This window comes from Burkholderia sp. IO2 (assembly GCF_029522185.1).
GTDB lineage: Bacteria > Pseudomonadota > Gammaproteobacteria > Burkholderiales > Burkholderiaceae > Burkholderia > Burkholderia cenocepacia.
The window spans coordinates 1-55613 of sequence record NZ_JAKWFH010000007.1; the positions used below are offsets into that span (position 1 = coordinate 1).

General features: G+C 68.5%; 52 protein-coding genes, 1 tRNA gene, 1 other RNA gene and 1 riboswitch (1 of these 55 running past the window's edge). Of the genes, 26 read left to right on the plus strand and 28 right to left on the minus strand.

Annotation, left to right across the window (positions count from 1 at the left end):
- The 5 genes from MMB92_RS05935 to apbC all read right to left on the minus strand — a co-directional run.
- Positions 1-554 (minus strand): lysozyme inhibitor LprI family protein (locus MMB92_RS05935; RefSeq protein ID WP_277562596.1); only part of this gene is annotated, 554 nt, incomplete at its 3' end.
- On the minus strand, positions 554-2833 hold the full coding sequence (locus MMB92_RS05940) for an arginine/lysine/ornithine decarboxylase (RefSeq protein ID WP_006497175.1): 2280 nt from the start codon (positions 2831-2833) through the stop codon (positions 554-556). The genes MMB92_RS05935 and MMB92_RS05940, both read right to left, overlap by 1 nt.
- Before the next feature lie 81 nt (positions 2834-2914).
- Positions 2915-3484: a dCTP deaminase gene (dcd, locus tag MMB92_RS05945; protein ID WP_006398615.1), complete on the minus strand. Its 570-nt coding sequence runs from the start codon at positions 3482-3484 to the stop codon at positions 2915-2917.
- A gap of 195 nt (positions 3485-3679) precedes the next feature.
- Positions 3680-4216 carry a superoxide dismutase [Cu-Zn] gene (sodC, locus tag MMB92_RS05950; protein ID WP_006493653.1) on the minus strand — a complete coding sequence of 179 codons (537 nt, stop codon included), beginning with the start codon at positions 4214-4216 and terminating at the stop codon, positions 3680-3682.
- Positions 4217-4349: 133 nt separating this feature from the next.
- Complete coding sequence (gene apbC / locus MMB92_RS05955; RefSeq protein WP_006485416.1) at positions 4350-5441, minus strand: iron-sulfur cluster carrier protein ApbC; 1092 nt, start codon at positions 5439-5441, stop codon at positions 4350-4352.
- A gap of 352 nt (positions 5442-5793) precedes the next feature.
- On the opposite strand from apbC, the gene MMB92_RS05960 reads away from it, so the two are divergent.
- Together MMB92_RS05960 and metG are read left to right on the plus strand one after the other, a co-directional pair.
- Positions 5794-6441: an OmpA family protein gene (locus tag MMB92_RS05960; RefSeq protein ID WP_006485420.1), complete on the plus strand. Its 648-nt coding sequence runs from the start codon at positions 5794-5796 to the stop codon at positions 6439-6441.
- Between the two features lie 379 nt (positions 6442-6820).
- Positions 6821-8977 (plus strand): methionine--tRNA ligase, encoded by a 2157-nt coding sequence (gene metG / locus MMB92_RS05965; RefSeq protein WP_006493649.1) that lies wholly within the window; start codon positions 6821-6823, stop codon positions 8975-8977.
- A 92-nt stretch (positions 8978-9069) separates the two neighbouring features.
- Here the strand turns inward: metG and MMB92_RS05970 are convergent, their stop codons facing one another.
- Together MMB92_RS05970 and MMB92_RS05975 are read right to left on the minus strand one after the other, a co-directional pair.
- The gene (locus tag MMB92_RS05970) at positions 9070-13113 is read right to left on the minus strand and encodes a translocation/assembly module TamB domain-containing protein (RefSeq protein WP_277562597.1); all 4044 of its coding nucleotides are present in this window, start codon (positions 13111-13113) and stop codon (positions 9070-9072) included.
- Positions 13114-13158: 45 nt separating this feature from the next.
- Entirely contained in the window at positions 13159-14973 is a 1815-nt protein-coding gene (locus tag MMB92_RS05975) for an autotransporter assembly complex family protein (RefSeq protein ID WP_062911226.1), read from the minus strand.
- A 216-nt stretch (positions 14974-15189) separates the two neighbouring features.
- Between MMB92_RS05975 and MMB92_RS05980 the strand changes: the two genes are divergently transcribed.
- The 4 genes from MMB92_RS05980 (at position 15190) to panD (ending at position 17796) form a co-directional block, all read left to right on the plus strand.
- Entirely contained in the window at positions 15190-15378 is a 189-nt protein-coding gene (locus tag MMB92_RS05980) for a DUF3460 family protein (RefSeq protein ID WP_006484044.1), read from the plus strand.
- Positions 15379-15382: 4 nt separating this feature from the next.
- Positions 15383-16255, plus strand: a complete 873-nt coding sequence (locus MMB92_RS05985; protein WP_006478106.1) for a ScpA family protein — start codon at positions 15383-15385, stop codon at positions 16253-16255.
- A gap of 270 nt (positions 16256-16525) precedes the next feature.
- Positions 16526-17365: a pantoate--beta-alanine ligase gene (gene panC, locus MMB92_RS05990; protein WP_006496102.1), complete on the plus strand. Its 840-nt coding sequence runs from the start codon at positions 16526-16528 to the stop codon at positions 17363-17365.
- A gap of 44 nt (positions 17366-17409) precedes the next feature.
- Positions 17410-17796 (plus strand): aspartate 1-decarboxylase, encoded by a 387-nt coding sequence (panD, locus tag MMB92_RS05995; RefSeq protein ID WP_006484038.1) that lies wholly within the window; start codon positions 17410-17412, stop codon positions 17794-17796.
- 131 nt (positions 17797-17927) lie between these two features.
- Here panD and MMB92_RS06000 read toward each other — a convergent pair whose 3' ends face one another.
- The 3 genes from MMB92_RS06000 to MMB92_RS06010 all read right to left on the minus strand — a co-directional run bounded on the left by MMB92_RS06000 (position 17928) and on the right by MMB92_RS06010 (position 21025).
- Positions 17928-18590 (minus strand): ParA family protein, encoded by a 663-nt coding sequence (locus MMB92_RS06000; protein WP_058901709.1) that lies wholly within the window; start codon positions 18588-18590, stop codon positions 17928-17930.
- A 147-nt stretch (positions 18591-18737) separates the two neighbouring features.
- Positions 18738-19151, minus strand: a complete 414-nt coding sequence (locus tag MMB92_RS06005) for a DoxX family protein (protein ID WP_058901710.1) — start codon at positions 19149-19151, stop codon at positions 18738-18740.
- A gap of 359 nt (positions 19152-19510) precedes the next feature.
- A complete protein-coding gene (locus MMB92_RS06010; protein WP_058901711.1) occupies positions 19511-21025 on the minus strand; it encodes a cobyric acid synthase in 1515 nt (504 codons plus the stop codon).
- Positions 21026-21100: 75 nt separating this feature from the next.
- Between MMB92_RS06010 and cobU the strand changes: the two genes are divergently transcribed.
- From cobU to MMB92_RS06030, 4 genes are read left to right on the plus strand one after another with little or no spacing between them, the layout of a single operon-like run.
- Positions 21101-21661, plus strand: coding sequence for a bifunctional adenosylcobinamide kinase/adenosylcobinamide-phosphate guanylyltransferase (gene cobU, locus MMB92_RS06015; protein WP_058901712.1), 561 nt, complete (start codon positions 21101-21103; stop codon positions 21659-21661).
- The gene (gene cbiB / locus MMB92_RS06020) at positions 21655-22599 is read left to right on the plus strand and encodes an adenosylcobinamide-phosphate synthase CbiB (protein WP_006496108.1); all 945 of its coding nucleotides are present in this window, start codon (positions 21655-21657) and stop codon (positions 22597-22599) included. Before cobU ends, cbiB begins: the two co-directional genes overlap by 7 nt.
- Positions 22592-23608 carry a threonine-phosphate decarboxylase CobD gene (gene cobD, locus MMB92_RS06025; RefSeq protein WP_277562598.1) on the plus strand — a complete coding sequence of 339 codons (1017 nt, stop codon included), beginning with the start codon at positions 22592-22594 and terminating at the stop codon, positions 23606-23608. Before cbiB ends, cobD begins: the two co-directional genes overlap by 8 nt.
- A complete protein-coding gene (locus MMB92_RS06030; protein WP_058901713.1) occupies positions 23605-24522 on the plus strand; it encodes a cobalamin-binding protein in 918 nt (305 codons plus the stop codon). Before cobD ends, MMB92_RS06030 begins: the two co-directional genes overlap by 4 nt.
- A 104-nt stretch (positions 24523-24626) precedes the next feature.
- Here MMB92_RS06030 and cobC read toward each other — a convergent pair whose 3' ends face one another.
- The 5 genes from cobC to MMB92_RS06055 form a co-directional block, all read right to left on the minus strand.
- On the minus strand, positions 24627-25211 hold the full coding sequence (gene cobC, locus MMB92_RS06035; protein ID WP_058901714.1) for an alpha-ribazole phosphatase: 585 nt from the start codon (positions 25209-25211) through the stop codon (positions 24627-24629).
- Complete coding sequence (locus MMB92_RS06040) at positions 25196-25948, minus strand: adenosylcobinamide-GDP ribazoletransferase (protein ID WP_058901715.1); 753 nt, start codon at positions 25946-25948, stop codon at positions 25196-25198. The genes cobC and MMB92_RS06040 overlap by 16 nt, the downstream gene beginning before the upstream one ends.
- A 13-nt stretch (positions 25949-25961) precedes the next feature.
- Positions 25962-27017 (minus strand): nicotinate-nucleotide--dimethylbenzimidazole phosphoribosyltransferase, encoded by a 1056-nt coding sequence (gene cobT, locus MMB92_RS06045; protein WP_006496112.1) that lies wholly within the window; start codon positions 27015-27017, stop codon positions 25962-25964.
- Between the two features lie 61 nt (positions 27018-27078).
- Complete coding sequence (locus MMB92_RS06050; RefSeq protein ID WP_006484439.1) at positions 27079-27894, minus strand: ABC transporter ATP-binding protein; 816 nt, start codon at positions 27892-27894, stop codon at positions 27079-27081.
- Positions 27891-29006, minus strand: coding sequence for an iron ABC transporter permease (locus tag MMB92_RS06055; RefSeq protein WP_048989041.1), 1116 nt, complete (start codon positions 29004-29006; stop codon positions 27891-27893). Before MMB92_RS06055 ends, MMB92_RS06050 begins: the two co-directional genes overlap by 4 nt.
- A 41-nt stretch (positions 29007-29047) precedes the next feature.
- Positions 29048-29297: riboswitch (cobalamin riboswitch) on the minus strand.
- Positions 29298-29451: 154 nt separating this feature from the next.
- On the opposite strand from MMB92_RS06055, the gene MMB92_RS06060 reads away from it, so the two are divergent.
- From MMB92_RS06060 to MMB92_RS06080, 5 genes are all read left to right on the plus strand, one after another.
- Positions 29452-29802 (plus strand): ATPase, encoded by a 351-nt coding sequence (locus tag MMB92_RS06060; protein WP_006478092.1) that lies wholly within the window; start codon positions 29452-29454, stop codon positions 29800-29802.
- Positions 29799-30113 carry a cell division protein ZapA gene (locus MMB92_RS06065; RefSeq protein ID WP_006478091.1) on the plus strand — a complete coding sequence of 105 codons (315 nt, stop codon included), beginning with the start codon at positions 29799-29801 and terminating at the stop codon, positions 30111-30113. Before MMB92_RS06060 ends, MMB92_RS06065 begins: the two co-directional genes overlap by 4 nt.
- Positions 30114-30194: 81 nt before the next feature.
- A non-coding RNA gene (ssrS, locus tag MMB92_RS06070) (6S RNA) lies at positions 30195-30376 on the plus strand.
- Positions 30377-30687: 311 nt separating this feature from the next.
- Positions 30688-31149 (plus strand): EVE domain-containing protein, encoded by a 462-nt coding sequence (locus MMB92_RS06075; protein WP_006478090.1) that lies wholly within the window; start codon positions 30688-30690, stop codon positions 31147-31149.
- Between the two features lie 182 nt (positions 31150-31331).
- Positions 31332-32072 carry an SIMPL domain-containing protein gene (locus tag MMB92_RS06080; RefSeq protein ID WP_006484449.1) on the plus strand — a complete coding sequence of 247 codons (741 nt, stop codon included), beginning with the start codon at positions 31332-31334 and terminating at the stop codon, positions 32070-32072.
- Between the two features lie 123 nt (positions 32073-32195).
- Here the strand turns inward: MMB92_RS06080 and lgt are convergent, their stop codons facing one another.
- Positions 32196-33092 (minus strand): prolipoprotein diacylglyceryl transferase, encoded by an 897-nt coding sequence (gene lgt, locus MMB92_RS06085; RefSeq protein ID WP_034201458.1) that lies wholly within the window; start codon positions 33090-33092, stop codon positions 32196-32198.
- Positions 33093-33179: 87 nt separating this feature from the next.
- Positions 33180-34094 (minus strand): LysR substrate-binding domain-containing protein, encoded by a 915-nt coding sequence (locus tag MMB92_RS06090; protein WP_212203392.1) that lies wholly within the window; start codon positions 34092-34094, stop codon positions 33180-33182.
- 134 nt (positions 34095-34228) lie between these two features.
- On the opposite strand from MMB92_RS06090, the gene ilvD reads away from it, so the two are divergent.
- Together ilvD and MMB92_RS06100 are read left to right on the plus strand one after the other, a co-directional pair.
- Complete coding sequence (gene ilvD, locus MMB92_RS06095; protein ID WP_277562599.1) at positions 34229-35902, plus strand: dihydroxy-acid dehydratase; 1674 nt, start codon at positions 34229-34231, stop codon at positions 35900-35902.
- Between the two features lie 128 nt (positions 35903-36030).
- A complete protein-coding gene (locus MMB92_RS06100; RefSeq protein WP_006484446.1) occupies positions 36031-36357 on the plus strand; it encodes a c-type cytochrome in 327 nt (108 codons plus the stop codon).
- Positions 36358-36495: 138 nt separating this feature from the next.
- Here MMB92_RS06100 and MMB92_RS06105 read toward each other — a convergent pair whose 3' ends face one another.
- The 3 genes from MMB92_RS06105 to MMB92_RS06115 are packed head-to-tail and all read right to left on the minus strand — an operon-like array spanning position 36496 to position 39239.
- A complete protein-coding gene (locus MMB92_RS06105; protein WP_006493437.1) occupies positions 36496-37251 on the minus strand; it encodes a DUF2486 family protein in 756 nt (251 codons plus the stop codon).
- A gap of 25 nt (positions 37252-37276) precedes the next feature.
- On the minus strand, positions 37277-37693 hold the full coding sequence (locus MMB92_RS06110; protein WP_006484796.1) for a DNA polymerase III subunit chi: 417 nt from the start codon (positions 37691-37693) through the stop codon (positions 37277-37279).
- 34 nt (positions 37694-37727) lie between these two features.
- Positions 37728-39239, minus strand: coding sequence for a leucyl aminopeptidase (locus MMB92_RS06115; protein WP_006484797.1), 1512 nt, complete (start codon positions 39237-39239; stop codon positions 37728-37730).
- 122 nt (positions 39240-39361) lie between these two features.
- Between MMB92_RS06115 and lptF the strand changes: the two genes are divergently transcribed.
- Genes lptF through MMB92_RS06130 form a run of 3 tightly spaced genes read left to right on the plus strand, consistent with a single transcriptional unit; the run spans position 39362 to position 42019 of the window.
- Positions 39362-40456: an LPS export ABC transporter permease LptF gene (lptF, locus tag MMB92_RS06120; protein WP_006484800.1), complete on the plus strand. Its 1095-nt coding sequence runs from the start codon at positions 39362-39364 to the stop codon at positions 40454-40456.
- A 3-nt stretch (positions 40457-40459) separates the two neighbouring features.
- Entirely contained in the window at positions 40460-41608 is a 1149-nt protein-coding gene (gene lptG, locus MMB92_RS06125) for an LPS export ABC transporter permease LptG (protein ID WP_006496121.1), read from the plus strand.
- Positions 41609-41635: 27 nt separating this feature from the next.
- Positions 41636-42019, plus strand: a complete 384-nt coding sequence (locus MMB92_RS06130) for a CbiX/SirB N-terminal domain-containing protein (protein ID WP_058901720.1) — start codon at positions 41636-41638, stop codon at positions 42017-42019.
- Positions 42020-42100: 81 nt separating this feature from the next.
- Here MMB92_RS06130 and cobA read toward each other — a convergent pair whose 3' ends face one another.
- The 6 genes from cobA to MMB92_RS06160 all read right to left on the minus strand — a co-directional run bounded on the left by cobA (position 42101) and on the right by MMB92_RS06160 (position 48284).
- Entirely contained in the window at positions 42101-42850 is a 750-nt protein-coding gene (cobA, locus tag MMB92_RS06135) for a uroporphyrinogen-III C-methyltransferase (RefSeq protein ID WP_006484807.1), read from the minus strand.
- A 60-nt stretch (positions 42851-42910) separates the two neighbouring features.
- Positions 42911-44227, minus strand: coding sequence for a sulfate adenylyltransferase subunit 1 (locus MMB92_RS06140; protein ID WP_006484806.1), 1317 nt, complete (start codon positions 44225-44227; stop codon positions 42911-42913).
- A gap of 22 nt (positions 44228-44249) precedes the next feature.
- Complete coding sequence (gene cysD / locus MMB92_RS06145) at positions 44250-45212, minus strand: sulfate adenylyltransferase subunit CysD (RefSeq protein ID WP_006478076.1); 963 nt, start codon at positions 45210-45212, stop codon at positions 44250-44252.
- Between the two features lie 75 nt (positions 45213-45287).
- Positions 45288-46040 carry a phosphoadenylyl-sulfate reductase gene (locus MMB92_RS06150; RefSeq protein ID WP_006496123.1) on the minus strand — a complete coding sequence of 251 codons (753 nt, stop codon included), beginning with the start codon at positions 46038-46040 and terminating at the stop codon, positions 45288-45290.
- A complete protein-coding gene (locus tag MMB92_RS06155) occupies positions 46037-46579 on the minus strand; it encodes a DUF934 domain-containing protein (RefSeq protein ID WP_006496124.1) in 543 nt (180 codons plus the stop codon). Before MMB92_RS06155 ends, MMB92_RS06150 begins: the two co-directional genes overlap by 4 nt.
- A gap of 25 nt (positions 46580-46604) precedes the next feature.
- Positions 46605-48284, minus strand: a complete 1680-nt coding sequence (locus tag MMB92_RS06160; RefSeq protein WP_277562600.1) for a nitrite/sulfite reductase — start codon at positions 48282-48284, stop codon at positions 46605-46607.
- A 212-nt stretch (positions 48285-48496) separates the two neighbouring features.
- Between MMB92_RS06160 and MMB92_RS06165 the strand changes: the two genes are divergently transcribed.
- From MMB92_RS06165 to MMB92_RS06175, 3 genes are all read left to right on the plus strand, one after another.
- Positions 48497-49438, plus strand: a complete 942-nt coding sequence (locus MMB92_RS06165; protein WP_006478072.1) for a CysB family HTH-type transcriptional regulator — start codon at positions 48497-48499, stop codon at positions 49436-49438.
- Positions 49439-49508: 70 nt separating this feature from the next.
- On the plus strand, positions 49509-50675 hold the full coding sequence (locus MMB92_RS06170; protein WP_277562601.1) for an ABC transporter substrate-binding protein: 1167 nt from the start codon (positions 49509-49511) through the stop codon (positions 50673-50675).
- Between the two features lie 96 nt (positions 50676-50771).
- A tRNA-Leu gene (locus MMB92_RS06175) sits at positions 50772-50856 on the plus strand.
- Positions 50857-50994: 138 nt separating this feature from the next.
- Here MMB92_RS06175 and MMB92_RS06180 read toward each other — a convergent pair.
- On the minus strand, positions 50995-51897 hold the full coding sequence (locus tag MMB92_RS06180) for a LysR family transcriptional regulator (RefSeq protein WP_058901738.1): 903 nt from the start codon (positions 51895-51897) through the stop codon (positions 50995-50997).
- 121 nt (positions 51898-52018) lie between these two features.
- On the opposite strand from MMB92_RS06180, the gene MMB92_RS06185 reads away from it, so the two are divergent.
- Together MMB92_RS06185 and MMB92_RS06190 are read left to right on the plus strand one after the other, a co-directional pair.
- Positions 52019-52756 (plus strand): SDR family oxidoreductase, encoded by a 738-nt coding sequence (locus MMB92_RS06185; RefSeq protein ID WP_212252373.1) that lies wholly within the window; start codon positions 52019-52021, stop codon positions 52754-52756.
- Between the two features lie 43 nt (positions 52757-52799).
- Positions 52800-53699, plus strand: coding sequence for an SDR family oxidoreductase (locus tag MMB92_RS06190; protein ID WP_111441812.1), 900 nt, complete (start codon positions 52800-52802; stop codon positions 53697-53699).
- Positions 53700-53729: 30 nt separating this feature from the next.
- Here MMB92_RS06190 and MMB92_RS06195 read toward each other — a convergent pair whose 3' ends face one another.
- Complete coding sequence (locus MMB92_RS06195) at positions 53730-54620, minus strand: alpha/beta hydrolase (RefSeq protein WP_034201447.1); 891 nt, start codon at positions 54618-54620, stop codon at positions 53730-53732.
- 106 nt (positions 54621-54726) lie between these two features.
- On the opposite strand from MMB92_RS06195, the gene MMB92_RS06200 reads away from it, so the two are divergent.
- Positions 54727-55613, plus strand: partial view of a LysR family transcriptional regulator gene (locus MMB92_RS06200; RefSeq protein WP_034178368.1) — the 5' portion only. Its footprint extends 10 nt past the window's final position; only the first 887 of its 897 coding nucleotides appear in the window; it begins with the start codon at positions 54727-54729; the stop codon falls past the right edge of the window.

Below are 55613 nucleotides of genomic sequence, written 5' to 3' on the forward strand. Positions count from 1 at the left end.
GCGTTCGCCGGCTTCGTACCGGCCGGCGCGGCCGCCGCAGCCGCACCGCCCTGCGCACCGCTCGTCGCCGCAACCGGCACGGCGGCCGGCGGCGGCGCATAGCGATCGGCCGCCCCGCGCAACGCCAGCGCGCGATCGCGCACCGGCTGCAGCTGCAGGTCGGCGCTCGACATCGCATACGCGGTGCCGCGCGTCGTGTCGTACACGGCCTTCAGCAGCAGCACTTCGTCCTTGCGCCACGTGAGCCAGCGGCGCTGGCTGTCCTGCCAGCCGCGCTTCGCGTCGGCCGGCGCGTCCTTCAACAGGCGCTGGTACGCGCCGTCCATCACTGTCTGCCACTGCTGCTGCGCTTCGCCCATGCACTGGATCTGGCCGGCCGGCGACGACCGGTCGCGCCGCGCGAGACACTGCCGCATCGCGACGTCGATCGGGTCGGCCGCCGCGACTTCCGCATGGGCGACGCCCGCGCCCGCGAGCCCCGCCAATCCTGCCGTCCAGACGACGAGCGCGGCCAGCGCCGCGCGCATCGCCCGGAGTCGTCCGTGCGTCGCCATCAGTCGCGCACGCAGTCGACGAAGTACTCGACGCGGCCGTTCACCTCTTCCGCGACGAGGCCGTGGATGTCGGTGTGGAAGCCCGGGAAGCGCTCGTTGAAGTCGCGCGCGAACCGCAGGTAGTTCACGATCGTCTTGTTGAAGCGCTCGCCCGGAATCAGCAGCGGAATACCCGGCGGGTACGGCGTGAGCAGGATGCTCGTCACGCGGCCTTCGAGCTCGTCGAGCGGCACGCGGTCGATCTTGCGGTGCGCGAGCTTCGCGAACGCGTCCGACGGCTTCATCGCCGGCTCCATGTCCGACAGGTACATCTCCGTCGTCAGGCGGGCGATGTCGTTCGCGCGGTACACGTCGTGGATCTGCGTGCACAGGTCGCGCAGGCCGACACGCTCGTAGCGCGGATGCTGCGCGACGAATTCCGGCAGCACGCGCCACAGCGGCTGGTTGTTGTCGTAGTCGTCCTTGAACTGCTGCAGCTCGGTCACCATCGAGTTCCAGCGGCCCTTCGTGATGCCGATCGTGAACATGATGAAGAACGAGTACAGGCCGGTCTTCTCGACGATGATCCCGTGCTCGGCCAGGTACTTCGTGACGATCGCGGCCGGAATGCCGGTCTCGCCGAACTCGCCGTCGACGTCGAGCCCCGGCGTGATGATCGTCGCCTTGATCGGGTCGAGCATGTTGAAGCCTTCCGCGAGCGGGCCGAAGCCGTGCCAGTGGTCGTTCGGCTTCAGCATCCAGTCCTCGCGCGAACCGATGCCTTCCTCGGACAGGTTGTCCGGGCCCCACACGCTGAAGAACCAGTCGTCGCCGTACTCGGCGTCGACCTTGCGCATCGCGCGGCGGAAGTCGATCGCCTCGGCGATCGATTCCTCGACGAGCGCGGTGCCGCCCGGCGGCTCCATCATCGCGGCCGCGACGTCGCACGACGCGATGATCGCGTATTGCGGGCTCGTCGACGTGTGCATCAGGTACGCCTCGTTGAAGCGGTGCTTGTCGAACGTGCGGTTCTCCGAATCCTGCACGACGATCTGCGACGCCTGCGAGATGCCCGCGAGCAGCTTGTGCGTCGAGTGCGTCGCGAACACGAGCGCGCCCGTGCGCGGCCGGCCGTCGCCGATCGCGTGCATGTCGCGATAGAAATCGTGGAACGTCGCGTGCGGCAGCCACGCTTCGTCGAAGTGCAGCGTGTCGAGCAGGTCGCCGAGCAGGTCCTTGATCATCTCGACGTTGTAGACCACGCCGTCGTACGTGCTTTGCGTGATCGTCAGGATGCGCGGCTTCATGTCCGGGTTCTCGCGCAGCGCCTCGCGCGCGAACGGGTTCGCCTCGATCTTCTTGCGGATGTTCTCCGGCTTGAATTCGTCGCGCGGGATCGGCCCGATGATGCCGAAATGGTTGCGCGTCGGCGTGAGGAACACGGGGATCGCGCCCGTCATCGTGATCGCGTGCAGGATCGACTTGTGGCAGTTGCGGTCGACCAGCACGATGTCGCCGGGCGCGACCGTCGCGTGCCAGACGATCTTGTTCGACGTCGACGTGCCGTTGGTCACGAAGAACAGGTGGTCGGCGCTGAAGATGCGCGCCGCATTGCGTTCGGACGCCGCGACCGGGCCGGTGTGGTCGAGCAGCTGGCCGAGTTCGTCCACCGCGTTGCACACGTCCGCGCGCAGCATGTTCTCGCCGAAGAACTGGTGGAACATCTGGCCGAGCGGGTTCTTCAGGAACGCGACGCCGCCCGAGTGGCCCGGGCAGTGCCACGAGTACGAGCCTTCGTCCGCGTACTTGACGAGCTCCTTGAAGAACGGCGGCGCGAGCGAATCGAGATAGACCTTCGCTTCACGGATGATGTGGCGCGCGACGAATTCCGGCGTGTCCTCGAACATGTGGATGAAGCCGTGCAGTTCGCGCAGGATGTCGTTCGGCAGATGGCGCGACGTGCGCGTCTCGCCGTACAGGAAGATCGGGATGTCCGCGTTGCGGCGGCGCACTTCGGTGACGAACGCGCGCAGCTCGATGATCGCGGTCGCGAGCTCGGGCAGCTCGCCGTCCGGGCCGGTTTCGCCGAGCATGAGTTCGTCGTCGTCGATCGACAGGATGAAGCACGACGCGCGGCTCGATTGCTGCGCGAACGACGTCAGATCGCCGTAGCTCGTGAGGCCGAGGACTTCGACGCCCTCCTTCTCGATCGCTTCGGCCAACGCCCGGATGCCGGAGCCCGAGATGTTCTCGGAGCGGAAATCTTCGTCGATGATGACGACGGGGAAACGAAACTTCATGGGCGATTCTCCAAAAAGAACGACCGCGGCGCGTCACGCGCAGCGGTCACCCGGAAACTGGTGAGACGTTATGCAACCAGATCAGGTTTTCGGCAGCGTGACACCGCGCTGCCCCTGATACTTGCCGCCGCGATCGGCGTACGACACGTCGCACACCTCGTCGCTTTCGAAGAAGAGCACCTGCGCGACGCCTTCGTTCGCGTAGATCTTCGCGGGCAACGGCGTGGTGTTCGAGAATTCCAGCGTGACGTAGCCTTCCCACTCGGGTTCGAACGGCGTCACGTTGACGATGATCCCGCAGCGCGCGTAGGTCGACTTGCCGAGGCAGACGGTGAGCACGGTGCGCGGGATGCGGAAATATTCGACGGTGCGGGCCAGCGCGAACGAGTTCGGCGGGATGATGCACACGTCGCCCTTGAAATCGACAAACGAACCCTCGTCGAAGTTCTTCGGATCGACGATCGTCGAGTTGATGTTGGTGAAGATCTTGAATTCGTCCGCGCAGCGGATGTCGTAGCCGTAGCTCGACGTGCCGTAGCTGACGATCCGGCGGCCGTCCTCGGACGCGCGCACCTGATCGGGCACGAACGGCTCGATCATCTTGTGCTCTTCGGCCATGCGCCGAATCCATTTGTCGGACTTGATGCTCATGCCAGCCTCCGCAGGGCCGTCCCGAGGAGGCTGGCCGTCCCCTCGGGGGACAGCGAACGAAGTGAGCGTTGGGGTCGTTTCATATCAGGGCGCCTGGAAACGCTGCGTGACGGTCAGGGAGGGCCGCTCGCGCAAGGCGGCGGCCGGGAAAGGCGGACATTTTACGCGATCATCGGCTCGCGCACGCGGCAGCCGTCAACGGATCACGCCGCAGGCCAGCGCGGGCCCCGCGCCATGCTGCGCAAACGCCGGGTCGCTCGCGTCGCGATGCACCAGCGCCGCACGGTTCATCGCCGAGCGCACGCCATCGAGGGCCAGATCGGGTGCGACGATGAAGCCGGCCGCGACGCCGTTCGCATCCGCATGAATGTTGCCGAGATCGCCGGCGACGCGCGCGCCGGCGCGCAGCCGGTCGGCGGCCGGCGCGAACACCTGGCCGGCGCTCGAGCCGTCGCCCGCGTTGCAGTCGCCGCGTTCGTGCACCTGCAGCGCGTGATCGCTGTTCGGCGGCAGGCCGACCAGGTTGTAGGTGACCTGCACGCCGTCCGGGCGCTCGACGAACGTCACCGCACCGCGCGCCTGCGAGCCGACCGTCGGCTGCAGCTGGGCGTCGGCCCGTTTTTCGTGCGACGAGGAAAAGGAGGTACAGCCGGCCAGCAGGCCCAGCGCGGCGGCGGCCAGCAGCGCGCGCTGCGCGCGGCCGGCGCGCACGCCGTGATGTCGTTGTTTCATTCGATCCTCATGCCGGCTGACGGCCGTTTGACACGGCGGCCGCGCCGGGCGGGTAAAGGGACCCGGGAAAAGTCGCCATGATACCGCGCCTCGCGGCGCCGTAAACAGCGTGAGGCCCCGCCCCGCAAGGGTTTTACGTATTTTGAACAACGATCGACGGGAACTTCGACGTCATGTCGCGCGATCGCTCTGCAATCGCCAGCGCCACCCCGCGCGCGATGTCGCGGTAACGACGCGCGAGCGCGCCGTCCGGCTCGGCCGCGACCGTCGGCGTGCCGCTGTCGGCGCGCTCGCGGATCGCGATGTCGAGCGGCAGGCTGCCGAGCACGTTCACGCCGTAATCCTGCGCCATCCGCTCCGCCCCGCCCGCGCCGAAGATGTGCTCTTCGTGGCCGCAGTTCGAGCAGATGTGGATGCTCATGTTCTCGACGATGCCGAGGATCGGAATCCCGACCTTCTCGAACATCTTCAGCCCCTTCTTCGCGTCCAGCAGCGCGATGTCCTGCGGCGTCGTGACGATCACCGCGCCGGTGACGGGCACGCGCTGCGCGAGCGTGAGCTGGATGTCGCCCGTGCCGGGCGGCATGTCGACGATCAGGTAGTCGAGCTCGCGCCAGTTGGTCTGGCGCAGCAGCTGCTCGAGCGCCGACGTCGCCATCGGGCCGCGCCACACCATCGGGTTGTCTTCCTCGATCAGGAAGCCGATCGAGTTCGCCTGCAGCCCGTGGCCGACCAGCGGGTTCATCGACTGGTTGTCGGGCGACTCGGGGCGCTGGCCGTGGATGCCCAGCATCGTCGGCAGCGACGGGCCGTAGATGTCGGCGTCGAGAATGCCGACCGACGCGCCTTCCGCGGCCAGCGCCAGCGCGAGGTTCACGGCCGTCGTGCTCTTGCCGACGCCGCCCTTGCCCGACGCGACCGCGACGATGTTCTTCACATTCGGCAACAGCTTCACGCCGCGCTGCACCGTATGCGCGACGATCTCCTGCGACACGGCGACGCGCGCGTCGCGCACGCCCGGCACGGCCTGGAGCGCCGCGGCGACGCGTGCACGCACGTCGTCGTGCTGGCTGCGCGCCGGATAACCGAGCACCACGTCGAGCGCCACGACATCGCCGTCGATCGCGACGTTGCGCACGCCCTTGTTCGCCGCGTACGGGCGGCCGGTATTGGGGTCGACGACTGCCGCCAGCGCGGCGTCGACTTGTGCCCGGTCAATGCTCATCGAAACTCCGTGAAAACGTTTTTCTCGCGCGCAAACGTCAAAAAATATCAAATTACGCTGCGAAAATCGGGAAAAGTGAAAGAATCTGTTGCACGCCATTGCGCGAACGCGCGACCCGGCGCACTCTTCGCGTGCGGCACGCTATAGGGCCAAATCGGCCACTAACCGCCTATATTGTAGAGGCTGACGCGTCGCGCTGTCCGAACAGCCACGCTGACGGACAGGGCATGCGACCGCCTCGGCGGCTGCCGCGAGCGCAGGCCGGCCTTCCTTTTTCGGACGGCCCGCACAGGGAGCCGTAACTGTTGTTTGTCGTCGTTGTCGACTCGTTCAACCAAGAGAGGAATCCAAGATGAACATGAAAATCGCGACTCGCCTGTCCGTATTCGCACTCGCCGGCGCACTGCTGGCAGGCTGCGCCACGCAGCAAGGCAACAATACGGCCGTCGGCACCGGCACGGGTGCGGCGCTGGGCGCGGGGATCGGCGCGCTGGCCGGTGGCGGCAAGGGCGCGGCGATCGGCGCGGGCGTCGGCGCACTGGTCGGTGGCGTGACGGGTTACAACTGGCAAGCGATCAAGAACAAGCTCGCACCGTCGGCAGCGCAGACGGGCACGCAGGTGACCGAGCAGCCGGACGGCTCGCTGAAGCTGAACGTGCCGAGCTCGGTCACGTTCGCGACGAACCAGTACGCGATCACGCCGGCGTTCACGCCGCTGCTGAACGACCTCGCGACGACGCTGAACCAGAACCCGCAAGTGACGGCATCGATCGTCGGCTACACGGACAGCACGGGCTCGGCCCAGCTGAACCAGACGCTGTCGCAGAATCGCGCGCAAAGCGTCGTGAACGCGCTCGTGCAGCGCGGCGTGAACGGCGGCCGCCTGTCGGCGCAAGGCATGGGCGCATCGAACCCGATCGCGGACAACGCGACCGAAGCCGGCCGCGCACAGAACCGCCGCGTCGAGATCTACCTGCGCGCACCGCAACAGCATCAGTAAGCGCGACCACGAGAGGAATCGTGCGGGCAGCCTGCCCGCACAGCCCCGCCTGGCAAGGCTTTGGGCGGGGCCGGTAACAAATCGAAAAAATTTTCGAACTTCTGTCGCAGGCCGTGGTCAGTATTTACGGTACGCGGCTGGTGTTGCCGGCGCGTCACCATTCTCCTCTTGTCGTTGTTGCTCCGGGGCCGTATCCGCCCCGGTTTTTTTTGCCCGGAGAATTCGTGCTGCGCTGCAGCACAACGTCGCCGGGCATGCCGTGTGTGCGGCCTCACCCCTTCCGCCGCCCGGTCCGCGGCGCCGGCCCGCCGCGCTGGCCCGCGCCCCTGCTAGAATCGCAGTTTCCCGTCGTTTTTCCCGCTGTTCTTCTCCAGACCCTATGTCCGCATCCGACCTCACTTCCGTGCAGGCTGCGGCGCCGCAAGGCAGCCGCCAGATCCTCGTTACGTCCGCACTGCCCTATGCCAACGGGCAGATCCACATCGGCCACCTGGTCGAGTACATCCAGACCGACATCTGGGTGCGGGCGCTGCGAATGCATGGCCATGAGGTCTACTACATCGGCGCCGACGATACGCACGGCACGCCGATCATGCTGCGCGCGGAGAAGGAAGGCCTGACCCCGAAGCAGCTGATCGACCGCGTGTGGACCGAGCACAAGCGCGACTTCGACAGCTTCGGCGTGTCGTTCGACAACTTCTACTCGACCGATTCGGACGAGAACCGCGTGCTGAGCGAGAAGATCTATCTCGCGCTGCAGGAAGCCGGCCTGATCGCCGAGCGCGAAATCGAGCAGGCGTACGATCCGGTCAAGGAAATGTTCCTGCCGGACCGCTTCATCAAGGGCGAGTGTCCGAAGTGCCACGCGAAGGACCAGTACGGCGACAACTGCGAAGTGTGCGGCTCGACCTACCTGCCGACCGAACTGCTGAACCCGTATTCGGTCGTGTCCGGCGCGACGCCGGTGCGCAAGACCTCGAAGCACTACTTCTTCCGCCTGTCCGACCCGCGCTGCGAATCGTTCCTGCGCGAATGGGTGAGCGGCCTCGCACAGCCCGAAGCGACCAACAAGATGCGCGAATGGCTCGGCGACGCGGGCGAAGCCAAGCTCGCCGACTGGGACATCTCGCGTGACGCGCCGTACTTCGGCTTCGAGATCCCGGGCGCGCCCGGCAAGTATTTCTACGTGTGGCTCGATGCGCCGGTCGGCTACTACGCGAGCTTCAAGAACCTGTGCGAGCGCAACGGCATCGATTTCGATGCGTGGATCCGTCCCGGCTCGAAGGCCGAGCAGTACCACTTCATCGGCAAGGACATCCTGTACTTCCACACGCTGTTCTGGCCCGCGATGCTCGAGTTCTCGGGCCACCGCACGCCGACCAACGTGTTCGCGCACGGCTTCCTGACCGTCGACGGCGCGAAGATGTCGAAATCGCGCGGCACGTTCATCACCGCGCAGAGCTACATCGACACCGGCCTGAACCCGGAGTGGCTGCGCTACTACTTCGCCGCGAAGCTGAACGCGACGATGGAAGACATCGACCTGAACCTCGACGACTTCCAGGCGCGCGTGAACAGCGATCTCGTCGGCAAGTACGTGAACATCGCGAGCCGCGCGGCCGGCTTCCTGATCAAGCGTTTCGACGGCCGCGTGCAGGACAGCGCGATGAATCATCCGCTCGTCGCGAAGCTGCGCGATGCGATTCCGCAGATCGCCGCGAGCTACGAAGCGCGCGAATACGGCCGCGCGCTGCGCCACACGATGGAGCTCGCGGACGAAGTGAACGCATACGTCGACGGCGCGAAGCCGTGGGATCTCGCGAAGGATCCGGCCAACGCGGTCGCGCTGCACGAAACCTGCAGCGTGAGCCTCGAGGCCTTCCGCCTGCTGTCGCTCGCGCTGAAGCCGGTGATGCCGCGCGTCGCCGCAGCGGTCGAGGCGTTCTTCGGGATCGCGCCGCTCGCGTGGGCCGATGCCGCGAAGCCGCTGTCGTCGGCGCAGCCGATCAAGGCGTACCAGCACCTGATGACGCGCGTCGATGCGAAGCAGATCGAAGCGCTGCTCGCCGCGAACCGCGATTCGCTGCAGGCCGATGCAGCCGGCGCGGCCGCCGGCGGCGCCAATGCTGCGAAGGACGCGAAGAGCAACGCCAAGGCGAACGCGAAGCCGGCCGTCGTGAACGGCGCCGACGACGCGCCGATCTCGATCGACGATTTCGCGAAGATCGACCTGCGCATCGCGAAGATCGTCGCGTGCCAGGCGGTCGAAGGGTCGGACAAGCTGCTGCAGCTCACGCTCGACGTCGGCGAGGAAAAGACCCGCAACGTGTTCTCGGGCATCAAGTCCGCGTACCAGCCCGAGCAGCTCGTCGGCAAGCTGACCGTGATGGTCGCGAATCTCGCGCCGCGCAAGATGAAGTTCGGCCTGTCCGAAGGGATGGTGCTCGCCGCGTCGGCCACCGACGAGAAGGCGGAACCGGGCCTCTACATCCTCGAACCGCACAGCGGCGCGAAGCCCGGCATGCGCGTGAAGTAAGCAGAACGCACTGCTGCCGCCGCAAAAAAGCCCCGCACGATGTCGAATCGTGCGGGGCTTTTTTATCGCTGCCCGGTAAGCCGCATCCGCCGTCACCGCTGCCCGAACCAGCGATCGAAGCGCCGCGTGTAGTTCAGGTCGACGCCCTGGAACGTGCCGCCGTACGCGGACACCGACCAGAAGCGCGTCAGGTTGATCGTCGCCTTGAACGCGTTGCTCGCCGATTGCAGCCCCTGCTCGAAGCCGAGCACGAACCGCTCGTTGATCGCCTTCGACACCAGCACGACCTGCGGATCGGTCAGGCCGACTTCGCTGCGGCCGACCGACACCTCGTCGAGGCCGAAGGTCTGCGCGACGCGCTTGCCGGTCACGCTGCCGAGCAGCCCGAGCGCCGCCGTCATCGCGCCCTGCTGGCCGACGTTGTTGCCCTGGTCGGTGCCGTGCCCGAACAGCAGCCACGACAGCTTTTCGTTGTCGGTGACGTTCGGCTCCGACACGAGCTTGACCGTCGGCGACTGGATCGTGCCCGTCACCTGCACGCCGGCCTCGACCTCCTGGTTGCGCCGCATCGCGAGGATGTTGACGCCCGGGTTCGATACCGGGCCGTTGAACGTGAAGAAGCCGTTCTCGATCGCGAGCTTGCGGCCGAACGTCGTGTACGTCGAACCTTCGGTCACACGCACGTTGCCGACCGCGCGCAGCGGCACGCCCGGCGCGCTCATCACGGTGATCGTGCCGCGCAGCCCCAGATCCGCGCCGTGCCCCTTGAAGCGGAAGTTGTTGCCGAGCCCGACGTCGATGTTCGCGCGCGGCGCGAGCGATGGCGCCGGTTTGTCCTCGACCGCCTTCGGCTTCGCGACCGCGGTGCCGGTCGGCGTCTCGCCGCGCACCGTGCCGTCCGGCTGCACGATCACGACGTCGTCCGACAGGTGCGGCGCCGATTGCTCGGGCAGGTCGAACAGCGCGCGGTCGACCACGAACTTGCCGTCGATCGACAGCGCGCCGCGCGGCCCGTCGTTCGCGACGGTGGCCTTGCCCGACAGCGACAGCTTGCGATCGGGCGCCGCGAACAGTTCGAGCTTGTCCGCGACGATGCTCGCGGTCAGGTCCGGCGCCTCGCCGTCGAGGCGCACGCGGCCGAGCGCGCGCAGCGTGCCGTCGCCGCCGTGAAATTCGACCTGCTGGAATTCGACGAGGTTATCCGACAGCTTCACGCGCACGATGCCGTCCTTCAGCTGCACGCCCTGGTCGATCAGCGTCGCGGACAGCTCGTCGCCCGTCAGCGTCCCCGACAGGTTCGGTTTCACCGGCGTGCCGGAAACCGTCAGCTTCAGCGCCGCGCGCCCGCCGAGCAGGTAGCTCGGCCCGAACAGGTTGCCGGTGGTCTTCAGCGCCGGGATGTCGGCATCGATGCGGCCCGACAGCGGACCGTCGTCGACGATGCCGAACACGCCGTCGCGCAACGCGAACGGCACCGTGACGTTCGCGTCGAGCGTGCCGATCCGGCTCGCCTTCGCGAGCGCCGTCACGTTGAGCCGGTTGCCGGGCGCGAAGCTCGCCCGGGCGGACAGATCGGTCAGGCCGAGCGACGCGATGCCGCGCCCGCTCTCGATCGTCAGGTCGCCGCCGCGGCGCTTCACCTGCACGTGGCCCGTCGCGTTCGCACCGAGCGAGAAATCCCAATCGGCATCGAGCACGACGTCGGTCCGCACCGGCGGCCGCTGGCCGGTCAGCGCCTGGCGCACCTCGAGGAAACGCGCGACCGATGCACCGGTCACGGTGCCCGCCGAGCGCATCTGGCCGCGATCGAACACGAACGATTTCAGGTCGATCGCCGCGCCTTCGAGCGTGAGCCGCGTCGCGCCGAGCGTCACGCGACCGGCGCCGGCCGATATCGTCAACGGCGCCTGCAGCGCGAGCGCCGGCGTGCCGCGATTCGCGAGACGCGTGACGGTGCCGTCCCAGCGCATGCCGTCGCGGTTCTCGACCACGCCGCCGTTCGCCGCGAGCGTCAGGTCGATCACGCGGCCGCTGGCCATCCCGAGCGCCGACGCGTCGAGCGTGTGCTTCGCGCGCGTGCCGTCGAGGTTCGCGCGCAACGACTTCAGCTTGAACGAGCCGAGCGCGATGTCGGCCGCGTCGGCCGTGAACACGAGCGCGCCGTGCGCGCCGTCGCGGATGTCCGCGCGACCCTGGGCGGTGCCGATCCGGTTCGAGCCGACGACGACGTGCTCGGCCTTGTAGGTCGCCGTCACGTTCGGATGCGCGAAGCTGCCGGTCAGGTCGCCCTGCGCCTGCACGAGTCCTTCGATGCCGAAGCCGAGGCGGTCGAGCTGCGGCGCGTCGACGACGAAACGCAGCCGGTCGCCGGGTGCGCCGAAGCTGCCGCGCAGGTCGACGTGGTTGCCGGCGATCGACAGGTTCGCGTTGCTCGGCAGGATGCGCGAGCCGGCGAGCTGCACGACGCCGGCGCCGGTCAGCGGCACGCCGTCGTACAGGCTGTCGGCGAGCTTGAAGGTCGCCTTCGTCGAGACCTGCGGCGCGAACGCGCCCGACGCGGTCAGCGTGCCCGACACGCGCGTTTCGCCGCGCTTGGCCGGGGCCCTGGCGGCCTTCGCCGGCGCCTTGCCGCCGCCCGCCTTCGGCGCACTCATCGCGGCGAGCAGCAGCGGATCGAACGCGGTCAGCGTCGCCTTCGCGTCATAGCTCGAGTGCGCGTCGTGGCGGAACACGCCCGTCAGGTCGATGCGTCCCTTGGCCGCAGTCACGCGCGTATCGGTCAGCACGGTCTGCTGCTGCGTGAGCGCGACCTTGGCGCGCGCGCCCAGCGCGAGCTTCGGATCGTTCAGGTTGAAATCGACGGTCGTCACGTCGCCCGCGAGCGTCACGCCGAGCGGGCCGCCGAGGCGCATCGGCCGCAGTTCGGCGACGAACGCGTTCAGGTCGAGGTTCGCGACCTTCAGATCGAAGCGGCCCTTGCCGCCCGTGAGCGTGCCGCCGCCCGTCACGCTGCCGTCGCGGATCAGCTTCAGCGCGAGGCCGTCGATCCGTTGCGCGTGCGCGTCGAGATGCACGGTCGCATGCGCGTCGATCACCGGCAGCAGATGGTCGCCGAGCGTACCGGGTTTCGCGTTGACGATCGACACCGGGCCCGTCACCGCGAAGCCCTTCGCGGGCGCCGAGCCTGCCGGCGCGGTCACCGGTGCGAGTTCGGCGCGCACCGCGAGATCGGCCGCGGGCGCACCGGGCGACAGTGCCTGCGGGTTCACGTGGTCGAACGCGAGCGACGCGCGCGTGAGGGGCACCGTGCCGAATGGCGCGGCCTCGACGTGCGCGCGCCCGTTCAGCTTCATCCCGCTCGCGTCGACCTCGGCGACGAGCGCCTCCAGCGAGCCCGACACGCGGGCCCGCGCGTCGACCGCTTCGTCGGACAGCTTGCCTGCGTAGGCGGCTTCGCCCGTCAGCGCGAACGGCTTCACCCCGTCGAGCTTCGCGCGCGCGGTCAGCGCGCCGTACGGCGTATCGACGCCGTCGAGCACGAGTTCATGGTGACGGCCGTCGCTGCGGCCGTTCAGCGCGAGATGGTCGAGCTGCGTCGTCGAGCCGCCTTCGTGAATCGCGAGGCGATCGACGCGCAGGTCGTCGATCCGCACCTGCAGCGGCAGGCTCAGGTCCTGCGGCGTCGTACTCGGCGTCGACGGCCCCGGCGCGATCCGCACGTCGATCGTGCCGGCGCGCAGATAGGCGATGGACAGCCGCCACGGCGCACGCGTCAGTGCCCAGCGGCCGTCGAGCCGGTCGATGCGGACATCGGTGCCGGTGCCGTCGGGGCTGGTCCACGCGAACCCGCGCAACCGCACGCCGGTCGCGAGCGAGCCGCCTTCGAGCGTGCCCGCGAGCCGTGTCCCGAGCACCTTGCCGGCCACCTGCCACGCGAGTCGCGTCCCGCGCTCGGTCGTCACCGCGCCGGCCACGAGCCCCACTGCCAGCACGACGAGCAGCACGACCGTCGCAAGCGTCCACGCGACGACACGCCACGCACGGCCACGGCGCGGCGCGCGCGGCGGCGTGTCGGGCGCACCGTCGGGCGAATCCGGATCGTGAGGCGGCGGCGTGTCGTTCGGGTCCTTCGTCATGCGGTTCGTCGTGCGGGTCGTCAGGTCGTCAATAGGGCGGCAGGTTCAGAAAGCGATGCCGAGCGTCAAATACGGGCGCACGCTGTGGTTGCGCAGGCCGTACGCGACGTCGACGTTGATCGGGCCGACCGGGCTGCGCCAGCGCGCACCGATGCCCACGCCCGGGTAAAACACGCGCTCGCCCCACGCATCGGTCGCGGTGCCGATGTCGAAGAACGTCGCGGCGCCCCAGTCGCGGTTGAACCAGTGCTGGTATTCGGCCGTACCCGTCATCAGGTACTTGGTCGGCAGAACGGAGCCGTCGACGCTGTTGCCGATGCTCTGGTAGCCGTAGCCGCGCACCGAGTTCGAGCCGCCGGCGCGGAACAGCAGCGACGCCGGCACGCCGGTCGAGCTGCCGCTCGTAAACACGCCGCCGAGCTCCGCGCGGAACACGAACAGGTCGCGCTTGCCGATCGGCAGGTATTGCTGCCCGCGCGCGTAGCCGCGGATGAAGGTCTCGTCGGCCAGCACGCCCTTGACCGCGAAGCCGGCCTCCGCATGAATCAGGTTGCCCGAGCGCGGAAACAGCGGATCGTCGACGTTGCGGCGGGTCCACGCCCATTGCGGCACGAGCGCGCGGCTCGTGGTCGGCCCCGCGCCGTTCTGGTCGAGCCGATCCTGGTAGTACATCAGCGAATACGAATAGTCGATGAACTGCCCGGTGCGCGTACGCTGCACGCCGACCCGCGCGCTGTAGATGCGGGTGTCCGACACGTTGGTGTTCGTGTACGACGCAAGCACGCTGTTGGTCCAGCCCTTCTCGCCCGGCGGCATCGACAGCTGGACCTGCCCGTACTGCTGGATCTGGTCGAGCCGGCCCGAGACGGTCAGCGGCCACGCGGCGCCGAACGTGTCGAGATACGTATAGGAGCCTTGTACGTGCGGCCCCGTATCGGTGGCGAAGCCGACGCCGCCGCGGATGTTGTTGTACGGGAACTCGCTGACCTTCACGTGCACGGGCGTGCGCTCGGGCTTCGACGTATCGTCGCCGACGTCGATCGCGACGCTCGCGTAGTACGGCGTGTTCTGCAGCTGCCGCTGCAATTCCGCGATCCGCTGCACGTCGTAGATCTCGCCTTCCGACAACGGATTGACGTTCGTGACGATCTTTTCCGGATAACGACGCACGCCGTCGACATCAACCTTGCCGATCGTGAACGTCGGGCCGCTGTCGAACGTGACCGCGAGTGTCGCACGCTGCGTGCGCGGATCGATGCGCGCCTCGGACGACGCGATCTTCGCGCCGAGATAGCGGCGCGCCTGCAGTTGCCGCAGCGCCGCGCCCTTCGCGCTGTCCCAGTCGGACTGCGTGAACGGGTCGCCCGGCTTCATCGAGAACGCGAAACGGGTGGCGGTCTCCTGCTTCGGATCCTCGGTCTCGACCGGCCCCTTGAACGTCAGGTCGACCGTCGACACGACGGTCTGCTTGCCCGGGTCGACGGCGATGCGCACGTCGCGCTTGCCGTCGCGCGTGCGCACGTCGGTGCGCACGACCGGCGAGAAATAGCCGGCCGTCGCGGCCAGGTCGCGCACCTGCTGCGGCGTGGCGGTCACGAGGAAGTCGAACTGGTCGTCGCTGATGTCGTCGCGCTTCGCGAAGCGCGCGATGTCGAGATGGGTCTTGAGGAGCTTGCGGATCGAGCGCGGCGCGTCGATGTCGACGTCGTACTTCGCGTGGGCCGGCACCGCGAAGCACGCGGCCAGGCAACCCGCGAGGGCCGCCCGCGCGACGCGGGCCGCGGCGCCGGCGCGAGCGCGTGCCGCGCGCGGGCCCGCGTCATGCGCCGTGTATGCTTGCTGGTTCGACTGCCCCGCCAAATATGACCTCGCCGTCCTGGATTGTCACGGTTTCGTGGAAAACCCTGTATTTGACCACAGGGCGCGGGCGTCACAGCCAAACGATTGTGAAAGAGTGCTAGGCGCCGGCCCGCGGTTTCGACGCGCGATTGGCGCCGGCTGTTCCCCGTGATGCGGTAAAATCCCGCCATCGCGAATCCGGCGCATCGTGCGCCGCCCGAAACGGAAGATCCAGCCATGCCGTACCAGTCCGACGTCACGCAGTTCCTGAACCAGCTCAAGCAGCAGAAGCCGACGCTCGAAGAAGAGCAGCGCAAGGGCCGTTCCCTGCTGTGGGACAAGCAGCCGATCGATCTCGAAGAGCGCGCCGAGCAGCAGGAATCGCGCGTGAAGCAAACGCCGTACGTCTACTACCAGAACTTCTGACGACGTGAGCGCCGCCGACGAGGCCAGCGCCGCCCGGCAGGACGACGCGATCGCCGCGCCCGCGGGCGCCGATTCGACGCCCGACACGGTCGACGGTGTCGCGGCGTTCGCTCGCCTGTACGGCGAGCCGCTCTTCAAGCTGCCGCAGGACCTCTACATCCCGCCCGATGCGCTCGAGGTGTTCCTCGAGACGTTCGAAGGCCCGCTCGACCTGCTGCTGTACCTGATCCGCAAGCAGAACTTCAACGTGCTCGACATCCCGATGGCGCAGGTCACCGCGCAATACCTCGGCTACGTCGACCAGATCCGCGCGTCGAACCTCGAGCTCGCGGCCGAGTACCTGCTGATGGCCGCGATGCTGATCGAGATCAAGTCGCGGATGCTGCTGCCGGTCAAGAAGGCCGACACCGGCGAGGAAGCCGAGGATCCGCGCGCCGAACTCGTGCGCCGGCTGCTGGAGTACGAGCAGATGAAGCTCGCCGCGCAGCGGCTCGACCAGCTGCCGCAGCTCGGCCGCGATTTCCTGCGCGCCGAGGTGTACATCGAGCAAAGCGTCACGCCGCGCTTTCCCGACGTGAATTCGGACGACCTGCGCGCCGCGTGGGCCGACGTGCTCAAGCGCGCGAAGCTCGTCCAGCACCACAAAATCTCCCGCGAGGAGCTGTCGGTGCGCGAACACATGAGCCTGATCCTGCGCCGGCTGCAGAACGCGCGCTTCATGGAGTTCGCCGACCTGTTCGACACGTCGCGCGGCGTGCCGGTCGTCGTCGTGAACTTCATCGCGATGCTCGAACTCGCGCGCGAATCGCTGCTCGAGATCACGCAGGCCGAGCCGTTCGCGCCGATCTACGTGCGTCTCGCGTACCTGCCCGCATAAGGGCCGCCCCCGTCGCCTCCCGTTCCCGGTTCGCTCCGACGCTCGCCGCTTCGCCGCGGCGGGTGGCCGTCCGGCGCGTATCCGACACGTATCCGGCAAGCCTCGATAAAAAGTGAACGATCGTTCTTTTATCGATGCGTCGCGCGGCCAAATCCTCTACAATCCGCCGACGCCCGATGCGCCGCCCGCGCGCCGGCGTTCTCCGCTTCGACCCCGACGCCGCTGCTGCGGCGCCAACGCGCGCCTGCGCGAGGAACCCGCTACCCGATCATGAAAGTCATCAGCTCGATCCAGGAACTGCGCGACCAGCTGCGCGGACAGAACCGCACGGCGTTCGTGCCGACCATGGGCAACCTGCACGAAGGGCACCTGTCGCTGATGCGCCTCGCGCGCCAGCACGGCGACCCGGTCGTGGCGAGCATCTTCGTCAACCGGCTGCAATTCGGCCCGAACGAGGATTTCGACAAGTACCCGCGCACGCTCCAGGACGATATCGAGAAGCTGCAGCAGGAAAACGTGTACGTGTTGTTCGCGCCGACCGAGCGCGACATGTACCCTGAGCCGCAGGAATACCGCGTGCTGCCGCCGGACGATCTCGGCGGGATTCTCGAAGGCGAGTTCCGGCCAGGCTTCTTCGCCGGCGTGTGCACGGTCGTCACGAAACTGATGTCCTGCGTGCAGCCGCGCGTCGCCGTGTTCGGCAAGAAGGATTACCAGCAGTTGATGATCGTGCGCCGCATGTGCCAGCAGCTCGCGCTGCCGGTCGAGATCATCGCGGCCGAGACCGTGCGGGATGAGGACGGCCTCGCGCTGTCGTCGCGCAACCGCTACCTGACGCCCGACGAGCGCAGGGAAGCGCCCGAGCTGGCGAAAACGCTGCAGCGCGTGCGCGACAGCGTGCTCGGCGGCGAGCGCGACCTCGGCAAGCTCGAGCAGCACGCGCACACGCACCTGGCCGAACGCGGCTGGGCGCCCGACTACATCGCGATCCGCCGCCGCGCGAACCTGATCGCACCGAGCGCCGCCGAACTCGAAGCCGGCGAGCCGCTCGTCGTGCTCGCGGCCGCGAAACTCGGCGCGACACGCCTCATCGACAACCTGGAAATCTGACGGGCGGCCCGCCCGCGCCTCTCACGACGCATCACGGAGACACCATGCAGCGCCACATGCTCAAATCGAAGATCCACCGCGCGGCGGTCACGCACTGCGAACTGCACTACGAAGGTTCGTGCGCGATCGACGAAGACCTGCTCGAAGCGGCGGGCCTCATCGAAAACGAACGGATCGACATCTGGAACATCAACAACGGCGAGCGTTTCTCGACGTACGCGATCAAGGGCGAGCGCGGCAGCGGGATGATCTCGCTGAACGGCTCGGCCGCGCGCCGCGCGCAGCTCGGCGACCTCGTGATCATCGCGGCGTTCGCGATGGTCGACGAAGCCGAGCTGCAGGCCGGCTGGAAGCCGAAGCTCGTGTTCATCGACGAAGGCAACAAGATCAAGGGCCACCGCGATCACGTGCCGACGCAGAACTGGACGTGACCTGAGCGGCATGCCCGCGTGCCGTGGCGCGCGGTGCAGCGATGCCGCTGGCGACCGAAGGGCCGGATACCGTGCGCGACGGGATCCGGCCCTTTCTCATTGGAGGTCGCATCGGCCGGACGGCCGGGCGTTCAGGACGCTGCCTTGGCGGCCTTCTCGGCCTTCGGCGCGCGGCGTTCGGCCCATTCGACGATCGGCCGCCACTGTTCGAGATCCTTCTCGACGCGGCTTTTCGCGACGTCCCACAGCGTCAGGCCGTGCGCGGCGATCTGCACGTAGTTCTGCGTGTCGCGCACGTAGCCGAGCACCGGCAGGCCGAGCCCCTCGACGAACCGGTGCAGCTGGTCGGACGAGCGCGTGCGCGCGTCGACCCGCATCCCGACGATCCCGACCTCGACGCTGCCCTTGCGCACGGCCTTCTCGCCGGCGAGGCGCTCCAGAAACTGCTGGGTCGCGAGAATATCGAACATCGACGGCTGCAGCGGCACGATCACCTTGTCGGCCAGTTGCAGCGCGACGTTGAGCCGCGTGCCGTGCAGGCCGGCCGGCGTATCGATCACCGCATATTCCAGCCCGCGCGGCGGCTTCGACGGCGCCTCCGGATCGAGTTCCCACGCCTCGATCGCCGGCAAGCCAGCCGGCCGCAGGTCGAGCCACGCATGCGCGGACTGCTGCCGGTCCAGGTCGGCCAGCGCGACCCATGCGCCTTGCGCCGCGAAATAGCCGGCTAGATTGGTGGACAGCGTGCTCTTGCCCACGCCGCCCTTCGGATTCGCCACCACGATGACCGTCATGAATTCCCCCGAAAAAGCCGCGCGGCGCCGGCCGTATGGCAGGCGCCGCTCGATTGCGGATACAGGGAGCGATGATATCGGCAAACGGGGTGTCACCGGAACCGGTCACGCCGAACCGCGTGCCGGTTTCGTCGGCTTTCCGTCAGGTCATGCGCGCTGGAGCGCGGCCTCCCGCGTGCCGAGCGCGAACGCGCCGCCGCCCAGCAGGGCCTGCACGGCCAGCGTGACGGCCCAGAACGCCGGATATTCCCAGCCGCCGTGCGGCGATGCGAAGCTCCAGCCGTTCGGCAGATGCGCGGCGACCGCGCCGAGCATGAACGGCAGCAGCACCAGCGCGGCGATGCGCACGCGGACCCCCGCGAGCAGCGCCAGGCCGCCCGCCAGTTCGACGAACGTGGTCAGGTAGGCGAGCCAGCCCGGCAGGCCGATCGACGCGAAGAACTGCACGGTGCCGGGCAACGTGAAAACAAAGACCTTCTGTGCGACGTGCGCGAGGTACAGCACGCCGAGGGCGACGCGCAGCAGCGTCGCGGCGAAATCGTTCAGGCGGTTGGCGTTCATGACGGATTCCTTCGTGAGTGGATGGGAGTGAATCGCACTCTATTCGAATCGATTCAGCCGATAAACACGCAATCTCGCTTAAATTGATTCCATTTAAGAACGAATTGAATCGCAAAAAAGAGCATGACCGATCATGCCCCGCATCCCGCTCAGTAACCGCTCTTGCCTTGCGTGGCGTCGCCGCCGGACTGGCCACCGCCCGGCGCATACGAATCGCACGCCTGCGCCACCGCCGACACGCCCAGCAGCACCGCGAGCAGGACGCCCCACCACCGTCGAGCCCTCTCGTCGCCCTCCTTCGGGCGGACCTCCGCCCTCCTCTGTTGTACGCGATCGAGCGGAAAAAGCGAGGGCCGGCCTCAACGAAACTCGGCGTACAGCGCGTCGAGGTCGAGGTGCGCGGCGAACGTGTCGGCCAGCCGTTCCAGCGAAGCCTCGCGCAGCGCCGGGTAGTCGATGCGGGCCGCGCCGTCGAGCCCCGCCCACGCGAGCAGCGCCGCGCAGGCGTCGGGCGCGTCGAACAGCCCGTGCACGTAGGTCGCGAGAATCTGGCCGTCGGCCGACAGCGCGCCGTCGGGACGCACGCCCTCCCGCACGCCGTCCCGCGCGGCATCGGCGGCCAGCATCAGCGCGGGCGTCTCGAGCGCCGGCCCGCGCGTGTCGCCCATGTGAATCTCGTAGCCGCGCACGGCGGCCGCGCCCGGCAGCGCGAGTTGCCCGGTCACGTTCTTCAGCGTCTTGTCGGGTTGCAGCGTCGTGTCGAAATCGAGCAGCCCGAGCCCCGGCACGCTGCCGGGTGCGCCTTCGAGGCCGAGCGGATCGTCGAGCGTGCGGCCGAGCATCTGCATGCCGCCGCAGATGCCGATCACCTTGCCGCCGTAGCGCAGATGGCGCCGGATCAGCGCGTCCCAGCCCGCGTCGCGCAGCCACGCGAGGTCGCGCTGCACGCTCTTCGAACCGGGCAGGATCAGCAGGTCGGCGTCGGGCACGGGGCCGCTCTTCCAGTACGTGAATTCGACCTGCGGATGCGCGCGTAGCGGATCGAAATCGGTGTGGTTGCTGATGCGCGGCAGCGCGGGCACCACCACGCGCAGCACGCCGGCATCGCCCCGTGCGGCGGCGCTGCGCGCCTGCGCGGGCAGCATGTCCTCCGCGTCGAGCAGCAGCCCGTGCAGATACGGCAGCACGCCGAACACCGGCTTGCCCGTCCGCGCGCGCAGCCAGTCGAGCCCTGGTTCGAGCAGCTTGAGGTCGCCGCGGAAGCGGTTGATCACGAAGCCGCGCACACGTGCGCGCTCGCTGTCCGACAGACATGCGAGCGTGCCGACCAGATGCGCGAACACGCCGCCGCGATCGATGTCGGCGACGAGCACGACCGGGCAGTCGACCCGCTCGGCAAACCCCATGTTCGCGATGTCGCCATCGCGCAGGTTGATCTCGGCCGGACTGCCGGCGCCTTCGACGATCACCGTGTCGTAACCGGCGCGCAGGCGCGCGTACGATTCGAGCACCGCATCGAACGCGACCGGCTTGTAGTCGTGATACGCCCGCGCGTCGAGGTTCATGCGCGCCTTGCCGTGAATGATCACCTGCGCGCCGCGGTCGCTCGTCGGTTTCAGCAGCACCGGATTGAAATCCGTATGCGGCGCAACGCCGGCGGCCAGCGCCTGCAGCGCCTGCGCACGGCCGATCTCGCCGCCATCGGCCGTCACCGCGCTGTTGAGCGCCATGTTCTGCGGCTTGAACGGGGCCACGCGCGCGCCGCCGCGGCGCGCGAGGCGGCACAGGCCCGCGACGAGCGTGCTCTTGCCCGCGTCGGACGTCGTGCCCTGGATCATCAGCGTGCCGCGCGGCCGCGGCTCGGGTGCATTCATCGTGTCAAAGGTCGTCGCGAAGCAAAGGCGGCATTATCGCCCGCGCCGGGTCGTGCGCGCCGTTACAATCACGCGATGATTCCGCACGACCTCACCTTCGTCCTCGGCGGCGCGCGCTCGGGCAAGAGCGCGCATGCCGAGCGGCTCGCCGCCGACAGCGGCCGCCCCGTTACCTACATCGCGACCGCCACCGCCGCCGATGCCGATGCCGAATTCGCGCAGCGCATCGCGCATCACCGCGCGCGCCGGCCGGCCGAATGGGGGTTCGCCGACGCGCCCATCGATCTCGCGGGCACGCTCGCGCGGCTCGACGATCCGCACGCGTGCCTGCTCGTCGACTGCCTGACGCTGTGGCTCACGAACCTGCTGTGCCCCGCCGACGGCGAACCGCTCGACGATGCGCAATACGCGGCGCAGGTCGAGCGGCTCGAGCACGCGTTGCGCGGCGCACGCGCGAAGGTGATCGTCGTCAGCAACGAGATCGGGCTCGGCGTCGTGCCGCTCGGGTCGGTCACGCGCCGCTACGTCGACGAGCTCGGGCGCCTGAACCAGCGCGTCGCCGCGCTCGCGACGCGCGTCACGCTGCTGGTTGCCGGGCTGCCGCTCGACCTCAAGGCGGGAGCCCGGTCATGCTGATGCTGTCGCTGCCGGTCGTCGCGATGCTCGCGGTCGCGGCCGCGATCGTCGACCGCGCCATCGGCGAGCCGGCCGGCTGGCATCCGCTCGTCGCGTTCGGCCGCCTCGCCGCGCGCATCGAAGCCGCGTTGAACACGGGCCGGCGCGGCCGTGTGATCGGCGTCGCCGCGTGGCTCGCGGCGGTCGTGCCGCCGGTGGCCGTCGCGGCATGGCTCGTCGCCGTGCTGCCCTGGCCGTTCGCCGCTGCGCTGCACGTCGCGCTGCTGTGGTTCGCGCTCGGCGCGAAGAGCCTCGCCGAACACGTCGCGCCGATCGCTGCCGCGCTGCTGCGGCGCGACCTCGACGCGGCACGTGCGCTGACCGCGCGCATCGTGTCGCGCGACACCAGCAACGCGGACGAAGGTGCGCTGTCGCGCGCGGCCGTCGAATCGGCGCTCGAAAACGGCAACGACGCGATCTTCGGCGCGCTCTTCTGGTTCGTCGTCGCGGGCGGCCCCGGCGCATTGCTGTTCCGGCTCGCGAACACGCTCGACGCAATGTGGGGCTACCGCACGCCGCGCTTCCTGACCTTCGGCTGGGCCGCCGCGCGCCTCGACGACGCGCTGAACTGGATGCCCGCGCGGCTCACCGCCGCGAGCTACGCGCTGCTCGGCGACACGGCCGCCGCATGGCGCTGCTGGCGCACGCAGGCGCGCCACTGGGACAGCCCGAACGCGGGCCCCGTGATGGCCGCGGGCGCCGGCAGCCTGAACGTGCAGCTCGGCGGCCCGGCCGTCTATCACGGCGAAATCGAGGATCGCCCGGTGCTCGGCACCGGGGCCACGGCCACCGCCCTTCACATCGTCGCCGCGCTGTCGCTCGTCACGCGCACGCTCGCGCTGTGGCTCGCGCTGCTGGTCGCGAGCGGCGCACTCGTCATGGCCACCCATCATGTCTGATTCATCCATCGCGCACGGCGGCAACCTGCATGAAGCCGCCCGCCGCCACGGCATTCCGTACGACGCGTGGCTCGATCTGTCGACCGGCATCAATCCGGTCGGCTACCCGGTGCCCCCCGTGCCGGCCAACGCCTGGCGCCGGCTGCCCGACGACGGCGACGGCCTCGCGGCCTGCGCCGCGCAGTACTACCACGCGCCCGATCCCGCGCACGTGCTGCCGGTCGCCGGCAGCCAGGCCGCGATCCGCGCGTTGCCGGCGTTGCTGCCGGCCGGCGACGCCGGCGTCGCGGCGCTCGCGTACGGCGAATACGCACCCGCGTTCGCGCGCCACGGCCATCGCGTCGTCGCGCTCGACATCCACGCGGATACGCTGCTCGCGACGCTGCGTCACGTCATCGTCGGGAATCCGAACAATCCGACCGCCGAATTCGTGCCGACCGCGCGCCTGCTCGGCTGGCATGCGCAACTGGCGGCACGCGGCGGTACGCTGATCGTCGACGAAGCGTTCGCCGACACGGGCGCCGCCCCATCGCTCGCGCCGCACGCCGATCGTCCGGGGCTCGTCGTGCTGCGCTCGGTCGGCAAGTTCTTCGGGCTCGCCGGGATTCGCGCGGGCTTCGTGCTCGCGTGCCCGACTCAGATCGTCGCGTTGCGCGACACGCTCGGCGCGTGGACCGTCGGCGGCCCCGCGCGCCACGCGGTCGCCGCGGCATTCGCCGATCGCGCGTGGCAAGCTGCCGCCCGCGAGCGACTCGCGGCAGACGGCGAACGACTGGCCGCGCTGCTGCGCGCGCACGGCTTCGCGGTCCGCGCGACACCGCTCTTCAGCTGGACCGACGACCCGCGCGCCGCGGCGCTGCATGCGGCGCTCGCAACGCACGGGATCTGGACGCGGCACTTCCCGGCCCCGTCGAGCGTGCGCGTCGGCTTGCCGGGCAGCGAAGCCGAATGGCAGCGCCTCGGCGACGCGCTCGCGCAATGCGTACCCCTGCTGCAGGCGTCCGCATGAGTCCGCGCATGTTCCGTCGGCTCGCGCCGGCCGCGCTGCTGACCGCGCTCGTTCATGCGCCGCTCGTCCACGCCGACGTCTCGACGCGCGACGACGCCGGCAATACGGTCACGTTACCCGCGCCTGCCCAACGCGTGATCAGCCTCGCGCCGCACGCGACCGAACTCGTCTACGCGGCCGGCGGCGGTGCGAAGCTCGTCGGCACCGTCACGTACAGCGACTATCCGCCCGCCGCGCAAGCGGTGCCGCGCGTCGGCGACAACAAGGCGCTCGACCTCGAACGCATCGCCGCGCTAAAGCCCGACCTGATCGTCGTCTGGCGGCACGGCAACGCCGAGCGGCAGACCGACGCGCTGCGCGCGCTGCACATTCCGCTGTTCTTCAGTGAACCGAAGCATCTCGACGACGTATCGTCGTCGCTGCGCCGGCTCGGCACGCTGCTCGGCACCCAATCGACCGCCGATGCCGCCGCGGCCGCCTTCATGCGCGACATCGCGGCCCTGCGCGCACGCTACGCGGCACGCCCGCCCGTCTCGATGTTCTTCCAGGTGTGGGACCGCCCGCTGACGACGCTCAACGGCACGCACCTGATCAACGAAGTGTTCGAACTCTGCGGCGGCCGCAACGTATTTGCGTCGCTCAAGCCGCTCGCGCCGACCGTGACCGACGAAGCCGTGCTCGTGGCGAATCCGGAAGCGATCGTGACAACGAGCGCCGGGGCGACCCGTTCGAACGAACCGCTGCCGAGCCTCGCGCGCTGGCGTGCGTGGCCCGCGCTGACGGCCGTGGCGCGCAACAACCTGTTCGCGATCGACGGCGATCTGCTGACGCGGCCGTCGCCGCGCATCGCGCAGGGCGCGGCCGCGCTGTGCGAGGACCTGGATGCCGCGCGTGCGCGGCGGCCGGCGCGCTGATGTCCGGCGGCGGGCGGGTGCATCGCGCATCGATATCGGATGCGCCGGGCGAGCGCGACGGATCGGTCCTGCGCGGCGTCGGTCATCTGCAGACGCAACCGCGCCTACGCGTCCCAGTGCACGACTTCCGCTGCATGTGCGTCGTCGTCCGCGCGCAGCCAGACGGCCCCGCCCGTCGGCACCGGCCGCGACAGCAGCGTATCGAGCGGCACACGCAATAGATGCGACGCGAATGCGCGGATCACGCCCGCATGCGTGACGACCCATTGCGGGCCGTCGAGCTTCGCCATCGCATCGGCCTGCCGCGCAATCCGCGCGGCGAATCGCGCCACGCTTTCGCCGCCGTGCGCGCACGCATGCATCAGGTCGGCCGCCCATGCATCGAGCGCCGCACGGTCGATATCGTCCCAGCGCTGCATTTCCCACGCGCCGAAATCCATTTCCTGCCAGTCGGCATCGCGCCGCAGCGGCACGTCGAGTGCCCGCGCGAGCCGTTCGGCAATCGACGCGCAACGCGTCAGCGGGCTCGTCCAGACCTGTTCGGGCAACGGCGCGCCGAGTGTCGACAGATGCGTACGCACGGCCTGCGCGCCGCCATCGGCCGATTCGGCGAGCGGCACGTCGCTGCGCCCGTAGCAGATGCCCGGCTCGATGCCGACGGCCGGATGGCGGATCAGGACGATGTCCATCCGAGCACCACGAGATAGATCGCCAATTCGCCCAATTGCTGCGCGAAACCGAGACAGTCGCCCGTATAACCGCCGATCCGCTTCAAGAAGTAGCGGGCCAGCCACGCGCGCACCACGACGAGCGCCACGCATGCGGCAGCGCCCATGCGCCAGTCCGGCCAGAACAGCCACGGCAGTCCGAACACCGCCGCGACGCACGCCGCGCGTGCGCCCATCCGTTGCGCGACCGGCTTCGCCTTGCCTTCGGGCCGCACGTAGTCGAGCGTCATCAGCAGGCTCACGGCCATCGCGCGGCTCGCCGCATGCGCGGCGATCATCGTCCATGCGGCGCGCAGCGGCAGCATCGACGTCAGCGCCTGCCATTTCAGCCCGAGCGCGATCACGAGCGCGACCGCACCGAACGTGCCGATCCGCGAATCGTGCATGATGCGCAGCACGTCGTCGCGCGTGTAGCCGCCGCCGAACGCATCGCAACTGTCGGCGAGGCCGTCTTCGTGGAAGGCGCCGGTCGCGAGCAGCGTCGCGGCCATCGACAGCCCGACCGCGATCGACGGTGGCAGCGCGCGCAGCGCGACGAGATAGACCAGCGCGCCCCATGCGCCGACGCAAGCGCCGACGAGCGGGAAATAGCGCGCGGCCTGGTCGAGATCGCCGGCCGCATAGCCGATCGAGCGCGGCACGGGCACGCGCGTGAAATAGCCGAGCGCGACGAAGAAGTAGCGCAGTTCGGCTCGCATGCCGCGCGCGCGCTCAGGCGTCACGATTGTCGACACCGGCGGATTCGAAGCTCGCCATCTCGCTCAGGAACGCGGCCGCCGCGCGCACCAGCGGCAGCGCGAGCGCGGCGCCCGTGCCTTCGCCGAGCCGCAGGTCGAGCGCGAGCAGCGGCTTCGCGCCGAAATGCTCGAGCATGCGCCGATGGCCAGCCTCGTGCGACGTATGCGAGAACACGCAGTAGTCGCGCACGCCGGGCGCGATGCGCTCGGCGACGAGCAGCGCGGCGGTCGCGATGAAGCCGTCGACGAGGATCGTCATCCGCTCGCTCGCGGCCGCGAGGTACGCGCCCGTCATCATCGCGATCTCGAAGCCGCCGAACGTCGCGAGCACGTCGAGCGGCGCGATCGCATGCGAATGCTTGACGAGCGCGCGGCCAAGCACCGCGCGCTTGTGCGCGAGGCCCTGATCGTCGAGCCCCGTGCCGCGGCCGACGCATGCGTCGATCGGCACGTCGAGCAGACGGCTCATCAGGCACGCGGCCGACGACGTGTTCGCGATCCCCATCTCGCCGAAGCCGATCACGTTCGTGCCGAGCGACGCGTGCAGGCGAACGCGCGCCGCGCCGGCGGCCAGCGCGGCCATCGCCTCGTCGCGCGTCATCGCCGGCTGCGCCGCGAAGTTGCGCGTGCCGCGCGCGACCGGCAGCGACACCAGCCGGTCCGACAGCGGCAGCGGCGACGCGACGCCCGCATCGACGATCTCGAGCGTGCTCTGCGCGACACCCGAAAACGCGTTGATCGCCGCACCGCCGGCCAGAAAGTTCGCGACCATCTGCGCGGTCACCGCCTGCGGATAAGGACTGACGCCCTCGGCCGCGATCCCGTGGTCGCCCGCGAACACGATCGTCGCGGGCCGCTGCACGACCGGCCGCTCGGTGTGCTGGATCAGGCCGATCTGCAGCGCGACCGCCTCGAGCTGACCGAGGCTGCCGGGTGGCTTGGTCTTGTGGTCGATCACATGTTGGAGACGCTTGCGCAGTGCGTCGTCGAGCGGCGCGATCGCGGGCGGGAATTGGGTCGGAGTCGTCATCGAGGAGCCGTGTCGTGCGCGCGGCATGCGCCGCGCATCGGAAAAATCGGAACGGGAAACGTCATTGTCGCGCAGGCCATGCGGGCAGCAGCGCATCGCGGCCGTTCTCGCGGATCAGCACGAGCGGATAGCCGAACGCGTCGCTCGCGCGCTCGGGCGTCAGCACGTCGTGCACGCGGCCGGCCCACGCTTGGCCGCGGCCGTCGAGCAGCAGCGCATGCGTCGCGAAACGCCGCGCGAGATTCAGATCGTGACACGAAAACACCACCGTGCGCGGGCCTGCCGCGAGCCACGCGGCGAGCGCGGTCAGGCAGTCGATCTGGTGATGCAGGTCGAGATGCGCGAGCGGTTCGTCGAGCAGCATCAGCGGCGCATCCTGGCACAGCGTCGCGGCCAGCGCGACCCGCTGCCGCTCGCCGCCCGACAGCGACATCACGTCGCGCGCCGCGAGCGGGCTCAGGTCGAACGTCGCCAGCGCATCGCGCGCGGCCGCGCGGTCGTCGTCGCGCTCCCAGCCCCAGCCGCCGAGATACGGAAAGCGGTTGAGCAGCACCGTGTCGAACACCGTCGCGCTGAACGCATCGTGCAATTGCTGCGGCATCAGCGCGCGGCGCTGCGCGAGGTGCTCGGGACGCCACGCGGCAAGCGGCCGGCCGTCGATCTCGACGTGTCCGCCAGCGGGCGGCTGCAATCCCGCGAGCGTGGCGAGCAGCGTCGTCTTGCCCGCGCCGTTCGGGCCGGCGACGCACCAGATCTCGCCGGGGCGGAACGCGTGCGTGAAGCGATCGAGCAGCGTGCGCGCGCCGGCCTTCAATGTCAGGTCGACGGCCCTGTAGTGCATGTCGCCGGCGGCGGCGTACGATGTGGCGCCCGTCATCGCATCGGCCTCCTCAGCAACATCCACAGGAACACCGGCACGCCGATCAACGCGGTCATCACGCCGACCGGCAGTTGCGCGGGCGCGATCGCGGTGCGCGCGAGCAGGTCGGCCGCCATCACGCCGCCACCGCCCGCGAGCATCGCGGCCGGCAGCAGCATCCGCTGGTCGTTGCCGAACGCGAGCCGCAGCGCATGCGGCACGACGAGCCCGACGAAGCCGATCGTGCCGGCCGTCGTCACGGCAGCGGCGGCGGCCAGCGACGCGACGAGATAGATCCGCACGCGCAGCCGCGCGACCGGCACGCCGAGCGCCTGCGCGGTCGCGTCGCCGCGCAGCAGCACGTTCAGTTGCGACGCGGCCGGCAGCGCGACGCACGCGCTCAGCAACAGCGCGCCCCACGCGAACCACGGCGCCGTCGCGCCGTTCAGGTCGCCCGTCAGCCAGAAGATGATGCCGCGCAGCCGCGCATCGGGCGCGAGCGACAGCAACAGCGTGACGAGCGCGCCCCATCCCGCCGCGATCACGACGCCGGTGAGCAGCAGCCGCGGCGATGCGTCGCGCGATTCGCCGCGCCACAGCTCGCGTCTGGCGAGACCGAGCACGAGCGCGACCGAGACGAGCGAACCGGCGAACGCGGATGCGTCGACGAGCCACCACGCGCCGCCCGCGATCATCGCGACGAGCGCGAAGCCGGCCGCGCCGCCGGACACGCCCAGCACGTACGGCTCCGCGAGCGGATTGCGCAGCAGCACTTGCAACAACGCGCCGGCCAGCGCGAGCAGCGCGCCGCACGCGAAACCCGCGAGCGCGCGCGGCAGGCGCAGCGTGCGGACGATATCGGCAAACAGGGTATCGCCGCCGTGCGGCACGAGCGAAGCGAGTGCCTGCCACGGCGACATCGGCACGCTGCCGATCGACAGCGACGCGACGAACAGCAATGCGACCACGGCGGCCAGCGCGGCCCAGATGACAGTGGCGCGTGCGGCGCTCATGCGGCGCACGGCCGCGCGCCCGACGCACGGCGCATCCGCTTGCAGGGGCCGGCCGGGCGCGACGGGGGCGCGTGGCGGACGATTGGGGTCGGCATCGAAGAACGTTCCGTGAAGCATTGCGCGCCCCGCTTCCCCGCAGGCCGCGCGTCATGGAGCCCGTGCGGGCTCCCCGTCTCGGCCGGTATCCGGGCTGGCGGCGGTCCGGCTCGCCTTCCCGCGCGATGACGCGCAGTGGCCCGCGCCCGCGTGCGACCTGCACGCGAAACGCGCCCGAGCCGGCCTGCGTCATGCGACGCGGCCGCTTACCGTTGCGGGGGCAGCGCAGGTTGACGCGCTCGCGGAGCCCGCACCCTGCTTCCCGTTTAACCGCGCGTCCTGCGCGCGAGCACCGAGGCGGCGCCAGTTTAGGAGCCGGTCGCGCGAGCGTCAAGGAAGCGTCCGGAGACACGCGGGACGCGCCTATTCGCGGCAAGAAGCAGGGGTGTTACGACTGGAAACGTTACAGATGTCGGATTGCGCGTTATTCCGCGCTAAAATGCTGGGTCTTTAGAGGACGCAGCAAATGCTCAACGAACTCGAAACCCTATCTCAAAATATTGGCCGTCTGATTTCGCTGAACAAGCGCTATCACTCGGAACGGCTCGCGCTCGAGGAGCAGGTCGCGCAATTGCGCGCGGAAGCGGACACGGTCCGCGCGGAACTCGCGCAGCTGCGCGACGAACGCAATGCGCTCGCGGCCGAGCGCGACACGCTGTCGGCGAAGATCGACGACGCCCAGGTGAAACTGAACGCGATTCTCGAAAAGCTGCCGCGCTCGAAGAGCGCGGAGCAAGCCGACAACCAGCTCGACCTGCTGGATGCGCAGGCGCGCACGGATGGCGATGACGCGGCCAGCCACGGAGAACATGCATGAGCACCAAGCAGATCGAAGTCTCGATTCTCGGTCAGCCCTATCGGCTCGCCTGTTCGGCCGAGACCGAAGCGGCGCTGCTCGAAGCGGTCGCGCGCGTCGACGCCGAAATGTCGAAAATCCGCTCGAACAGCTCGGTACGCGGCACCGATCGCATCGCGGTGATGGCGGCGCTGTCGCTCGCATCGGAATTGCTGCGGCTGCAAACGAGCGTGCGGCATGGTGAAGCATTTCCGGCGGAGGAAATCCGTCGTACAATGCACCAGATGAACGAACAACTCGGTGCGGTGCTCGCACAGCACGAGACGCAGTAACGTTTCAAACGATGCGTCGATTCCCCTTGATCTCGACGGTCAACGGTGGTCAAATTGGCGCATCGAATCACAGTTCAGTCAGCTTCCCTGCCTGGTTCGCCAAGGTCATATATTCCTTGAACCAATGCCATGTGCACGGTTGCGGAAATTTGTAGCACGGGCGCGCGCGTCACTCTGTCTGATGTACCCGAAGTGCTGCTAACTGCGACCAATTCTGAACCTCAGGTTCAGGATGCCGGCCTAGCGGCCAAGGCGGGGGCCTATCCAACGGCATCGGGAACTTCCGATGCCGTTTCCTTTTGAGGGTCTGTTTGCATGCGGAACGCGCATGCGAATGCCCGAAATCGCTCGTCCCCCGAGGGGACGTCCTTGCGGGGCGCAGGCAAGAAGCGAGGAGCGCCGTTTGGCCGAGCCAAACAAGTGACGAGCGACGCCGCCATACGGGCGATTTCGGGCATTCCCGTGGATTGAATTTTTAGTTTGGGTTGCCACGAGAACGGCCGTCCTCGTGGCAACGCATGCGCGTTCCGCATGCAAACAGACCCTCATGCCCATTCTGCGTCGATTACGATCCATGCAATACTGGCTGATGAAGTCCGAACCGGACGAAGCAAGCATCGACGATCTCGCCAACGCACCGCAGCGCTCGCTGCCGTGGACCGGCGTGCGCAACTATCAGGCGCGCAATTTCATGCGCGACACGATGAAGATCGGCGACGGCGTGCTGTTCTATCACTCGAGCTGCCCCGAGCCGGGCATCGCGGGCCTCGCCGAAGTATCGTCGACGCCCTACCCCGATCCCACGCAGTTCGATCCGAAAAGCCCCTATTACGATCCGAAATCGACGCAGGAAGCGCCACGCTGGCTGCTCGTCGACGTGCGCTTCGTGAAGAAGTCGCCGCTCGTGCCGCTCGCCGCGCTGCGCGAGCACGACGAGCTGGCCGACATGCGCGTGCTCGCCCGCGGCAACCGGCTGTCGATCACGCCGGTCACGCGGGCGGAATGGCGCTTCATCACCGAAAAGTTGATGAAGTAGGCCGCGCGCCAAAGGTCAAATCTGGTCAGTACACGCCGCCGCGACGGAACTCGCGGCCCGTTCGCGCAGCCTAAGCAACCGCTGTCGGCCGATCGGGCCGGCTGTCGTTTTTTTCGTCGCGCGGTACGCCCGCGTCGTGCACGCGTGATCCGCGTGCGCGCCCTCGCACAAGGAGTCCAACAATGACCAAGAAATCCGCACTCGCGCTGTCGCTCGCCCTTGCCGCCGCCGTTCCCGTCGCGCTGACGCTCGCGTCGCCCGCCGCGCACGCCCAGACGGCGAACCCGCACTTTCCGGAGCCGGCGGGCGTGCTGTCGCTTTCGTCGCAGGCCAGTGCCGACGTGCCGCAGGACATCATTCACATCACGCTGTTCTACGAGCAGCAGGCCAAGGATCCGGGCAGCCTCACCGCGCAGCTGAACCAGCGCGCGGACGCGGCGCTGTCGCAGGCGAAGGGCGTGTCGGGCGTCACCGCGCATACGGGTGCGTTCTCCGTGTATCCGAGCACCGATCGCGACGGCAAGATCTCCGCATGGCGCGGCCGCACCGAGGTCGCGCTCGAATCGCGCGATTTCGCCGCGGCGTCGAAGCTGGCAGGCCAGTTGTCGAACCTGATGCAGGTCGCGAACGTCGAGTTCTCGTTGTCGCCGGAAGCGCAGCGCGCGGCCGAGCAAAAGCTCACGACGGAAGCGATCAAGTCGTTCCGCGCCCGCGCGGACGAAGCCGCGAAGGCGTTCGGCTACAGCAGCTACACGATCCGCGACGTGAACGTCGGCAGCGGCCGCAACGTGCAGCCGTACACGCGCATGATGGCGATGGCCGCGGCGCCGATGGACAGCGCGAAGATGAGCGCGCCGATCGCGGTCGAAGGCGGCAAGGCCACCGTGTCGGTCACCGTCAACGGCTCCGTGCAGATGAAGTAACGCGCGTCGCGCAGTTGTCGGAAACGAAAACGCCGGCCCGAGGGCCGGCGTTTTTCATGTACCTCCGTGCAGCCGATGCACGCGCCGATCACGCGTGCATCGATACCGCGTCACGTAATCACTTCATGCAGCCGCATTCGCGTTCGCCGCGCGGCGGCGATACGCCCAGACCATCATCGCGATCCCCGCGACGATCATCGGCAGCGACAGCCACTGCCCCATCGACAGGCCGAGCGCCAGCAGACCGAGGAAGTCGTCGGGTTCGCGCGCGAACTCGACCGTGAAGCGCGCGAGGCCATAACCGATCAGGAACAGTGCCGATATCGCGCCCATCGGCCGCGGCTTGCGCGCGAACAGGAACAGCACGAAGAACAGTGCGATACCTTCGAGCGCGATTTCATAGAGCTGCGAAGGATGGCGCGGCAGCATCTGGTATTGCATGAACACGTCGGCGAGATGCCACTTCTCCACGAGTGCCGGGTGCTTCGGCAGCCATGCCGCATCGTCGCGCATCGCGCCCGGGAACAGCATCGCCCACGGCGCCGTCGGATCGGTCACGCGGCCCCACAGTTCGCCGTTGATGAAGTTGCCGAGCCGCCCCGCCGCGAGCCCGGTCGGCACCATCGGCGCGACGAAATCGGTGACCTGCAGCCAGTGCCGCTTGCGCTGCCACGCGAACAGCATCATCGCGAGCGTCACGCCGAGGAAGCCGCCGTGAAACGACATGCCGCCTTCCCACACCTTGAACACGTCGAGCGGGTGCGAGAAGTAGAAATCGGCCTTGTAGAACAGCACGTAGCCGAGCCGGCCGCCGAGCACGGTGCCCAGCACGCCGTAGAACATCATGTCGTCGATGTCCTTCGCGGTCCAGCCCTGCGCCGCGACGTACGGCAGCTTCAGGCGGATCCGGCCGACGACGATCGCCGCGATGAAGCCGACGAGATACATGAGGCCGTACCAGCGCACGGCCAGCGGCCCGAGATGGATCGCAACGGGGTCGAAATTCGGGTGAATGATCATGGGTTAGCGAAGAAGTTTTCGAATACGGTACGGCCGTCGCACGCGCAGCACCGCGCGTTGGACGGCGCCCGCGCGCCATCGTTCACGTCACGCGGCAAGACCTTGTGCGCGCACGACGTCGATGAAACCGGCGAGCACGGGGCTCACGTCGCCGGTGCGCCACACGAGCCCCGTCTCGACGACCGGCGCAGAGCCGGCGAGCGGCCGGTAGACCACGCCGGTGCGCCGCAGGTTACGCAGCGATTGCGGCACCAGTGCGACGCCCATGCCGGCCGACACGAGGCTGACGATCGTCTGCATCTGGATCGCCTCCTGGCCGATGCGCGGGGTTGCCCCCGCCGCGCCGTAGCAGCCCGTAATGATGTCATAAAAGCCGGGCGCCAAACGGCGCGGAAAGATCACGAGCGGCAACGCGGCGACATCGGCAAGCTGCACGGGCGCGTCCTCGGGCGCATCGGACGCCCCGGCCGGCATCGCGACCACCAGCGGCTCGCGCACGACCGGCAGATACGACAGCCCGGCCGCGTGACGCGGCGGCACGGGCGGAATGACGAGCCCGGCGTCGATGCGCCCGGCGACGAGTTCGTCGATCTGCACGTCGCTCGTCGCTTCGGCGAGCTGCAACCGCACCTGCGGGTAGCGCGCGCCGAACGCACGCAGCAAAGACGGCAACAGCCCGTAATCGGCGGTCGACACGAATGCGAGCGATAGCGAGCCGGCCTCCCCGCGTGCGAGCCGTCGCGCGAGCGGCGGCAGTGCATCGGCCGACGCCAGCAGCCGGTGCACGTCCGGCAACAACGCCGCGCCGACCGCCGTCAGCGCCACCGAGCGCTTGGTGCGCACGAACAGCGCGACGCCCAGCGTGTCCTCGAGCGCGCGGATCGCCTGCGACAGCGGCGGCTGCGTCATCGACAGGCGCTCGGCCGCGCGACCGAAGTGACGCTCGTCGGCGACGGTCGCGAAATAGCGCCACTGGCGCAGGTCGGGGATCGGGTCGGCCATGTTGGACTCATTCGAAAAACGACTTAATAGGCGACAAATAATATATTGGACATCCCAATCGGGAAACTCCATGCTTGTTCGATCCGAACCGGCGCGCCCTTCAGGGTGACGCCCATACAACGATGGAGTCCCCCATGTCGTACAACCGCCGCTCGAAGCACATCACGCAAGGCGTGGCCCGTTCGCCGAACCGCTCGATGTATTACGCCCTCGGCTACCAGAAGGACGATTTCGACAAACCGATGGTCGGCATCGCGAACGGCCATTCGACGATCACGCCGTGCAATTCCGGCCTGCAGCGCCTGTCGGATGCGGCCGTGGCGGCCGTGAAGGCGGCCGGCGCGAATCCGCAGATCTTCGGCACGCCGACGATTTCGGACGGCATGTCGATGGGCACCGAAGGGATGAAGTATTCGCTCGTGTCGCGCGAAGTGATCGCCGACTGCATCGAGACCTGCGTGCAGGGCCAGTGGATGGACGGCGTGGTGGTGGTCGGCGGCTGCGACAAGAACATGCCGGGCGGCATGATCGCGCTCGCGCGCCTGAACGTGCCGGGCATCTACGTGTACGGCGGCACGATCCGCCCGGGCAACTGGAAAGGCCGCGACCTGACGATCGTGTCGTCGTTCGAGGCCGTCGGCGAATTCACCGCGGGCCGGATGTCGCAGGAGGATTTCGAAGGCGTCGAGAAGAACGCGTGTCCGACGTCGGGTTCGTGCGGCGGCATGTACACCGCGAACACGATGAGCTCGTCGTTCGAGGCGCTCGGGATGTCGCTGCTGTATTCGTCGACGATGGCGAACCCCGACCAGGAGAAAGTCGATTCGGCCGCCGAATCGGCGCGCGTGCTGGTCGAGGCGGTGAAGCGCGACCTGAAGCCGCGCGACATCATCACGAAGGAATCGATCGAGAACGCGGTGTCGCTGATCATGGCCACCGGCGGGTCGACCAATGCGGTGCTGCACTATCTCGCGATCGCGCACGCGGCCGAGGTCGACTGGACGATCGACGACTTCGAGCGCATCCGCAAGCGCGTGCCGGTGATCTGCGACCTGAAGCCGTCGGGACAGTACGTCGCGACCGACCTGCACCGGGCCGGCGGGATTCCGCAGGTGCTGAAGATCCTGCTCGATGCGGGGCTGCTGCACGGCGACTGCATGACGATCACCGGCCGCACGATCGCCGACGAGCTGAAGGACGTGCCGAGCGTGCCGCGCGCGGATCAGCACGTGATCTTCCCGATCGACCGCGCGCTGTACAAGGAAGGCCACCTGGCGATCCTGAAGGGCAATCTCGCGGAAGACGGTGCGGTCGCGAAAATCACCGGCCTGAAGAACCCGGTGATCACCGGCCCGGCGCGCGTGTTCGACGACGAGCAGAGCGCGATGGATGCGATCCTCGGCGACCGGATCCGCGCGGGCGACATCCTCGTGCTGCGCTACCTGGGCCCGCAGGGCGGCCCCGGCATGCCGGAAATGCTCGCGCCGACTTCCGCGATCATCGGCAAGGGGCTCGGCGAATCGGTCGGCTTCATCACGGACGGCCGCTTCTCGGGCGGCACCTGGGGCATGGTGGTCGGCCACGTCGCGCCGGAGGCGTTCGTCGGCGGCACGATCGCGCTGGTGCAGGAAGGCGATTCGATCACGATCGACGCGCACCGGCTGCTGCTGCAACTGAACGTCGACGAGCCGGAACTCGCACGCCGCCGCGCCGCGTGGCGGCAACCGGCGCCGCGCTATACGCGCGGGGTGCTCGCCAAATTCGCGGCGCTCGCGCGGCCGGCGAACCAGGGGGCGGTCACGGGCTGAGGCAGGGACACCATCGCATGCGGCCCCGATAAACGGGGGCCGCCTGGGGAACGCGCAAAACCTGCTTCCCCTTTGCTTCTATAATGCGCGGACCATGAAGCCGGCCGTCCCCGCCGGCGGAGAACCGCATGAAACAGACGATATTGCGCGTGCTGCTCGCGATGCTGCTGACCGGCAGCGCGGCGGCGGCGCGTGCCGACCAGGCCGACGGGCTCGCCCTGGCGCAGCGCAGGAACTGCATGGCCTGCCATGCGATCGGCAAGCCGCTGATGGGCCCGGCGTTTCGCGACATCGCCGGCAAGTACGCGGCGCGTGGCGATGCGGTCGATTACCTCGCGCAATCGATCGTGAAAGGCAGCGTCGGCGTGTGGGGCAGCGTGCCGATGCCCGCCAATACGCAACTGACGAGCACCGAAGCGCACACGCTCGCGCAGTGGGTGCTGTCGGTACGCTGAACCGGATAGCGGCGCGGCGCCCCCCTGTCGTGTGCAGGGCGCCGCAAGAAGGCAGCCCTGTAACGACTGGCCAGCGCCTTCCCGGCGGCTTCACAGGCACTTACCGCACCTGCTCCCCGTTCGCGAACGATGGCCCGTTCAGCCGGAATGACCGGCGCGACGACGGGCGATCTCTTCATCGACCGCATCGCGCACCCAGTCCATCACCTCGGTTTCCAGCGCGAGCGCGACTTCGCGCGTGACCTGGCCGACCAGCCAGGCCGAATGCTCGTGCAGCGCATCGCGACAACGCGCTTCGATGGCCTCGCGCCCGGCCCCGGTCAGATAATTCGTCAGGCGATTGCGCAGCCGTTCGGCGATGTGCTGTGCATCTTCCGGCGTCAGCCCGTCCGCGGCCTGCGCGTCCGGCTGCGGCGCTGCGCTCGGCAGGACCGCCTCCGGCATCGCCGTATCGGGCGCGTGCCCGGCCGCTTCGTGCGCCATCGCGGCGAACGTGGGCTGCGGCAAGTCGTCATTGACCAGCGACGAGCGCAGCGGCGCCATCGTCGCCCCCGCCTCTTCGGCGACCACGTGCTCCGCGGCGCCGGGTTCGGCCGGCGCATCGGTCTCGCCCCCGGCGGCCGGCGTCGCCACGTCGCCCGGCAGCTCGACGGCCGGCACGTGCGGCGTCGGGACGGGTTCGACCACGACGGAATCGGGGTCGGCTTCGGTTTGACGGGAATCGGCCGGCGCGGCAGCGGCGGCGCCCGGTGCGATCACGTCGGTGAGCACCGGAATCGCCGCGCGGTCGTGCGGCGCGGCGGCGGCGGACGCCGACGAACGCGCCGACGCCGGCTTGCCCGGCACCAGCACGTCGGTCAGTGTCGGGATCGAGGATGAATCGGCTTCTGTCACGGGAACACTCCGTCGACGGTTGCGGCTAGCCGCCCTGCTTGTAGTTGTTCAGCGCGTAGCCGCGGTCGCGGTAGAACCGGTAGCGGTCGCGGCCCGCGGCCAGCTCGTCCGGCGCGTTGCCGACCACTTCGAGCAGGCGCTCGAAGCGGGCGAACTGCGCGGGCACGGTCGCGCCGAGGTTCAGCAGCACGTGATGATGCGGCGCGCGATCGAGATCGGCGGCCAGCACGATCGGCGTGCCGGCTGCGTGCTCGCTGTCGACGCCGCAATGCGGGATGAAATCGAGCGGCGAGAACGTCCAGAGCCGCTCGTCGAGCGCGCGCAGGCGCGCGGGCTCCGCGAGCACGACGACCGGCTGCCCGGCCTGATAGGCCTTGCGCAGCAGCCGGCACGCGTATGCGAGCGAATCGCCGACGTTCGAGTGGAAATCGATCCGCGTCATGGCCCGCGCACCCGCTGCGTCGTCAGCCCCGCCATCACTGGCCGGCGCGGTCGATCAGGAACTGCGCGAGCAACGGCACCGGACGGCCCGTCGCGCCCTTCGCGGCACCGCCCTTCCACGCGGTGCCCGCGATGTCGAGGTGGGCCCACGGGTAGCTCTCGGTGAAGCGCGACAGGAAGCACGCGGCCGTCACGGCGCCGGCCGGGCGCCCGCCGATGTTCGCGAGATCCGCGAAATTCGACTTCAGCTGATCCTGGTACTCGTCGTCGAGCGGCATGCGCCATGCCGGGTCGTTCGCCTCGCGCGACGCGTCGAGCAGTTCGCCCGCGAGCGCGTCGTTCGTCGAGAACAGCCCGCTGTTGTGGCCGCCCAGCGCGATCACGCAGGCGCCCGTCAGCGTCGCGACGTCGATCACGGCGGCCGGCTTGAAACGCTCGGCGTACGTGAGTGCGTCGCACAGGATCAGGCGGCCTTCGGCGTCGGTGTTCAGCACCTCGATCGTCAGCCCCTTCATGCTGGTGACGATGTCGCCCGGCTTCGTCGCATTGCCGCCCGGCATGTTCTCGCAGGTCGGCACGATCGCAACGACGTTGATCTTCAGGCCCATCTCGGCGACCGCGCGAATCGTGCCGAGCACCGAGCCCGCGCCGCACATGTCGTACTTCATCTCGTCCATGCCCTCGCCCGGCTTCAGCGAGATGCCGCCCGTATCGAACGTGATGCCCTTGCCGACCAGCACGACCGGCGCGGCCTTCGCGGCGGCGCCCTGGTAGTGCAGCACGATGAACTGCGGCGGCTCGACCGACGCGCGCGCGACCGACAGGAACGACCCCATCTTCAGCGCCTGGATCTGCTTGAGCCCGAGGACTTCGGCCTTCAGGCCCCAATCCTTCGCGATCTTCTTCGCGGTGTTGCCGAGATAGGTCGGCGTGCAGACGTTGCCCGGCAGGTTGCCGAGGTCGCGGGTGAGATCCATCCCGTTCGCAAGCGCGACGGCCTGCTTGACCGCGACCTTCGCGGCCTTTTCGTCCGCCGGGTCGACGCTGAACACGACGCGCTTGAGCGTGTGCGACGCCGGTTCCGGCTTGCTCTTCATCTGCGTGAAGCGGTAGGTCTCGTTGCGCAGCGCGAGGATCGCGGCGCGCACGCCCCAGTCGGAGCTGCGCTCGTCGACCGGCAGTTGCGCGAGCGAGAACGTGACCTGGACGACCTTGGTCGCCAGCAGCGCGCGCCAGGCGGCCGTCACCGCATCGTTATAGGCTTTCTGATTGAAAGCATCCTGCTTGCCGAGCCCGACCAGCAGCACGCGGGACGCGCCGATGCCCGACACTTCGTGCAGGAACAGCGTCTTGCCGCGCTTGCCGTCCATGTCGCCGGCCTTCACCACGCGCGAGATCAGTCCCTTGGTGGCCGTGTCGATGTCGAGCGCCGCGCCCGACAGGGTCTGCGCCTCGAAGATGCCGAGCACGATGCAGTCGGACTTCCCGGTCAGGAACCCCTTGGCCTCGCCTTTGCTCCAATCACAGCCTTTTATGCTAAAGTCCATCGCGCTTGTCCTCGGATAAAATCTGGGCTAAGGATGAAAGCCGCAATTATCCGCTATTTTTCCCGTGGCGGCGCGAGCGCTCCACCACGCGTGCGCAGCCTCCCGCCCTCTTCTCATCAAGAATGATCTTCGAACGCTCCCTCCAGCGCGAGCTTGCGTATACGGCTGGCGCCGTGTTCATGGTGCTGCTCACGATCATGCTCACGACGATGATGATTCGCATCGTCGGCTACGCCGCGTCCGGCGAAATCGATCCGCGGGACGTGCTCGTGCTGATCGGCCTGACCGTGATCGGCTATCTCGCCGTGATGCTCGTCGTCACGCTGTTCGTGTCGATCCTGTTCGTGCTGACCCGGTGGTACCGGGACTCCGAAATGGTGGTGTGGCTCGCGTCCGGCGTGAGCCTCACGCGCCTCATCAAACCGATCGGCGTGTTCGCCGCGCCGATCATCCTGCTGATCACCTTCTTCGCGTTCGTCGGCTGGCCGTGGTCGAACCAGCAGAGCAAGATGATCAAGGCGCGCTTCCAGCAGCGCGACGAAATCTCGCTGCTCGCGCCGGGCCAGTTCCGCGAATCGGCCGCGAACCATCGCGTGTTCTTCATCGAGAAGATGTCGCCGGACCAGAGCAAGGTCCAGAACGTGTTCGTCACGTCGACGGAAAACGGCAAGGTCAACGTGGTCGTGTCGCAGACGGGCCATACGGAAACCTCGAAGGACGGCGATCGCTTCGTCGTCCTCGAGGACGGCCGCCGCTACGACGGCACGCCCGGCCAGCCGAACTTCAAGATCATGGAGTTCGAGCGCTACGGCGTGAAGATCACGAGCAAGCCCGTCACCAACGTGCAGACCACCAACAGCACGCCCACGCCCGACCTGTTGCGCAACCCGACGCGCGACAACCTCGCGGAATTCGCGTGGCGCGCGGGGCTGCCGCTGATCGCGATCAACCTGATGGTGCTCGGCATCCCGCTCTCGTACCAGAACCCGCGCCGCAGCCGCACGATCAACCTCGTGATGGCCGTGCTGATCTACCTCACGTACTCGAACCTGCTGAACGTCGTGCAGGCGCAGATCGAGCAGGGCAAGATGTCGTTCGGCGTCGGGCTCGTCGGGCTGCACGTCATCGTCGCGGCGATCGTCGCGTTCATTTTCTGGTTGCGCGTGCGCAATCGTCCGTTGTTGACACGCGCGCTGTTCGGCCGCTCGGGAGCATGATCGATGCGGCTCTATGAAAAGTACTTCGCGCGACAGATCTACATCACGTTCATCTTCATCCTGTTCGCGTTCTCGGGTCTGTTCTTCTTCTTCGACCTGATCAGCGAGCTGAACTCGGTCGGGCACGGCAACTACAAGTTCGGTTACGCGGTGCTGCGCGTCGCGCTGCAGACGCCGTCGCGCTTCTACGAGATCATCCCGGTCGCCGCGCTGATCAGCGCGATCTACGTGTTCGCGCAGATGGCCGCGAACTCGGAATTCACGATCTTCCGCGTGTCGGGCCTCGCGACCAACCAGGCGCTGCGCTCGCTGCTGAAGATCGGCGTGCCGCTCGTGATCGTCACCTACCTGATCGGCGAATTCGTCGGCCCGTACGCCGACCAGTTGTCCGAACGCGTGCGGCTGCAGGCGCTCGGCGCATCGGTGTCGTCGAACTTCCAGTCGGGCGTGTGGGTGAAGGACACGCTCGCGGCCCGCGAGAACGGCGAGCAGGTCACGCGCTTCGTCAACGTCGGCAGCCTGTCGCCCGACTCGACGATCAGCAACGTGCGCATCTACGAATTCGACTCGAAATTCCAGCTGCGGAACGTGCGCATCGCGCAGACGGGCCGCTACGAGCCGCCCGGCCACTGGCTGCTGAAGGGCGTCACCGAGACGGAGCTGACGCCGATCAAGCCGATCAGCGGCCAGCCGGCCGATGCGCTGAACCCCGTGTACCGGTCGCAGCAGGTGTCGCTGCCCGAATACCGGCTGCGCTCCGACCTGACGCCGCAGATCCTGTCGGTGCTGCTCGTGTCGCCGGAGCGCATGTCGATCATCAACCTGTTCCGCTACATCCAGCACTTGCGCGAGAACCAGCAGGACACGCAGCGCTACGACATCGCACTGTGGCGCAAGCTGCTGTATCCGTTCGCGGTGTTCGTGATGCTCGTGCTGTCGCTGCCGTTCGCGTACCTGCATACGCGCGCCGGCGTGGTCGGCGTGAAGGTGTTCGGCGGCATCATGCTCGGCATGAGCTTCCAGCTGCTCAACACGCTGTTCTCGCACATCGGCACGCTGAACACGTGGCCCGCGCCGCTCACCGCGGCGACGCCGGGCCTCATCTATCTCGCGCTCGGCCTGTTCGCGCTCAAGTGGGTCGACCGGCACTGAGCGCCGCGTCGCGACGGAGGCTTCGACATGCATTCGCACGGTATCGTCCTGTTCGGCCACGGCGCCCGCGACCCGCGCTGGGCCGAGCCGTTCGAGCGGCTCGCCGCGCGGCTGCGCGGCGCCGGCTCCCCTGCCGCGCAGGTGTCGCTCGCCTTCCTCGAACTGATGACGCCGTCGCTCGGTGACGCCGTGGCCGCGCAAGTCGCGGCCGGCTGCACGCGCATCACCGTGGTGCCCGTATTCTTCGGCCAGGGCGGCCATGTGCGCCGCGACCTGCCGCAGCTCGTCGACGCATGCCGCGCCGCGCATCCGGGCGTCGAGATCCGCTGCGCAACGGCCGTCGGCGAAGACGACGGCGTGCTCGACGCGGTCGCGCGCTATTGCATCGGGCAACTCGGCGGCGACGCGTAGGCCGCGCTTTCCGCGCAGCCAAAGAAAAAGCGCTGGCGGTTGCCAGCGCTTTTTTCGTTTCGGACCGCGTTCGAGCCGCGCTCAGGCGGCATTGCGCACCGGAGCACCCGCCTGCGCCAGCCGTGCGCGTTCGGCGAATGCATCGCCGATCATCAGCAGGCTCGGTTCCGCCGGATCGAGCCACGCCTGCGCGTCGCCGGCCGCCATCTGCGCGAGCGTGAGCGTCAGCGTGCGTTCGCGCGCGGTGCTGCAGGCCTCGACGATCGCCACCGGCGTCGCGGGCGCACGGCCGGCGTCGATCAGTTCCTGCGCGATGCCGGGCGCGCTGTCGCGGCCCATGTAGTAGACGATCGAATCGGCACGCGCGGCTTCGCGGATCTCGTCGCTGCCCGGCGCGCGGCTGTGCGTCGCGAACGCGACGCTGCGCGACACGCCGCGCAACGTGAGCGAACGCTTGAGCGTCGCCGCGCCGGCCAGCGCCGCGGTGATGCCCGGCACGACCTCGTAGTCGATGCCGGCCGCCTCGAGCGCGCGCATTTCCTCTTCGGCGCGGCCGAACAGCATCGGATCGCCACCCTTCAGCCGCACGACGCACGCGTGCTCGCGCGCCGCGTCGACGATCTGCTTGTTGATGAAATGCTGCGCGGTCGAGCGCTGCCCGCAGCGCTTGCCGACCGCGATCTTGCGCGCGTTCGGCGCATAGTCGAGCATCGCGGGCTCGACGAGCGCGTCGTGCAGCACGACGTCGGCCTGCTCGAGCAGCCGCATGCCGCGCACCGTGATGAGGTCCGCGGCGCCCGGCCCTGCTCCGATCAGATACACCTTGCCCATGTTTGTCGCTTCGTTAGGGTCCTGCCGCGGCGGCCGGTTCGCCGCCGCGCCGATTGACGATTACGCCGAGAACGCGCGGATCATGCCCGCGGCGACCGTGTGGTGGGTCGCCTCGTCGATCAGCACGAACGCGCCCGTACCGGGATGCGCATCGTAGGTGTCGCAGACGATCGGCTTCTGCAGCGTCAGCGCCACGCGGCCGATGTCGTTCATCTTCAGTTCCTGACGGTCGGTCGCGTGCGACAGCGTATGCACGTCGAGCACCTGCTTGACCGCGCCGATCTTCGCGAACACCGTGCTGGTGGTCTGCTTCAGCAGGTACTTGCGCTGCGGCGACAGCGGCGCCTCGTCGAACCAGCACAGGTCGGCCTCGAGCTTCTTGGCCGGCTCGACCGGCTCGGCGGTCGTGACGAGCATGTCGCCGCGCGACACGTCGACATCCTGTTCGAGACGGATCGTCACGGTCTGGCCCGCGAACGCGTGCGCAACCGCCGCGGTGCCGCCGGGCACCGGCGCGACGATCTCGGCCACCGTCGCGGTGCGGTTCGACGGCAGCACGACGATCTCGTCGCCGACCTTCACTTCGCCCGACTCGATCCGGCCCATGTAGCCGCGGAAATCGTCGGCCGAGCTGCCGTCCTGGCGCGCGACCCACTGCACCGGGAAGCGCAGCGCGTCATGCGCCTGCGTCTCGACCGGCAGCGATTCGAGCACGTCGAGGAGCGGCTCGCCCGCGTACCACGGCATGCGCTCGCTCGCGCCGACGATGTTGTCGCCCTTGAGCGCCGACACCGGCACGAAGCGCACGTCGGTCAGGCCGAGTTGCTTCGCGAGCGCGACGTACGCGTCGCGGATCTCGTTGAAGCGCGCCTCGCTGTAGTCGACGAGGTCCATCTTGTTGATCGCGACGATCACGTGCTGCAACCCGAGCAGCTTGACGATCGCGCTGTGGCGCTTGGTCTGCGGCAGGAGTTGCACGACGCCGTTCTCGACCGTGATGCGCGTCGCGTCGACCAGGATGATCGCCGCGTGCGCGGTCGACGCGCCCGTCACCATGTTGCGCGTGTACTGCTCGTGGCCCGGCGTGTCGGCGATGATGAACTTGCGCTTCGCGGTCGCGAAGTAGCGGTACGCGACGTCGATCGTGATGCCCTGCTCGCGCTCGGCTTCCAGACCGTCCGTCAGCAGCGCGAGGTCCAGTTCGTCGCCGACCGTGCGCTTGTTCTTCGCGCGCGACAGCGCGGACAGCTGATCGGACAGCACGGCCTTGCTGTCGTACAGCAGGCGGCCGATCAGCGTGCTCTTGCCGTCGTCGACGCTGCCCGCGGTGATGAAGCGCAACACGCCGAGGTCTTCGGTGTTCTCGATGATGCTCATGATGTGAATGTCCTCGTGTGCTTCAGAAATAACCTTGCTTCTTGCGCTGTTCCATCGCGGCTTCGGAGGCCTGATCGTCCATCCGGGTCGCGCCGCGCTCGGTGATCTCGGTCACCGCCGTCTCGGCGATGATCTTCTCGACGTCGTCCGCGTCGCTCTCGACCGGGCACGTGCAGCTGATGTCGCCGACCGTGCGGAAGCGCACCTGCGCCAGCTCGCTCGTCTCGCCGTCACGCATCGGCGTGAGCGGCGTGACCGGCACGAGCAGCCCGTTGCGGCGCACGATCTCGCGCTGGTGCGCGTAGTAGATCGACGGCAATTCGAGGTTTTCGCGCGCGATGTACTGCCACACGTCGAGCTCGGTCCAGTTCGAGATCGGGAACACGCGCAGGTGCTCGCCCTTGTGCAGGCGGGCGTTGTACAGGCTCCACAGCTCCGGGCGCTGCGCCTTCGGGTCCCACTGGCCGAATTCGTCACGGAACGAGAAGATGCGCTCCTTCGCGCGCGCCTTCTCTTCGTCGCGGCGCGCGCCGCCGATCAGCGCCGTGTAACCGTGCTGCTCGATCGTTTCCAGCAGCGTGACGGCCTGCGCGGCGTTGCGCGAATCGGTTTCGCGGCGCAGCACGACCGTGCCGCGCTTGATCGAATCCTCGACATGGCCGACCACCAGCTCGGCGCCGAGCTCTTGCGCACGACGGTCGCGGAAGTCGATCACTTCCTCGTAGTTGTGGCCCGTGTCGATGTGCACGAGCGGGAACGGCAGCGTCGTCTTGCGGTTCGCGCCGAGGCCGAACGCTTTCAGCGCGAGGTGCAGCACGACGACCGAGTCCTTGCCGCCCGAGAACAGCAGTGCCGGCTTGCTGCATTCGGCAACCAGTTCGCGCAGGATGTGGATCGACTCGGCTTCGAGCCAGTCGAGGTGGCCCATGCGGCTGTCGGCGCCGGTGGGCGGGGCAAAGGCGGATTGCTCGAGCGTCGTGCTCATGATTTCAGTCCTTCTCTTCTGGGTTCGTGCCGCCCGCTGTCGCGGGCGACGCAATATTCAGTTTCTTGTCGGCTTTCAGTGCGCGGCGCCGGCTTCGGCATTCGCGGGAATCGGCGTGATCGTCGTGACGTGCAGCCCGCATTCCTTCGTGTCGCGCGACTCCCACCACCAGCGGCCCGCGCGGCTGTCCTCGCCGGGGCGGATCGCACGCGTACACGGCTCGCAGCCGATGCTCGGGTAGCCGCGCGCATGCAGCGGATTGACCGGCACGTCAAACGCCTTAAGGTACGCCCACACGTCGGCTTCCGTCCAGTCGGCGAGCGGGTTGTACTTCGCGATCCCGCGCGCTTCGTCCTGTTCTTCCTCGTGCAGCTCCGCGCGCGTGACCGACTGCTCGCGGCGCTGGCCCGTCACCCACGCGCCGACGTCGGCCAGCGCACGGTTCAGCGGCTCGACCTTGCGGATGTGGCAGCACGACTTGCGCAGCTCGACGCTCTCGTAGAACGCATTCAGGCCGTGCTCGGCAACGTACCGGTCGACCGCGTCCTGCTGCGGATGGAACTGCTCGATCTCGTAGCCGTAGCGCTCGCGCACCCGGTCGATCATGCCGAGCGTTTCCGCGTGCAGGCGGCCCGTGTTCAGCGAGAAGATGCCGATCGGCACGCCCTTCGACAGGATCGCGTGGGTGAGCAGCATGTCTTCCGCGGCGAGGCTGCTCGCGAACTTCACCTTGTCGTGACGCTCGCCGATCTGCGCGAGCAGCGCGTCGAGGCGCTCGACCTTCGCGGCGAGTTCCGGCGTCAGCGCGGTGGCGGTCGCGGTGCTCATGCGCTCACCTTGGCGTCGGGCGCAGCCTCGCGGCGGCGGAACAGCGGCGCCGGCTCGTCGAATGCGCCCTGGTAACGCTGCGTGAATTCGGTGAACGCATTCAGCGCGTCGTGGATGTCCTTGTCGGCACGCACCGCGAACGCGTCGAAGCCGCAACGCGACATGTACAGCAACTGGTCGCGCAGCACGTCGCCGATCGCGCGCAGCTCGCCGGTCCAGCCATGACGCTCGCGCAGCAGGCGCGCGATGCTGTAGCCGCGGCCGTCCGCGAAGCGCGGGAAGTCGACGGCGATCAGCGAGATCGCGCCGAAGTCGGCCACGAGATCGGCCGGCTCGCTGTCCGGCGCGAGCCACACGCCGAGTTCGTCCTTCGTCTTCGCGGCGACGAGCGCCGCACGCTCGGCCTGCCACAACGCGAACGGCACCAGCACCTTGCCGGCCGGCAACGCGTCGACCGCGGGCAGTGCACCGTCTTCCGCCGCGCGCACGACCTGCCATGCATCGTCGATCACTGCGCGGTTCTTGATAATCGAAGCCATCTGCAAATTCCTTCTACCCGGTTGGTTACGCGTTCACTGCCTGGCGCGCCGCATACACGCGCTCCTTGAACGGCGCGATGCCGATGCGGTCGTACGTGTCGACGAAGCGCTCGCCGTCGAGGCGCGCCTCGACGAACGTATCGATCAGCTTCGCGATCACGTCGGGCACTTCCTCGGCCGAGAACGACGGCCCGATCACGCGGCCGAGGCACGCGCCGTTCTGGCCCGTGCCCTGCTCGCCGCCGAGCGACACCTGGTACCACTCGGCGCCGTCCTTGTCGACGCCGAGGATGCCGATGTTGCCGACGTGGTGGTGACCGCACGAGTTCATGCAACCGGAAATGTTCAGCGACAGTTCGCCGAGGTCGTACACGTAGTCGAGATCGTCGAAACGCTGCTGGATCGCCAGCGCGATCGGGATCGACTTCGCGTTCGCGAGCGAGCAGAAGTCGCCGCCCGGGCACGCGATGATGTCGGTCAGCAGGCCGATGTTCGGCGTCGCGAAACCGGCCGCCTTCGCCTTTTCCCACAGCGCGAACAGGTCGCGCTTCTTCACGTTCGCGAGAATCAGGTTCTGCTCGTGCGACACGCGCAGCTCGCCGTACGAGTACGCGTCGGCCCAGTCGGCGACCAGATCCATCTGCGCGTCGGTCGCATCGCCCGGCGCCACGCGGTGATCCTTCAGCGACAGCGTGACGGCTGCGTAACCGGGCACCTTGTGCGGCGCGACGTTACGCTCGACCCAGCGCGCGAACGCCTTGTTCTCGAGCAGGTGCTGTTCGAACGACGCGTCGGTGTCGGCCAGCTTCTCGTAGACCGGCGGCTTGAAGTACTGCGACACGCGATCGAGCTCGGCCTGCGTGAGCGTCGACGGGCCGTCCTTCAGGTGCTGCCATTCTTCCTCGACCTGCTGCGCGAACTTCGCCGGCGACAGCGCCTTCACGAGGATCTTGATCCGCGCCTTGTACAGGTTGTCGCGGCGGCCGTAACGGTTGTACACGCGCAGCACGGCTTCGCAGTACGTGAGCAGGTGCTGCCACGGCAGGTCTTCCTTGATCACCGCGCCGATGATCGGCGTACGGCCGAGGCCGCCGCCCGCGAGGATGCTCGCGACCACTTCGCCCTGCGCGTTCTTCTTCAGGTACACGCCGAGGTCGTGGATCTGCACGGCCGCACGGTCACGCTTCGAGCCCGACACCGCGATCTTGAACTTGCGCGGCAGCCACGCGAATTCGGGGTGGAACGTCGACCACTGGCGCAGGATCTCGGCCCACGGGCGCGGATCGATCTCTTCGTCCTGCGCGACGCCGGCGAACTGGTCGGCCGTGATGTTGCGGATGCAGTTGCCCGACGTCTGGATCGCGTGCATCTGCACCGACGCGAGCTTCGCGAGGATCTCGGGCGTCTCTTCGAGCTGCACCCAGTTGAACTGGATGTTCGAGCGCGTCGAGAAATGGCCGTAGCCGCGGTCGTGTTCGCGGGCGATGCGCGCCAGCATCCGGAGCTGGTCGCTGCGCAGGTTGCCGTACGGAATCGCGATGCGGTGCATGTACGCGTGGCGCTGCATGTACAGGCCGTTCTGCAGACGCAGCGGACGGAATTCGTCTTCGCTCAACTCGCCCGACAGCCGGCGGCGCACCTGATCGCGGTACTGCGCGACTCGCTCGTCGACGATCGTCTGGTCGTATTGGTCGTACTGATACATTCGGGGACCCCAGGGTTTTCGTGGTGACCGCGCGACGTCCTAGCCACGTCGCGCCCGAATCTCCGTTCCGCCGCACCGCCGCATCCGCTGCCGGCTGGATTGCTAATGACGAAAACAGATATCCATATTTGAAAAACTCCGGTGAATCGTAATAAACTCGCCTTATATTTCAAACGACTAAAAAATTCTGTTGATATGCGGAAGGGTTATAAATGAACCTGCACCAATTTCGCTTCGTGCGCGAGGCCGTCCGGCAGAATTTCAACCTCACCGAGGCCGCCAAGGCGCTCTACACGTCGCAACCGGGGGTATCGAAGGCGATCATCGAGCTCGAGGACGAGCTGGGCGTCGAGATCTTCACGCGGCACGGCAAGCGCGTGCGCTCGCTCACCGAGCCGGGCCGGATCATCCTCGCGTCGGTCGAGCGGATTCTTCAGGAGGTTGAAAGCCTCAAAAGGGTCGGGAAGGATTATGCTGCGCAGGACCAGGGCAACCTGACCATCGCGGCGACCCACACGCAGGCCCGCTACTCGCTGCCGGCCGCGATCGCCGAGTTCAAGAAGCGCTTCCCGAAGGTGCACCTGTCGATCCTGCAAGGCAGCCCGACGCAGGTGGCCGAGATGGTGATCCACGACCAGGCCGATCTCGCGATCGCGACCGAGGCGATCTCCGACTACAAGGAACTCGTGTCGCTGCCCTGCTTCCAGTGGCACCACGCGGCCGTCGTGCCGGCCGACCACCCGCTGCTCGAACGCAAGCCGGTCACGCTGGACGATCTCGCGCAGTACCCGCTGATCACGTACGACGACGCGTTCGCGGGCCGCAAGAAGATCAACCATGCGTTCGCGCTGCGCGGGCTGTCGCCGGACATCGTGCTCGAGGCGATCGACGCCGACGTGATCAAGACCTATGTCGAGCTCGGCCTCGGCGTCGGCATCATGGCCGACATCGCGTTCAACCCCGAGCGCGACCGCGGCCTGCGGCTGATTCCGGTCGGCCACCTGTTCGGCAGCAACGTGACGCGCGTCGCGCTCAAGCAGGGCGCCTACCTGCGCAGCTATGTGTATACGCTCGTCGAACTGCTGTCGCCGACACTGAACCGCAAGCTGATCGAGCAGGCGCTCAAGGGCGAAGCCGAATCGTACGAGCTTTGACGGACAGGTATGAACACGGGGGCGCGCATTGCGCCCCTTTTCGTTGCCCGACGGAGATGGAGATTCCCGCATGACGCTTCCCGCCCTGTTGCGCCGCACCCGCCTCGCCACCGGCGCCGCCCTCGTGCTGGCCTGCGCGGCCGCGCATGCCGACCTGAAGGTCGGCGTCGACCTGTCGTCGACCGGCCCGGCCGCCGCGATCGGCATCACGAGCAAGAACGCGATCCTGATGTGGCCAAAGACGATTGCCGGACAGCCCGTGCAAGTCACGGTGCTCGACGACGCATCCGACCCGGGCGCCGCGGTGCGCAACATCCGCAAGCTGGTCGACGAGGATCACGTCGACGTCGTGGTCGGCCCGAACATCACGCCGGCCGCGCTCGCAGCGCTCGACGCGGTGGCCGCCGCGCAGACGCCAATGATCACGCTGGTCGGCTCCGGCTCGATCGTCGAGCCGCAGGAAGGCGCGCGGACCTGGGCGTTCAAGATGGCGCAGAGTGACCGCGCGATGGCCGACGTGATGACGCGCTACATGGCCAACCACGGCGTGAAGACGGTCGGCTTCATCGGCTTCGCGGACAGCTACGGCGACAGCTGGCTCAACGAATTCACGCGCTTCGCGGACCTGCGCAAGATCCGCGTGATCGCGACCGAGCGCTTCAACCGCACCGACGCGAGCGTCACGGGCCAGGCACTGAAGCTGATCGCGGCGAAGCCCGACGCGATCCTGATCGCCGGCGCGGGCACGCCGACCGTGCTGCCGCAGCGCACGCTGATCGAGCGCGGCTACAAGGGGCCGATCTACCAGACGCACGGGATCGCGACGCCGGAATTCATCAAGCTCGGCGGCAAGGACGTCGACGGGACGCTGTTCCCGACCCAGCCGGTGGTCGTCGCGCGCACGCTGCCGGCCGACCACCCGGCCCGCCAGGCCGCGCTCGCGTTCGTCGATGCGTACGACGCGAAGTACGGCGCCGGCACCGTCACGCAGTTCGCGGGCGATGCGGCGGGCGTGTACCCGCGCCTCGCCGACGCGGTCGGCCGCGCGCTGAAAGCCGCGCAGCCCGGCACGCCGGCGTTTCGCGCGGCGCTTCGCCGCGAGCTGGAACGCGCGCATGAGCTGGTCGTACCGAACGGCGTCGTCAACACGAGCGACAAGGATCATGTGGGGCTCGATCAGCGTGCGAGCGTGATGGGGATCGTGAAACAGGGCCGGTTCGTGTACCTGAGCCAGTAATGTGCGTGCCGGGCATCGGCACAGCTTGCCCGGCATCCGGATTTCCGCCATAATCCGCGTTTCGCCGCGCACCACCGCATGCGCGGCCAGGATCAAGCCCAGGTGGTGAAATTGGTAGACGCAGGGGACTCAAAATCCCCCGCCGCAAGGCGTGCCGGTTCGATTCCGGCCCTGGGCACCAGTATTTCGCAGCGTCACGCGCTGCATCTGTCGAAACCCGCGCAAGCTGCCGCTTCGCGGGTTTTTTATTTTTGCCGCGCGTTCCGCCCCGCACCGCGACCGACGGTGGCCTGCCGCCGATCTCCCTCCCCCGATACGCTCAGACCGTCAACTCGCGAACGAAGTCGAGAAACACCCGCACCTTCGCGGCCACGAGGTTCGACGCGTGGTGATACGCGTAGAGCGGAAATGTCTCGTCCGTCCACTCCGGCAGCAGCAGGACCAGTTTCCCGTCGGCAACGATGTCCCGCGCGTAGAGTTCCAGCAATTGCGCGATGCCCGCGCCGCCGACGCACGCGCCGAGCAGGCCGCCCGTATCGTTGACCATCAATCGTCCACCGGCATCGAACGGCACGACTTCCTTGCCCCGATGAAATTCCCATTCGTACGGCCGCCCCGTTACCGGGTCGCGGATCAGCACGCATCGGTGACCGTCCGCGAGATCGCGCGGATGACGCGGTTCGCCATGACGCGCGACATAGGCCGCCGATGCGCAGGTCAGCACGCGCGTCTCGAGCAGTAGCCGCGCACGGTATGACGACGGCTCGGGCACGCCGAAGCGCACCGCCACGTCGAATCCGTCGGCGACGAGGTCGCCCATCCGGTCGCGCACGCTGATCTCGACGGACAGGTCGGGAAAGCGGTCGAGAAACTCCGCCATCCTCGGCGCCAGCACGTAGTGGCCGAACGTGCCGTCCACGTTGACCCGCAGCCGCCCCCTGACGCGTGCCTTCGATCGGCCGGCGTCGATCGCCGCGTCCTCGATGCCGGCCAGCAGCGGCGCGACCGCCTCGTAGAAGCGCCGCCCTTCGTCGGTCAACGTGATCGCGCGCGCCGTCCGGTTGAAGATCCGGATGCCGACCCGCTCTTCCAGCCGCGCGACGGCACGGCTCACCGCCGGCTGCGTCAGGCCCATCGCCTCCCCGGCACGCGCGAAGGTGCCCGCCTCGATCACCGCCGAGAGCACGCCGATTCCGCTCAGAAGCCTGCTGTCGAATGCCATAAGACATACTTTCAGTCATGTATTAACTGAGCATTATTCATTATTTTTATTGATCGCAGAAGCCTACATTTGTCCCTGTCGCCGGATCGAACGGCATTCATCCATTCACCAGGAGCAGGACATGAACACATCGGAACAGGTCGCCCTCGTCACGGGTTCGTCGCGCGGCATCGGCGCGGAAATCGCCCGCCAACTCGCCCGGGACGGCTTCCGGGTCGTCGTCAACTATGCCGGCAGCGCCGGCCCGGCCCGCGAAGTGGTCGACGCGATCGTGGCCGACGGCGGCCATGCCGTCGCGGTGCAGGCGAACGTCGCCGACCCGGCGGCCGTGGCCGCGCTGTTCGATGCCGCCCGCGACGCATTCGGCAGTCTGGATGTGGTGGTCAATTCCGCGGGTGTGATGAAGCTCGCGACCATCGCCGACTGCGACGATGCGCTCTTCGACGAAACGTTCGCCATCAACGTGAAGGGCACCTTCAACGTCTGCCGCGAAGCGGCAAAGCGGGTGCGCGACGGCGGACGCATCATCAACCTGTCGACCAGCGTGATCGGCATGCGCATGCCGACTTACGGCGTGTACGTCGCCAGCAAGGCAGCGGTCGAAAGCCTCACGCAAGTGCTCGCGCAGGAAATGCGCGGGCGCGGCGTCCGCGTGAATGCCGTCGCGCCGGGACCGGTCGCGACCGAGTTGTTCCTGCAGGGCAAGAGCCCGGAACTCGTCGACCGGCTCGCGAAGCTGAACCCGCTCGAGCGGCTCGGCCAGCCCGACGACATCGCGCGCGTCGTCGCGTTCCTCGCCGGCCCGGACGGTGCGTGGATCAACGGCCAGATCCTGCGCGCCAACGGCGGCATGTGCTGACGGCCGCTCGCTGCCACCCTATCTTTCCGCCAGGAGATCGCTCATGAAGGAAGTCGTCCTCGTCACCGGCGCGTCCAGCGGCTTCGGCTTGCTGACGGCCCAGGCGCTCGCCCGCGCCGGTCACACGGTCTACGCGTCGATGCGCGAGAGCGCCGGGCGCAATGCGCCGCGCGCCGCCGCCGTCGCGGCCTATGCGCAAGAACACGGCGTCGACCTGCGCAGCCTCGAACTCGACGTCGGCGACGATGCGTCGGTCGACGCCGCCATCGAGCGCGTGATCGCCGACCACGGCCGTCTGGACGTCGTCGTCCACAACGCCGGCCACATGGTGTTCGGGCCGGCCGAAGCGTTCACGCCCGAACAGCTTGCGCAGCTTTACGACGTCAATGTCGTGTCGACCCAGCGCGTAAACCGCGCGGCGCTGCCGCACCTGCGCGGCCAGCGCCGCGGCCTGCTCGTCTGGGTATCGTCCTCGTCGGCGCGCGGCGGCACCCCGCCGTTCCTCGCGCCCTACTTCGCCGCAAAGGCCGCGATGGATTCGCTCGCCGTGTCCTACGCCGCCGAACTCGCCCGCTGGGGCATCGAAACGTCGATCGTCGTGCCGGGCGCGTTCACCCGGGGCACGAATCACTTCCTGCATGCGGGCAAGCCGGCCGATACCGCCGTGCAGGCCGCCTACGACAGCGGGCCGTACGCGGGGGTCGCCGATCAGGCGTTGCGGGGCCTCGCCGCGCTCGAACCGGCGGACGCCGACGCGGGCGCCGTCGCCACGGCGATTGCCGAGCTCGTCGCGGCGCCGGCCGGCAAGCGCCCATACCGCGTGTTCGTCGATCCGTCGCAGGACGGCGCCGAGGAAGTGTTCCGCGTCGGCGATCGCATCCGCCGCGAGATGTTCAGGAACATCGGGCTCGCCGACCTGCTCGCGCCGCGCGCCGGCGGTTGATCCTTCGCGCGCCGGGCCGGCCGGCGCGCGTCACCCGCGCCCGCAGAACCGGAGAATCGCGTCCGCGACCGCCGCCGCGGATTCACGCTGCGGGAAGTGCCCGATTCCGTCGAGCACCTGCCGCTCGTAGCGCCCGGAGAAGAACCGCTCGCGCCCGGCCGAGCTGTCCGGATGATTGCAGGTGTCCGCGCCGCCGTGCAGCACGAGCGTCGGCACCGCCAGCACGGGCGCCGGGTTCAGCCGCGCGTCGTCGTCGGCATAGGCCGGCGTGCCCGGCGCGAAGCCCCAGCGCTGCCGGTACGAATGCAGCACGACGTCGATCCAGTCGGGTCCGTCGAACGCAACGGCCGCCGCGTCGAAATCGCCGTCGCGATACCAGCCCGGCGGCGACCACGTATCCCACATCAGGCGCGCGAACGCACGGCGGTCGTCGCGCAGCGCCTGCTCGCCGCGCGGCGTCGCCATGAACCAGTGATACCAGTAGTTGCGCGCCTGCTGCAGCGACAGCGGCTGAGCGGGATCGTTGGTGCCGTACCCGACCGACAGCATCACGAGCTGCGACGCGACACCGTCGCGCAACCCGCACGCGTTCGCGGCCGCGCGAGCGCCCCAGTCGTGCCCGACCAGCAGCGGCCGCTCGATGCCGAGCGCATCGACGAATTCGAGCAGGTCGCGCCCGAGCGCCGCGAGCTGGCCGCTGCGCGGCACGGACGCGTCGCGAAAGCGCGTCGGCGCGAAGCCGCGCAACGCGGGCGCGAGCACGCGGTAGCCGCGTGCGGCGAGCGCCGCGGCCACCGCTTCCCAGCCGACCGGGCTGTCCGGCCAGCCGTGCAGCAGCACGGCCGCGCGTTCGCCGCGCGGGTTCCATTCCAGATAGGCAATATCGAGCGACGCGGTGGCCGCATGCGCATAGGTCGTCATCGTGTACTCCGTGAGGTCAGCCTGAACCTACGATGGTAGGCCGGTCTTTCATCACGATTCACGGAGTATCATGATTCATTCCTCATATTTCGCGTCGAATCGATCCATGGAACCGCCGACCGATCCCGCGTCGACCGCGCTCGACATCGCACTGCTGCGCACCTTTCTCGAAGTCGTCGACCGCCGCGGGTTCGCGCCGGCCGCCGAGCGCCTTGCGCTGACGCCGTCCGCCGTCAGCGGCCACATCAAGCGGCTCGAACAGGCCGCCGGCACCGTGCTGCTGGCGCGCACGACGCGCCGTATCGCGCTCACGCCGGCCGGCGACACGCTGTACGCCTACGCGCGCAACATCGTCGACATGGAGCGGGAGGTGCGCGCGCGGCTGCGCGGCGCGCCGGCGCACGGACCGTTGCGGGTGGGCGCGTCGGAGGACTTCGCCGGCGCGTGGCTGCCGCACGTGTTGCGCACGTTCCGCGACCGCCACCCGCACACGTCGATCGAGCTGAAGGTCGGGATCACCGCGTCGCTGCTGCGCGAGCAGATGCTCGGCCGGCTCGACGTCGTATTCGGCAAGCAGTGCCGGCAGGTCGACGCGCCGGGCGAGCTGCTGTGGGAAGAGCCGCTCGTGTGGGCGTTCGCAGCGGACCGCCCGCTCGACGCAGGCGGCGAAGTGCCGCTCGCGCTGTTTCCGCAGCCGTGCGTCTATCGGGAAGCCGCCGTCGCGGCGCTCGCCGCCGCGCTGCGGCCGTTTCGCGTACTGTTCGAAAGCGGCAGCATGGCCGGTTGCGTGTCGGCCGCGCTCGCCGGCTTCGCGGTCACCGCGCTGGCGCGCAGCCAGCTGCGCGACGGCTTGCGCGAATGCGGGCCGCAGGACGGCTTGCCGGCGCTGCCGGCCGCGCGCTTCCATGCGTTCGCGGCGAAACCGGACGGCCCCGGCGCGGCGTTGATCGAGGCCGTGCGGGACATCGGGCGCGACCGGCGGTTCGCCACGCA

What these genes read in the sequence shown, in the direction of transcription:
- MMB92_RS05940 (WP_006497175.1), bottom strand. Translation starts at nt 2,833, where the DNA reads ATGAAGTTTCGTTTCCCCGTCGTCATCATCGACGAAGATTTCCGCTCC.
- dcd (WP_006398615.1), bottom strand. Translation starts at nt 3,484, where the DNA reads ATGAGCATCAAGTCCGACAAATGGATTCGGCGCATGGCCGAAGAGCAC.
- sodC (WP_006493653.1), bottom strand. Translation starts at nt 4,216, where the DNA reads ATGAAACAACGACATCACGGCGTGCGCGCCGGCCGCGCGCAGCGCGCG.
- apbC (WP_006485416.1), bottom strand. Translation starts at nt 5,441, where the DNA reads ATGAGCATTGACCGGGCACAAGTCGACGCCGCGCTGGCGGCAGTCGTC.
- MMB92_RS05960 (WP_006485420.1), top strand. Translation starts at nt 5,794, where the DNA reads ATGAACATGAAAATCGCGACTCGCCTGTCCGTATTCGCACTCGCCGGC.
- metG (WP_006493649.1), top strand. Translation starts at nt 6,821, where the DNA reads ATGTCCGCATCCGACCTCACTTCCGTGCAGGCTGCGGCGCCGCAAGGC.
- MMB92_RS05970 (WP_277562597.1), bottom strand. Translation starts at nt 13,113, where the DNA reads ATGACGAAGGACCCGAACGACACGCCGCCGCCTCACGATCCGGATTCG.
- MMB92_RS05980 (WP_006484044.1), top strand. Translation starts at nt 15,190, where the DNA reads ATGCCGTACCAGTCCGACGTCACGCAGTTCCTGAACCAGCTCAAGCAG.
- panC (WP_006496102.1), top strand. Translation starts at nt 16,526, where the DNA reads ATGAAAGTCATCAGCTCGATCCAGGAACTGCGCGACCAGCTGCGCGGA.
- panD (WP_006484038.1), top strand. Translation starts at nt 17,410, where the DNA reads ATGCAGCGCCACATGCTCAAATCGAAGATCCACCGCGCGGCGGTCACG.
- MMB92_RS06000 (WP_058901709.1), bottom strand. Translation starts at nt 18,590, where the DNA reads ATGACGGTCATCGTGGTGGCGAATCCGAAGGGCGGCGTGGGCAAGAGC.
- MMB92_RS06005 (WP_058901710.1), bottom strand. Translation starts at nt 19,151, where the DNA reads ATGAACGCCAACCGCCTGAACGATTTCGCCGCGACGCTGCTGCGCGTC.
- MMB92_RS06010 (WP_058901711.1), bottom strand. Translation starts at nt 21,025, where the DNA reads ATGAATGCACCCGAGCCGCGGCCGCGCGGCACGCTGATGATCCAGGGC.
- cobU (WP_058901712.1), top strand. Translation starts at nt 21,101, where the DNA reads ATGATTCCGCACGACCTCACCTTCGTCCTCGGCGGCGCGCGCTCGGGC.
- cbiB (WP_006496108.1), top strand. Translation starts at nt 21,655, where the DNA reads ATGCTGATGCTGTCGCTGCCGGTCGTCGCGATGCTCGCGGTCGCGGCC.
- cobD (WP_277562598.1), top strand. Translation starts at nt 22,592, where the DNA reads ATGTCTGATTCATCCATCGCGCACGGCGGCAACCTGCATGAAGCCGCC.
- MMB92_RS06030 (WP_058901713.1), top strand. Translation starts at nt 23,605, where the DNA reads ATGAGTCCGCGCATGTTCCGTCGGCTCGCGCCGGCCGCGCTGCTGACC.
- cobC (WP_058901714.1), bottom strand. Translation starts at nt 25,211, where the DNA reads ATGGACATCGTCCTGATCCGCCATCCGGCCGTCGGCATCGAGCCGGGC.
- MMB92_RS06040 (WP_058901715.1), bottom strand. Translation starts at nt 25,948, where the DNA reads ATGCGAGCCGAACTGCGCTACTTCTTCGTCGCGCTCGGCTATTTCACG.
- cobT (WP_006496112.1), bottom strand. Translation starts at nt 27,017, where the DNA reads ATGACGACTCCGACCCAATTCCCGCCCGCGATCGCGCCGCTCGACGAC.
- MMB92_RS06050 (WP_006484439.1), bottom strand. Translation starts at nt 27,894, where the DNA reads ATGACGGGCGCCACATCGTACGCCGCCGCCGGCGACATGCACTACAGG.
- MMB92_RS06055 (WP_048989041.1), bottom strand. Translation starts at nt 29,006, where the DNA reads ATGCTTCACGGAACGTTCTTCGATGCCGACCCCAATCGTCCGCCACGC.
- MMB92_RS06060 (WP_006478092.1), top strand. Translation starts at nt 29,452, where the DNA reads ATGCTCAACGAACTCGAAACCCTATCTCAAAATATTGGCCGTCTGATT.
- MMB92_RS06065 (WP_006478091.1), top strand. Translation starts at nt 29,799, where the DNA reads ATGAGCACCAAGCAGATCGAAGTCTCGATTCTCGGTCAGCCCTATCGG.
- MMB92_RS06075 (WP_006478090.1), top strand. Translation starts at nt 30,688, where the DNA reads ATGCAATACTGGCTGATGAAGTCCGAACCGGACGAAGCAAGCATCGAC.
- MMB92_RS06080 (WP_006484449.1), top strand. Translation starts at nt 31,332, where the DNA reads ATGACCAAGAAATCCGCACTCGCGCTGTCGCTCGCCCTTGCCGCCGCC.
- lgt (WP_034201458.1), bottom strand. Translation starts at nt 33,092, where the DNA reads ATGATCATTCACCCGAATTTCGACCCCGTTGCGATCCATCTCGGGCCG.
- MMB92_RS06090 (WP_212203392.1), bottom strand. Translation starts at nt 34,094, where the DNA reads ATGGCCGACCCGATCCCCGACCTGCGCCAGTGGCGCTATTTCGCGACC.
- ilvD (WP_277562599.1), top strand. Translation starts at nt 34,229, where the DNA reads ATGTCGTACAACCGCCGCTCGAAGCACATCACGCAAGGCGTGGCCCGT.
- MMB92_RS06100 (WP_006484446.1), top strand. Translation starts at nt 36,031, where the DNA reads ATGAAACAGACGATATTGCGCGTGCTGCTCGCGATGCTGCTGACCGGC.
- MMB92_RS06110 (WP_006484796.1), bottom strand. Translation starts at nt 37,693, where the DNA reads ATGACGCGGATCGATTTCCACTCGAACGTCGGCGATTCGCTCGCATAC.
- MMB92_RS06115 (WP_006484797.1), bottom strand. Translation starts at nt 39,239, where the DNA reads ATGGACTTTAGCATAAAAGGCTGTGATTGGAGCAAAGGCGAGGCCAAG.
- lptF (WP_006484800.1), top strand. Translation starts at nt 39,362, where the DNA reads ATGATCTTCGAACGCTCCCTCCAGCGCGAGCTTGCGTATACGGCTGGC.
- lptG (WP_006496121.1), top strand. Translation starts at nt 40,460, where the DNA reads ATGCGGCTCTATGAAAAGTACTTCGCGCGACAGATCTACATCACGTTC.
- MMB92_RS06130 (WP_058901720.1), top strand. Translation starts at nt 41,636, where the DNA reads ATGCATTCGCACGGTATCGTCCTGTTCGGCCACGGCGCCCGCGACCCG.
- cobA (WP_006484807.1), bottom strand. Translation starts at nt 42,850, where the DNA reads ATGGGCAAGGTGTATCTGATCGGAGCAGGGCCGGGCGCCGCGGACCTC.
- MMB92_RS06140 (WP_006484806.1), bottom strand. Translation starts at nt 44,227, where the DNA reads ATGAGCATCATCGAGAACACCGAAGACCTCGGCGTGTTGCGCTTCATC.
- cysD (WP_006478076.1), bottom strand. Translation starts at nt 45,212, where the DNA reads ATGAGCACGACGCTCGAGCAATCCGCCTTTGCCCCGCCCACCGGCGCC.
- MMB92_RS06150 (WP_006496123.1), bottom strand. Translation starts at nt 46,040, where the DNA reads ATGAGCACCGCGACCGCCACCGCGCTGACGCCGGAACTCGCCGCGAAG.
- MMB92_RS06155 (WP_006496124.1), bottom strand. Translation starts at nt 46,579, where the DNA reads ATGGCTTCGATTATCAAGAACCGCGCAGTGATCGACGATGCATGGCAG.
- MMB92_RS06160 (WP_277562600.1), bottom strand. Translation starts at nt 48,284, where the DNA reads ATGTATCAGTACGACCAATACGACCAGACGATCGTCGACGAGCGAGTC.
- MMB92_RS06165 (WP_006478072.1), top strand. Translation starts at nt 48,497, where the DNA reads ATGAACCTGCACCAATTTCGCTTCGTGCGCGAGGCCGTCCGGCAGAAT.
- MMB92_RS06170 (WP_277562601.1), top strand. Translation starts at nt 49,509, where the DNA reads ATGACGCTTCCCGCCCTGTTGCGCCGCACCCGCCTCGCCACCGGCGCC.
- MMB92_RS06180 (WP_058901738.1), bottom strand. Translation starts at nt 51,897, where the DNA reads ATGGCATTCGACAGCAGGCTTCTGAGCGGAATCGGCGTGCTCTCGGCG.
- MMB92_RS06185 (WP_212252373.1), top strand. Translation starts at nt 52,019, where the DNA reads ATGAACACATCGGAACAGGTCGCCCTCGTCACGGGTTCGTCGCGCGGC.
- MMB92_RS06190 (WP_111441812.1), top strand. Translation starts at nt 52,800, where the DNA reads ATGAAGGAAGTCGTCCTCGTCACCGGCGCGTCCAGCGGCTTCGGCTTG.
- MMB92_RS06195 (WP_034201447.1), bottom strand. Translation starts at nt 54,620, where the DNA reads ATGACGACCTATGCGCATGCGGCCACCGCGTCGCTCGATATTGCCTAT.